Origin of the sequence: Janthinobacterium psychrotolerans (assembly GCF_001677885.1) — a bacterium.
Taxonomy (GTDB): domain Bacteria; phylum Pseudomonadota; class Gammaproteobacteria; order Burkholderiales; family Burkholderiaceae_D; genus Janthinobacterium; species Janthinobacterium psychrotolerans.
In genome coordinates, this window is sequence record NZ_LOCQ01000057.1 from 1 (window position 1) to 57,671 (window position 57,671).

Below are 57,671 nucleotides of genomic sequence, written 5' to 3' on the forward strand. Positions count from 1 at the left end.
ACAGCCAAAAAGGAGAAAAATATCGACCCATCGTGACCGCAGGGATTAGAATTTGACCGCGTAACGCCATCCGCTGCGCAGCGGTCACGTTCGCCGGAATGGCTGGTCACGTTCGCCGGAATACGCATCGAGGAAGGACCAAGTGGTGCGCTCCTGCGGCCCATACATGTGCGCAGCTTCACTACACAAGGCCTGCTGATAGAAGCTGCCGGCACGCTGCAGCAGTTCATCGGCGCCGCAGGCGCGGAACGTCCTGTTGAGCAGGTGGGCCAGGCCTGCGTGGCCATGACATAACCAAGGGTTGTCCACCTGTAGTGATGCTTCGGAGCGCAGACAGGCGGCCCGCAGTACACGCACGCCGTCGTCGCTGAGCGAGGCATCTTCCAGCGCGTGGCCAGCCAGCAGTAGCGCATTGCCGACGCCAAAGTCGCCATAGCACCAGGCGCCGCGCGATGGATTGGGGTCGCCGATCAGATTGGGGAAAGCGCCATCCGCACTGCGTGGCATTTCGCAGGCCCGCAGCCAAGCAATACTGTTGCGCAGCATGGTGGTCGCCGAGGCGGGCGCTACCTCGCGCTCGATCGCCTTGGCCAGCAACGCGCTGACGCCGGCATTACCATGTGCCATGCCCACGTCCCATACCATATCCGTGTTCAACCGCTGCCACATCGGCGACCACGGCATCATGGCTGGCGTTGTGGCCCAGTACTGCCGCTCGCCCTGGAAGCTGGACATCGCTTCCAGGTGTGCAAACACGGTGTCCACTAGCGTGTGGTCGCCCTGGCGACTGGCGCGCGCCACCGAGTAGACGCCGATGCCGCACAGGCCAGACACCAGGTCGTAATGGCCAGCCCATGGCCGCGACAATCCGGCACGCAGCACTTCGTCATAATCGTCGAGCGAGCGGCTGTATTCGTCGGAGTCCAGCAGCGCATCAAGCTGTAGTGCGCACAGCGCCAGACCGGTGGAACCGCCAAACAGGGACCATGCGCCCAAGTCCATGCGACTCAGCGCATGGTCCATCAATTCGTAGGCATAGTCGGCATAGCGCGGCCGATCCAAGGCTATCGCGCCATGGGCCATCAGCGTTGCCGCCGCGGCGGCGCCGGCCGACAACGAGGCGTAAGGCAGATCCAGGACGTTGCGGTCGTGCAGCACGCTGTGACAGATGGTGTCGGCGCGCTCCAGCAATTGTCCCGCCAGTGTCGGATCAATAGGTAAAGAAGTGCTGTACATGATTCTCTCGTAGTGAACTGGGAAGACTTCAGAGCTGGCTGATCCAGTGCCGGGCGGCCTCAAGCACCGCGTCCCGGTGGTCTTCAGGCTGGGGATCAAGCGCATGGTCGGGTGCGATTTTCCCCTGGATTACCTGACCATTGCGGTCGGCATAACGGCCAGTGCTGATGGCCAAACTGGCACCGTCCGGCCAGGGGCGGTCGAACACACTGGTGGTCAATCCAGCAGTGCCGGTGCCGAAGGTCGCGCTGTAACGGCGCTGCAGAAAGGCGGTCAGCAGGGCTTCACCAGCACTGGCGGTGCGGTTGCCGATCAATAGCGCCACTGGTTCGCGCTCGCCATCGAACATGGGATCGGCGCCGGTGAAATACGGCTCCTGATCGTCGCTATCGCCCGGAATGCCAAAAGCCCACCGGCTGCGCTTGCCGTTGCGGTCGATCGTATAACCGACATCGATGTTGCCGTAGAGTGGGCGAAAGCCGGCAATCAATGGCCCGGTGCTGCCGCCGCTTTGTTCGCGCAAATCGATAATCCAGCGCCGCGCGCCGCGCTCATGCATGTTGCTCAGCACGTCGCGCACCTGATGCGCGTAGCTTTGCCGCGCTTCCCGGGTGACGGCCGCCTTGCTGACCAGCTTTACATAAGCCAGATCGGGCGCCAGCAGTGTGGCGTCAATCGGCTTGTCGTCTGACGGACTGCCGGCGCGCGCGCGTCCCTTGCTCGCGGCCAGGATGCGAATTTCTTCGACCGTGAGGAACCTGCTGTGCGGGTCGCCTAGCAGGCGGGCCACGTCCTTCAGCGTCAGACTCAGGTCGGCTGGCGACACGGCGCCGCTGGCGCTGATGCCTGCACTGTGGCGCAGGGTGCGCAGCCGTGCCGCATCGTAGTACAGATAGTAGTGGGTCAGCTTGTCGAAGGCTCGTTCCAGATAGGCTTCACTGTCCCCGCTCATCTGGCCTGGCGCATACACCGCGCTGCTCCTGCTGAGCGACAGTGACTGGATACCGAGTTGGGCCGGTCCGCTGTTCACCTGGATAAAAACAGCAACCTTGTCCGCTTCCGAGGGGATGTACGCGCTGGCCTGCAGCACGCCGCCGCTGAAAAGGTAATCGCCGCCACTATGGCTAGCCACCTGGTCGCCGTGATAGGCGGTGATCAGGATTCTGAGATTGATGGCATCGGGGGTCCTCAAGCGCAGGTCGGCGTTGAGATATAGACGCCGCCCCGCCACATCCAAAGCAGGCATGACTGCTGCGATTTCCGAGACCTTGCCGGGACAAGTGGTCAGCGCGGCGTCCGCACTGAGCTGCACGTCTTGCGCGACACCGCATTCGCTCGTTACCCGAAAGGTGACGGTGACCGGCTGTACAACGCGCACTCCGTTGGCGGCCGCAGCGGTTCCCCACAAAAGTGCCATCAGAAAAGTCATCAGTGACTTCATCCGGACAATCCCATCTGCGCGGCCAGGCGCGACAATGATCCTTTCTGTTCGCTACGCGTGGTACTCAGATCCAACCAGATGATTTCATCGACGCCATGGACTTCGGTCAGGGTCAGGATCTTGTCCTGGCACTGGGCAGCCGTGCCGATCACGGTGGGAAGCACATATTCGTTGCTATGGGCGGCCAGCAGGCGCGGCACGTCGGCCGCATGCTCAGCACAGACTCCGGCAATGGCCAGCGCGCACTGCGGTGCAGTTCTGCCATTGTCAGCGAGGTCGCGGAAGGTGTGGAGAATTTTGGGGTCTTGCAGCGCGCCGCTGTGGAACAGCGAGTGGCAATAACTGGTACCCAGCCTGCTGGCCAACAGCATCGACGCTTCGCCCGTACCCAGCAGCCACGCTGACGGCGCGCGTGGGAGTTTGACCGACCGCCCAAGCTCGATGCCGTCTTGCAGATAGCCCAGCAGCGCCGTGGTTTTTTCTTCGAACTTGAGGATCGAGTGATCGAGCTCGCGACCCTCGATCAGTGCTTTGGCAATCACCGGGTCGCACGCACCGCGGCAAACGCCCAGGTCTATCCTGCCGGGAAACAGCTCTTCCAGCACCTGAAAGGTCTCGGCAACCTTGTAGGGGCTGTAAAAATTCAGCAGCACGCCGGCCATGCCCACCTTTATCTGGCTGGTAGTCGCAGCCATCAGTGGCAACAGCATTTCCGGACTGCCGCTGCCGCACCAGACGTGGTGTTCCGCCAGCCAGAAACGGGAAAAGTGCAGACTATCGGCAAGTTGGGCGCACTCCACGACCTCTGACAATGACCTCGCATAGCTCGAGTCGTCCACTGACAGAAAGTCCAACAAACCTATTTTGATAGCTTTTTTCGGCATTTTGGGGCTCTCGTATCCACGGGTACGTTATTTGACAAAAAAAATACATCTTGATCTGAAATATTAAATTACTGGCCTAGCTTATTAATAAATTACCACATCAAAAAAATACGAAAAAAATTTCATTGCATGCGGTACCAAATGGAATAGGGACGCAGCAATACGCAGTTTTTTCAGTGGCAACTTTGCCTATACATTAGACTTCAAATTTCTCAATTTTATTTTTTCGTTGTTTTTTTGATGTTTGACGCTTTAAATAACCAAGGTGATATCAAACGATAATAAATTATTGATACCAAACCCATGCCGCACATTTAATAAAAATGTCTTACCAATATACGGCCGCTGGTAGACACTTTAAAATTAACGACACACCTAATGTACCAAATAATAACAAATCAAAACATTACGAATTGGTAATAAAAGTTAATCTTGGCCCGACGCCGAACCGTGGAGGATGGCCTCCACTCATATTTCCTATACACGCGGGCCCTTCAGCACCAAAATGTTCAGCTTCGGCGTGCGCGATTCGCCCTACGTGCGGCGACGAAACGTCGGCGGTGAGCAAGCGTAGGCCATGGCAAAGCGCCACAAGGCCCAAGGTGCCGGGGTGTCGCACAAAAACACGACCGAAAGTGAGGGCAGAGGCGGTTTGCGGTCGCGGCTAATCGCGGCTAAATGCGTTCGGGAAATAAGCATCCTTGGCCAAATCCCTGAGTTGACTTGAATGCAGGTAAGGGGAAAAGGACAGAATTTGCGTAAGCACCTAGCGCGACCAGCTTCTGTGGGAAACTAAACCTGTGTAGGGGTTGCGAACGGCAGCGGCGAGTCGATTTTGCTGTTGGGGCAAGCAGGCAGTTTTTCCAAGGAATCGGCTAGCCAGCGTGCAGGGACAAGCTCGCTGAGTTTGGCGGTAGCGAACAAGCTTTGGATCGCAGTCGGGCGGTGGGCTGCACGCTCGGGCCCTGTGAAATGACGGTGTTCCGTTCGGTGTGACACTGCGGTGCCTGCGTGCAATTCGACTTGTGGTGCGAGCAAAATCGGCAGTGCAGGACAAATAACTTGCGCTGACGTGGATGTGCTCCGTCGAAAGCGCGACAGACGTCTTCGATGATGAGGCAGTGCTCTCTTGGCCTGCCCTTGAAGATCTTGGCGATCAGATGACGCAGAACGGCCCCTGCTCGCGCAGCAAAGCCGTGAAGGCGTCTACCGCCAGCGGCCGGCTGAAATAGTAGCCCTGCATCTCATCGCAGCCGTGCCGCGTCAGGAAGTCGACCTGTTCGCGCGTCTCCACGCCTTCGGCGATCACCCGCATGTGCAGGTTATGCGCCAGCGAGATCACTGATAATGCGATGGCCGCGTCGCTGCTGCTGGTGGTGACGTCGTCGACAAACGATTTGTCGATTTTCAGTACATCGATCGGGAAGCGCTTCAGGTAGCCCAGGCTGGAATAGCCGGTGCCGAAGTCGTCGAGCGAAATGCTCACGCCGATGTCTTTCAGGCTGGTGAGCGCGGCGACCGCCTTGTCCGGGTCCCCCATCACCGTGCTTTCGGTGATTTCGATGCCCAGGCAGCTGGGATCGAGGCCGTATTTGCGCAAGGTCGCTTCGACGAACGGCACGGTGCGGTCCTGCGCGAACTGCTTGCCCGACAAGTTGACGGCCACCTTGATGCTGCCCAGGCCCGCCGCCTGCCAGTCGCGGATCTGCGCGCACACGGTGTCGAGCACCCATTCGCCGATCGCCGTGATCAGGCCATATTCCTCGGCCAGCGCGATGAACAGGTTGGGAGGAACCTTGCCCAGCACCGGATTGTCCCAGCGCAGCAGCGCTTCGGCGCCCAGCATGGCACCGGAGCGCAAGCACAGCTGCGGCTGGTAATGGACTTCAAATTCGTTGCGCGCGATGGCGCCGCGCATCTGCCGCTGCATCGCCAGCCGGGCACGGATGTCGTTGCCCATGCGCTCGGTGAAGAACGCATAGTGGTCGCGTCCCATTTCCTTGGCGCGCACCAAAGCCGTGTCGGCATGGCGCAGCAGGTCGTCGAAGGTGTCGCCGTCGGCCGGGCACATGGCGATACCGATGCTGGTGGTCAGCGCCAGGCGGTCGCCACCCACGCTCAGTTCCTCGCGCAGGCCGGCCAGGATGGTCTGCGCCAGCGCCATGGTGCGGCCCAGCAGCGCATCGTCCTGCAGCAGGATCTGGAACTCGTCGCCGCCCTGACGCGCCACCGTGTCGCCTTCGCGCACGCAGCCGGTCAAAAAGCGTGCCACCACCTGCAACGCCTTGTCGCCGACGGCCTGGCCGTGCGAATCGTTGATGTTCTTGAAGCGGTCCAGGTCCAGGCACATCAGCACCATCTGCTGGCCGTCGCGGATGGCGCCCAGGCGCTGCTGCTCGAAGCGCTCACGTACCAGCGCGCGGTTGGGCAGTCCCGTCAGCGCGTCGTGCCAGGACAGGAAATCGATCAGGTGCTGCTCGGCCTTGCGCTCGCTGATATCGAGGAACACGCCGATGTAATTGATGACGGCACCGTCCGGGCCATACACGGTGGTCGCGCTCAGGTGGCTGGGATAGGTGTCGCCGCTCTTGCGCCGGGTCTGTACCTCGCCCGACCAGCAGCCGCTGCCGCGCAAGCCCTGGCGCAGCGCCGCGCAGGCGGCCTCGTCGGCGCCGCCGGCATGCAGGCGCATGATGTCCATGCCGCGCACGTCCTGCGCGGTATAGCCGGTGATGCGCGTGAAAGCGGGATTGGAGGTGACGATGATGCCTTGCGGGTCGGTGATCAGGATGGCGTCCTGGGTCGCCTCGAACACCTGGCCCGACAGGCGCAAAAGCTCTTCATTGGCGCGCCGTATCTGCACTTCGCGCGCCAGCGTGCTGGCCACCTGTTCCAGTTCGGCAGTGCGTTCGGTGACGCGCCGCTCCAGCGTGATCCGCTCCTGCGCCAGCTGCAGCTGGGCGCGGCGCAGGCGCACATGGGCGTCGGTGCGGGCCAGGATTTCCTCGGCCTGGAACGGCTTGGCGATGAAATCGACGGCGCCCAGCGCAAAGCCGCGCACCTTGTCGTCGGTATCGTGCTGGGCCGACAGGAAAATCACCGGCACCTCGCGCAGTTCGGGCGAGGCTTTCAGGCGGCGGCAGACCTCGAAGCCGTCGAGGCCGGGCATGCGCACATCGAGCAGGATCAGGTCGGGCGGCCGCGATTGCGCCGTCCACAGGGCCAGCTCGCCATTCGGCGCCTGGCGCACGGCATAGCCGGCGCCGCCCAGCAGATCGCTCAACAGCTTGAGCGAGGCCGGGGTATCTTCGACGATCAGCACTTCGCCCTTCGTATTGACTTCCGGAAAATCGCGATGCATGTAGCAGTTCTCTCAGCTCTGGATGAGGCGCAGCGATGGTTTGCGCACTGGACAAGACTCGTTTTGCAGTGAACTACGTTCCAACATCATAATCTTCATTGCAAATTAGCACCACTCCACAGCCCGCTTTTCGCGCATTTTTTGATCCTGTCCGATGTTGTCAGTCCACAATCATGATGGCCAGGGTCCGTCATCGCGCTCCAGCAAGGCGCACAGCGGCAGGTACTGGTGCTGCTCCAGCATCGCTTGCAACGGCGCCAGCAGCGGCTGCGCCGCTGGCGGCAGGGCCTGCAGCAGCCAGGCCACGCGCGTCAGGTTCAGTTCGCGCAGCGCCGCCAGCAGCGCCGCGCGCTCGACTGGCGCCAGCACGGCCAGGTCGCGCGCGCCCAGCGTACGCGCCGGGCTGGCCTCCTGCGGCACCGGCAGCGCCGGCGAGCCCGATGCCACAGGCGGCAGTTCGGCGCCGCGCGCGGGAATCGCAAAGCGGAATGTCGCGCCCTGCCCGGGCGTTGATTCCACCGTCAGCGCGCCTTTCATCAGGCAGACGAATTCGCGTGAAATCGCCAGGCCCAGGCCCGTGCCATCCTTGGGGCCATCGCTGTCTGCCTGCACGAAGGGCTCGAAAATGCGCTGCTGGTCGTGCAGGGCGATGCCCACGCCGGTATCGCTGACGGCAAATTCGAGCCGCCACTGGCCAGCTTCCAGGCAGACACCGCGTGCCTGCAGGGTTACCGTACCGTGACCAGCGAACTTGACGGCGTTCGACATCAGGTTCAGCAATACCTGGCGCAGGCGCGTGCCATCGAGGTGGGCCGCCGGCGGCAGGCTGGCGCAATCGAGACGCAACTGCAGGCCGTGCTGTTCGGCGCGCATGCCGAGCATGTCCATCACCTCCTGCAGCAGCGGCGCCAGCGCCACCACTTCGCATTGCGCCGACAGCTTGCCCGCCTCGCCCTTCGACAATTCGAGGATCTCGTTGATCAGGGTAAGCAGGTGCTTGCCCGAGCGGTGGATGATGGCCAGGTTGCGCTTTTCATCGGCCTGCATGTGGGGCGAATCGGCCATCAGGCGCGAAAAACCGATCACCGAATTCAAGGGCGTGCGCAGTTCGTGGCTCATGTTGGCCAGAAACACGCTCTTGGCGCGGTTGGCCGCCTGCGCCTGGTTCACCGCCACCGACAGCGCGCCGGTGCGCTCGGCCACCAGTTCTTCCAGGTGGTGGCGGTGGCGCAGCAGTTCCAGTTCGGCCTCGCGGTGCGCCGTGATGTCATAGTTGGAGCCGACCAGGCGCATCGGCCTGCCGTCGCCATCGCGAAACAGCACCGCATCGACCTTGATGTAGCGGATCGACTGGTCCGGCCACAGGATGCGGTATTCATGCGCGAAATTGCTGCCTTCCCTGAGCGCGGCGCGCAGCGCCTGCTTGGTCGGTTCTATATCGTGCGCCAGCAGCGAGGCGCGCCAGATCATCGCGGGCGGCAGGCCGGCCGCCGGATCGGCCTTGAACTGCGTGTACATCTGGTCGTCCCATTCCAGTTCGCCACCGGCCACGTTCCAGTCCCAGATGCCGATGCTGGCCGCGCCGGTGGCCATCTGCACTCGTTCTTCACTGCGCTGCAGCGCGCGGTAGCGGCTGTCGAGCAGCGCCACCATGTCGCGGATCGAACGGTACAGGGTGCGCAGCTCGCCCAGGAACCAGGTCTTGGGCGGCATGCCGGCCGCCACCGGCTGGCCGGCGCGCACGGCGGCCGCATACTGGCCGATGGCTTTCAATGGCCGCAGCATCAGCCACCACATCAGCAGCCAGATGCTGGCCACCAGGATCACGTCGAGGCCGACGATGATGGCGCCGATGGCCAGCGCACGCTGGCGCAGCTGCGCATGCAGCACCGACGGCTCGGCGTACACGGCGACGGCGCCGATAATCTGCCCGCTCAGGGTCACCATGCGCCGTTCGGCCAGCAAGGATGGGTCGTCCGGTTCGAGTTCCAGGCTGACGATGGCGCCGCCGGCACTGCGGCGCAGGATGATGGTCTCCTTGCCGATCGCCGGCGTGAGCGCAATGGCGTGCAGTTCACGGTTGCCCAGGATGCTGCGCATGATGGCCTGCATCTGCTTTTCATCGAGATTCCACAGCGGCAGTTCGACCGCCACGGCCAGCTGGTCGGCGCTGACCGACACCGTGCGGTGCAACTGCTGCCAGCGCTGCGCGCGCTCGGACTGGTAGAACAGCACCGCGAACACCAGCAGCAGCAAGGTGACGACAAAGGTCAGCGCCACGCTGACGGCCAGCACGATAGAGACGTTGCCGAGGCGTCCCGGCTTGCCCTTGTCCTTGATCTGTTCCTCGTTCATGGCTGGCCCTGATCGGTGTCCTGCGCCAGCCACTGGCACATTTGCCGGTACTGGTGCTGTTCCAGCATGGCGGCCAGGCGCGCGGCCAGCTGCGGCCAGCGCGTGGCCAGGCTGGCCAGCACGATGGCGCTGCGCCGCAGGTCGAGCGCGCTGACGGCCTCAAACAGCGCGGCGCGCTCGCCCGGTGCCAGCAGCGCCAGCTCGCCAGGCGCCAGCGCCAGCGGCTCGGCGCCAGGCGCCAGCACTGGCGCGGCGCACGCCTCCTCGCGCAGGAAGCGCAGTCCCAGCTGCTGTTCCAGCATGGCAAACAGGTGCTCCTGCTCGATCGGTTTGCGCAAAAAGGCGTCGGCGCCGGCCGCCAGCGCTTCCTGCTTTTCCTCTTCAAAGGCGGAGGCTGTCATGATGGCCAGGCGCGGCTGCGCCATGCCGGCCTGGCCGCGCAGCCAGCGCGCCAGCTGCAAGCCGTCCATGCCGGGCATGCGCCAGTCGGTCAGCACCAGGTCAAAACGCTGCGCGGCGAGCAGCGCCTGCGCCTCTGCGCCGCCGGACGCCTGCTGCAGCACGAAGCCGAGCGGCGCCAGCAGGCCAGCGAGCAGCTTGCGGCAATTGCCATCATCGTCCACCAGCAGCACCGCCCGCCCGCGCTGGGCCGGCGGCAGGCAGCACACCCGCCCCGGCCGCATGGGCAAGGCGGTTTGCGCCAGCACCTCGGGCACGCGCAGCGAAAAATGGAACACCGAACCCTGGCCCACAGTCGATTCGACCTGCAGCTGCCCCTGCATCAGGCGCACGAATTCTCGCGAGATGCTCAGGCCCAGGCCGGTGCCAGCCTGCGCGGCGGCGCTGTCGGCCTGCACGAAGGGCTCGAAGATGCGTTCGAGATCGGCGTCCGCGATGCCGGTGCCGGTATCGCGCACCGCAAACGCCAGCAGCACCTGGCCATCGCCGGCCGGCTGGCAATCGAGCGACAGGGTCACGCTGCCCTGTTCGATGAATTTCAGCGCGTTCGACAGCAGGTTGAGCAGCACCTGGCGCAGCTTGGCGCCGTCGAGCCGGACCAGCGGCGGCACGTGGGCGCGTTCCACGCACAGGGCGATGCCGCGCCCGCGCGCGCGCATGCGCACCATCTCGATCACTTCGTCGAGCAGGCCGTTCAGGTCGACCGGGCTGGCTTGCAGCTGCATGCGGCCCGCTTCGATCTTCGACAGTTCCAGGATGTCGTTGATCAGGCTGAGCAAATGGTGGCCGGCGCGGTTGATGATGGCCAGGTTGTGTTTTTCTTCCTCGAACATGCTGGTCGAGTCGGCCATCATCTGCGAAAAGCCGATCACCGAATTCAGGGGCGTGCGCAGCTCATGGCTCATGTTGGCCAGAAAAACGCTTTTCGCGCGGTTGGCCGACTGCGCCTCCGTCACCGCCACCGACAGCGCGGCCGTGCGCTGCTGTACCAGCTCCTCCAGATGGTCGCGGTAGCCGAGCAACTCCTGCTCGCCGCGCTTGCGCGCGCTGATGTCGACGATGCCGCCGCGCACCAGGCGCCGCCCGTCCATCGGCAAGCGCACCATCCGCACTTCGGCCGGAAACACGCTGCCGTCGGCGCGACGGATATGGCGCTCCACATGGATGGTCTCGCCCAGCATCACCAGGCGCAGATGCTCTTCCACCATCAGCCCCAGCGGCAGCTTGTCGGGCTGCTCGCTGCTGTACAGGTCGAACGGTCCGCAAGCGAGCAGGCGCTCGCGCGACATGCCCAGCATCTGCTGCGCGCTGCTGTTGGCGTCGACAAACAGATCGAGATCCACGTCATACACCAGGATCGCTTCGGGCGCATGCTCGACCAGGATGCGGAAGCGCTGCTCGCTTTCGCGCGCCTCGCTTTCCGCGCGCCGCAAGCGGCGCTGCTGCAGCAGCAAGGCACTCAGCAGGCAAGCCATGATCATGAATACGCCGCCGACCACCATCACCACGGCGCGGTGTTCCTGCCACACATTGAGCGGACGGTTCAGGAAGACGGCGTGCGGCGGCAGGCGGCTGATGTCGGCATCCCAGCGCTCGATCTGCCGCCAGTCATACATCGGCACCGGATGGGCGGGCGGCAGCAGCCGGCCCGGCGCGCCCGGCGCCTGGCCGGCCAGCAGATCGAGCGACATGCGCGCCACCTGTTGCGCCGCATCTTCAATATCGAGGATGGAACCGCCGAGGATGCCCTGCCCCAGGTTGCTGTCATACAGGCCAAAGGCCGGTACATTGGCCAGCCGCGCCAGCTGCGTGGCAAACCGCACCGGCGTGGCGAGACTGCCGGCGACATCGCGGTTGACATTGCCCGTCACCAGCAGCGCATCGGGCGGCAGGTGCGCCACCGTCTCGCGCATCTGCGCCAGGGTCAGGCCATCGAGGTAGCGCAGCGCCACCTTGCCCTGCCAGGCCTGCGCCGCCTGCTGCATGCGGCGCTTGAGCGCCTGGTCGGCCGCGCTGACGCCGACCGCCATGACGATCTCGCGGGTCTGCGGAAACAGCGCCATGGCCTGCGCCAGGGTGCCGGCGAAATCGACATTGGCCTTTTGCTGCCAGATGGCGGCCGGGCTGCCCGCCGGCAGCGGCTCGCCCGCACTGTTAATTGCCAGCACTGGCGCGGCGTGCGCCAGCGGCGCCAGCTCGGCCAACAGATAGTCGAGCGCCGGCTGCTGCATGGCAACGATCAGGTCCGCCTGGTGGCCCGAGCCTTCGCTGTATCGCAATAGCAACAATTCGCGCATCTTGGCGCGCAGCACCGGCTCGCTCAAGGTGTTCAGGTTGAGAAACTCCACCACCACGTCTTCGCTGGCCAGGCCGCCGTCCATCATGGCGCGCATATAAGTGCGCGTATACGATTCGACGCCGGCACGGCCATAGTCGTAGGAACTGAGGAACAACACGCGCTTGCCGGCCAGGCTGGCCGGCCCACTGTCAGCAGCATGCACGCAGGCACAGGCCAGCAGGAGCAGCAATGCGCGGCTGCAGCGCCGCAGCGCCGTCCATCGCTTCCCACCGCCAGGCATCAGCCCACGCGGCGCCTTGCCCGCAACGCCCATGTCCATGCCTACCCTGTCCGTCTTCGTGTGTGCTACTGACACTTACAAAAACATGATAACGTCAACAATGCGGGCAAGTCCATTCCTTAAAGAATCATTTTAAGCACCAGCTACACGGCACTGGCGGCGCTGATGCCGAACAATTCCAACTCCAGGCCGCGGATGCCCGACGGCACGTAGATGGCGATCGCCTGCGATTTGATCATCGCTTCGTGGATGGCGCCTTTGTTCTCGATCGCAAAATAGCAGGTATGCGGCCGCACCGGCACTTCAGCCGGCACCTGCGCCAGATGCCGCAAGCCGGCGCCGGGCAAGGCGCGCGCCACCAGCACATCGATCTGCCCGGGCGACGAAATCTTCAATTGCAGCGGCACCACGGCCACCAGCTCCAGTGCCGGCAAATCGGCATTGACGGCCAGGCACAGGGTGGTCTGCGGATTGACTTGCGCCGCATCGAGCACGCCATGATAGTGGGTGCTTTTTTCCGGATCGATGTCGAGCGCGATCGGAAAATAGCGCGACAGCAGCACGGTGTCGACCAGGTCGCGGATGATGAAGTCCAGCTTGCCAAAGCCTGGGGCGGGATCGTCATGCTGGTAGCGCGGCAAATCTTTCAACGCGTATTTCCTGGAAAACGTCATCAGGCCGCCGGCCAGCGCCATCAAATGCCCGAACAATTGCTCGGGATGGTGGCGGCCATGGCTGACGCAATGGCTGAGCGTGGCGATCGCCGTGCTGAGGGTATTGAGCATCCAGAACGAGGACATGTCGCCGCCGTGAAACTCCACCGCATGGTGGCCCGGTTGCCGGTGGCGGCTGTACAGCGAGGCGATTTTCGCACCCAGGCGCTCGATCAGGGAGTCGAGCATCGTTTGCAGCGCCGCGTGCGCATCGATGGCCAGGCACGGCGGCAGCCAGGACGCATCGATCTCGAAGCCGCCACGCCCGCCGCGGCGCAGGCGCACCAGCGGGATGGCCAGATAGTCGTGCCGCGGCTGGCCATGCCACAGCAGGCAAACCTGGTTTTTCAGATACGCCACGGGCACGCTGACGGCCTCGCTGTACAGGTCGGGCGTTTCGATATCGGTCTGCTGATAGCGCGCGCCCGCCGCCAGGTTGCCGCCATGCGCCTTCATGGCGGGCAGCGCGGCGTAAAAGGTGAAACTGTGCTCGTCGGACGGCAGCAGCGACAGGTCGACCGCGGCCGGCAAGGCATCGCCGAGCGGCGCCTCATAGAGTTCGCCGTCCTGGAACACCAGCGACAGGGTGTCGGCGCGCAAGCTGTTGTTGGCCAGCGCATCGGCATTCCAGTTGACGGCGCGCACGCCCCACAGGTGCGGACTGATCAGGGACGCCAGTCGCTGCAAACGCGCTTCATGATAGCGGTCCAGCTGCTGGAACTGCTGCGGGCCAATGGCCAGGCCTTCCGACCATAATAATTTTGACGGCAATGTCACGCTGCGCTCCCTTGCAATGATGGAATCTGAGCTTGCCAGTCTGAAGTTGCCAGTACGAAAGTCATTGATGTTGCGCAGCAAGTAGCACGGGATTTTTGCGCAATCGCAAATTGCCTGTGGGAAAACACTTTGATACTGGTCACTCCAACGACTCCGGCGCTGCCCAGGCGCATCACCGCATGGAAACCTTGCTGCCGTACTTCGAACGCGAACTGGTCATGCTGCGTACACATTGCCGCGAATTTGCCGAGCGCTATCCACGCATCGCCGGCAAGCTGCGCATGTCGGGCGAGGCTTGCGAAGATCCCCACGTCGAGCATCTGATCGAGTCGGTGGCCATGCTGGCGGCGCGCATCTCGAAGCGTCTCGACGATGACTATCCCCAATTCACGCACGCCCTGTTCGAGACCCTGTTTCCGCACTATCTGCGGCCGTTCCCGTCCTGCGCGATCGTGCGCCTGGCGCCGCCCGCGCTTGACGGCACGGTGCTGCGCCTGTCGGCCGGCAGCCTGATGGATGCCCCCCTGGTGCGCGGCGTGCGCTGCCGTTTCAGCGCCGTCTACGATATGGCGGCGGGCGACGTGGCGTTGACGGCCGCCACTTTCGACACCAGGATCAAGGCGCCGCCCGCCGTGCGCCTGCCGGGGGGCGCCAGCGCGGTGATCAGCATCAATATCGCGCATCACGGCAAGCCGCCGCCGACGCTGCGCCTGTTTATCGATGGCGAACCGTCGTTTGCCGCCGCGCTGCACGACGCGCTGTTGCTGCATGCGGGCAGCGCCTGGGTCGAAGGCGCCGACGGGCAATGGCTGGCCTTGCCTGCGCCGCCGCTGGCACCGGTGGGCTTTGCCGAAGCGGAGGCCTTGCTGCCGTTTGGCGCGCGGTCACACAGCGCCTACCGCATCCTGGCCGAGTATTTTGCCTACCCTGAAAAATTCAATTTCGTCGATATCGACACCGCGGCGCTGCAAGCGCGCCTGCCGGCCGGCTGTCGCGGCTATACCCTGCACCTGGTCTTGACCGGCATGCCGGCCGACGGCGACAGCGCGCGCATGCTGGCCAGCTTGTCAAACGCCAACCTGCTGCCCGGTTGCAGTCCCGTGATCAACCTGTTCCCGCAAGCCGGCGTGCCGGTCACCGTCACGCGGCAGAAAACCGAGTACGCCGTACTGGCCCACGCCACCCACGCGCATGGCTACGAGGTACTGGGCATGGTATCGGTGCAGTTGCTGCGCCAGCGCGACGGCGACAGCAGCGTGAGCGAAGTACGCCCCCTGTACAGCCTGCGCCATGGCGAAGGCGCGGCGCAGCCGGGGCCGTACTGGGTCATGCGCGATGACCCGGCGGTGGCGCTCAAAAGCGCCGGCCATGAAAAAACCATCAGCCTGGTCGATGGCGACTTCAATCCCCTGGTCCAGGAAAAAGCCACCCTGTCGTTGATGCTGAGCTGCAGCAACCGCGACCTGCCTTTGGCGCTCAAACACGGCCAGCCGCAAGGCGATTTGCAGCCTTGCGGCGGCGGCGCGCCCCTGCGGCTGCTGCGCCGGCCCAGCCCGCCGCGCCGCTATGCGCCGGGGCAAGGCCTGCACTGGCGCCTGGTGTCGCACCTGGCGCTCAATCATCATGCGCTGACGCAAGAAGGCTTGCCGGCCCTGCGCGAAATGCTGGTGCTGTACGACCTGGCCCAGAGCGCCACCTCGCAACGCCAGATAGGCGGCATCGTGGCGCTGGAACAGCGCCCGGCCACCGCCTGGCTGCGCCACCCGCGCGGCGCGTCGCTGGTGCATGGCCTGGAAATACGCCTGACGCTAGACGAAGAAGCGTTTGTCGGCGCCAGCCTGTATCTGTTCGTGCGTGTCATCGACCAGTTCCTGGGCCTGTATGTGCAAATCAACAGCTTTGTCGAACTGGTGGTGTTGTCGCTACAAAGCGGAGAGGAGCTGATCCGATGCAAGCCAAGAAACGGCATGCAATATCTGGTGTGATCGCCCACCTGATGGCCGAGCCATGGCGCTACCAGTTCATGCAGGCGGTGGGCCTGCTGCTGCGCTGGCTGCGCCAGCAGGGCGTGCCGCCGGAACAGGCGCTCGACGAGGTGCTGCGCTTCCGAAACAGCCTGTCGCTGGGCTTTCCGGCCAGCCAGCTCGAACGCCTGTCGCAGCAGGACGATGGCAGCATCGCCATCACGCCAGCGTTTATCGGTTTGCTGGGAGGCAGCGGCGCCCTGCCCCTGCGCTACACGCAAGGCATTGCCAACAGCCAGCTCGCCGCCGGGGACGAGGGCGCCTCGGCCTTCCTCGATATTTTTTCGCACCGCATGGTGACGCTGTTTTACCAGGCGTGCGGCAAATACCGGCTGGAACACCGGCTGGCGACCGAAGCCAGGGACGATCAACTGCCGATGCTGCTGGCGCTGGCCGGCGTCGCCTCGCCCGCCGGCAATGATGCAACCCATGCGGCGGCCTGGTATGCGGCCCTGCTGCGCAACCGTCCCGCTTCGGCGCATGCGATTGTCAAGGTGCTGGCCGACCATTGCAGCATTCCCATCGCGCTGGAGCAATTCGCCGGCGCCTGGGATTACCTGCCGCAAAACCGTTTGAGCCGGCTAGGCAACAGCAATTTCGTATTGGGCCTGGGCGCCACTGTCGGCTTGCGGCTGTGGCGCCACGACCGGCGCGTGCGCCTGCATGTGGGGCCGGTGGATGAGGCCGGGTTGCAACGTTTCCTGCCGCACGGCGACGGTGCGCAAGCCCTGGCGCAGATGCTGGCACTGTTTGGCGCGCCCAGCCTGCAAGTCGAAATACGGCTGGTGCTGAGCGCATCGTGCATCAGCAAACTGGTGCTGAGCAGCAATCCGGCCAGGCAGCGCCGGCTGGGCTGGAGCACTTTCCTGCCAGGTAGCCATGGCCAGGTACGCGGCGCCGAAGTGCGCTATCTCTTGAAGGAAGCGAGGACCACATGAAACACCAGGGACGCGGCGTGATACGACTGGGCGACAAGACCGACCATGGCGGCAAGGTCAGCAGCGCATCCTCAGGCACCACCGTGATGGGTGTGGCGGCGGCGCTGGCCGGCGACATGACAGTCTGCCCCAAATGCAAGGGCAGCTTTCCGATTCAGCCCAATGGCGCCGGCGCCAGACACCAGGGCCGCGCCTATGCCTACGACGGCGACAAGACGGCTTGCGGCGCCAGGCTGATCACTTCCTTATAGCGGAGCAAAGCATGAACAACGGCATCCTGGCGGCATTGTCCGCCTTCGGTTCGGCCTCGCAGGAGCGGCGTTTGCTGCGCCTCGATTTTCCGCATGGCGACGGCCCCGCCGATACCGTGCTGCTGGTCAATTCCATGCAGGCAAAGGAAGAACTGTCGCGCGACTTCCGCTTCGAGGTGGAACTGCTGTCCGACGACGCCCATATCGCCTTGAGCGCCATGATGGGGCGCATGGTGACCATCGGCATGGTCCGCGACGATGGCAGCTTGCGGTATTTCAACGGCTATGTGGGCGAGTTTCGCCTGCTGCGCGCCGATGGCGGTTTTGCCTGGTACCGCATGGTCTTGCAGCCGTGGCTGGCATTCGCCCGGCTGCGCCAGGACAATGTCTCGTTCCATGGCCAGAGCGTGATGCAATTGACGGAAACCACGTTCGCGCACTACCAGCAGCGCGACTGGAAGACCTGTTTGCAGGGTGACGATCCGCAACTGTCTTGCGCCAACCAGCACAATGAAACCGACTACAACCATCTGCACCGGCGCTGGGAGGCACTGGGCTGGCACTACTGGTATGAGCACCGCCTGGACGGCCATACCCTGTGGCTGGCCGACGACAGCACCCTGGCCGAGCTGATCGATGGCGAGTCCGGCGGCGCGATGCAGTTTCATGCCGGCTCCGGCTCGATGGAAGACGATGGCGTCCAGCAATGGCAAGCCGTGCGCCAGCTCGGTTCCGGCATGCTGACCCTGGCCAGCTTCGACTATAAAAACCCGCGCCCGCAGCGCGCCACCGGCCACTCACTGAACCGCCAGGGCGACGTCGCCGCGCATGAACTGTATGAAAACACCGGTGCTTATGGCTACCGCGATGTCGACCATGGCGACCTGCTGGCCCAGCGCCGCATGGAGGAAAGCGATCATCTGCGACAATATTTCGAAGCGACCGGCAACCAGCGCCAGGCCCAGGCGGGCCGCTGTTTTACCCTGGCCGGCCATTTCAGCGGGCAGGAAAGGCGATACCAGCGCGGCGAGCCGCGTGGCGACGACGTCAAGGCGCGCGAATACCTGATCCTGTCGGTCGAGCATGTCGCCAGCAACAATTATCAGGCCGGCAGCGACGCGCCGTCCCACTACGAAAACGGTTTTGTTTGCGTGCGCAAGGACCGGCGCTGGCGACCCGGCCGCGGCTACAACAGCGTGCCTTGCGTGGTGGCCGGGGTGCAGACGGCGCTGGTGGTCGGCCCGGCCGGCGAAGAAATCCACACCGATGCGCTTGGCCGCATCCGCCTGCAGTTCCACTGGGACCGACTGGGCGAATTCGACGAGCGCAGTTCGCCATGGATACGCGTCATGATGCCGATGGCCGGCGCGCAGATGGGGCAGATCGCGCTGCCGCGCGTAGGCCAGGAAGTGGTGGTGCAATTTCAGGATGGCAATGTCGACCATCCCATCGTGACCGGCGTGGTCTACAACGGCGCAAACCCGCCGCCTTGGCAACTGCCGCAGCAACGTGCCCTGTCCGGCCTGCGCAGCCGCGAGCTGGGCGGTAGCAGCGCGAATCACCTGGTACTCGACGATACGCAGCATGCCATGCAGGCCCAGCTGCGCAGCAGCCACCAGGACAGCCGCCTGTCGCTGGGAAATATCGCCCGCATCGACGACCACGCCGGCCGCAAGGAAGCGCGCGGCAGCGGCTTCGAATTGGCGACCAGCGCCTGGGGCGCGCTGCGCGCCGGCAAAGGCATGCTGATCACCACCGAAACACCAAACGGGTCAGGCGCCGCAAAACAGCTCGACGACACCCTGGCCCGGCTGGTGCAGGCCAGGGAACTGCAGCATGACCTGGCCGGGATGGCGGTCGACGCCGGCGCCCAGGACGGCGCCAGCGAACAAGGCGCCGTGGCCGACGCCATCCAGCAGCAAAACACCGCCATCAAGGGCAGCGGCGAAAACTTTCCGGAACTGTCCGAACCGCACCTGCTCATGGCCAGCCCGGCCGGCATCGAATTGTCCAGCGCAGCATCCAGCCATCTGGCCGCCAGTGACCATGTGGCGCTGACCAGCGGCAAGGATATCGCCCTGGCCAGCGGCCATAGCCTGTTCGCCAGCGTGGCCCACAGCCTGCGCATCTTCGTCCACAAGGCCGGCATGAAACTGATCGCCGCCTCCGGCAAGATCGCCATCGAAGCCCACGACGGCGAAGTCGACATCATCGCCCGCAAAGTGCTGTCGCTGATCAGCGAAGCGGACTGGGTCAATATCAAAGGCAAAAAAGGCATCCGCCTGCACGGCGCCAACCACATGCTGGAAATCAGCGACAAGGTGCAGTTCTTTACCTCGTCGCCGGTGCTGTTCAACGGCAACTTGGAAACCCTGGGGCCGAAGAGTGTGTCGCAGGAGTTCAATGAACGGCCAAGCAGCAGCTTTGATCAGGAAGTGTTGCTGATGGAAGTGGACGATACGCCAGCCGTCGGCATCGATTTTGAAATCCTGCGCGAGGACGGCAACCAGTCAGGCAAAAGCGGTGCCGATGGCTCGACAAAGTTACAGAAATCCACCGGCATGGATAGCTATGTGATTCGATACAAGGGAGAACTGCCATGAGCGACAAAGATGATCTGAACAAACGCGGTAATCATCCAAGGCAATTTACACAAGGCGTGGGTGGGTGGGCTGAGTATGCGGTGCAGATGACCAAGACCAGCGATACGGCACGTCATGAGGTCGCCAAGCCACCTGGCAAAGTGATACCAATCATTTTTCTGCCAGGTGTCATGGGCAGCAACTTGCGTATGTCCAAGGCACGGCAAGAACGGTTGAAGCGTCCAGACAATCGAGCTTGGCGACCGGACGACTTGATGGGAGCGGGAGGAATCGCAGATATTGCTGCCGGAACTGGCTTGGGCGGATGGTTTAAGGAAGCAACACCACAACAGCGCCAATTGGTATTTGATCCCAACGAAACAGAAGTCGAGTATTACCACTACACAGAAAAAAACGGAAAATTTGATGCAGAAGGACCGGAAACAATGGCTTCCGATATACGGCACCAGAATGTTCCTGACAGTCTGACGCCCATTCCTCCTTTGATGGGTTCGAACAGAATCAATCCCGGCAGCCGCCCGGTACAGGGGAAACCCCAGGCGTTCGCCACCCCAGCGCAAGTAGCACGATGGCGCGGCTGGAGCGAAGTACTGTTTGATGGTGCTTATGGCTCGATGCTACAGCACACTGAAAAACACATGAACAACATGGTATTAGGCGGAAAGCTGCATCCAGTCTGGCGTGGGACCAGCGGCTTGGGCGCGTCGGCAATGAAAGACCCTTCTACATTTGGTGGCGTACCAGGCAATGCGATAACTGAAGATGACTTGAAAAAAATCGCTGCTTGCTGGTATCCCGTTCATGCAATGGGCTACAACTTTGTACAGAGCAATGGCGCCACTGCAGTGGCCATCGCGGAACGACTACGGGGACTGGTCAAAGGTTATCGTGAGCGGGGCTTCAAATGCTATGAAGTCATTCTGGTAACACACAGCATGGGCGGCCTGCTGGCCCGTGCCTTGATACATCCGGACTATGGAAAAATAGTCAACGGCAAGGAATTGACAATACTTGGCGTTTATCACAGTGTTATGCCAGCCATCGGCGCTGCGGGAGCATACAAACGCATGCGCTTCGGATTCCAAGAAAAAGACACAACGGCCGGTGAATACGAGGCAGAGATACTTGGTATCAACGGTATCCATGCGACCGCCATTCTGGCGAATGCCCCGGCACCTTTGGAGATGATGCCTGCCTTAGCCTACGGTGAAAAATGGCTCAGGGTAGTGGATCAACAAGGTAAAGAACTTTGGAGCTGGCCACGCGAGGGTGCTACGGCGTTGGATGCTATTTATTTACAGCCACCTAATGCGTGGTGGAGGCTAATAAATCCGGACTGGATTAATCCAGCAAATATAGAAGAAAAAAATGGTGGCGGCTTGACTGAAGTTAAGCGCAGACTTAATGCCGCGTTTGAATTTTTGGAGTCAATAAAAGATACTTTTCACTCTCTTACTTATGCAAGCTACTGTGCATCACCGAAACGATTAAGTTATGGCAATGTCGTCTTCAAAGTAATCGAGGGACTTACCAGCGGACTTCCAGACCCAAAGGGCAGCGCCAATTTTCCTTCCCCTGAAAAATGGCGGTTATTGGAAGACAACGCCAAGAATCAGCTTGTTGTTCAAGCCGGCCCTCGAAGATTGCGATTAAGCCTAATGCCAGCGAGTTCTCCTGGCGATGACACCGTTCCTTCAAATAATTTGGAAAAATGTTTTAAAAAAGAAAAATTATTTATTCATGGGATGAAGGTAGGGACTGATTACGGGCACCAAGATAGCTATTCAAATCCGAATGTACTTGCTTCAATGCTATACTCCATTACACAAATCGCAAAAACCGCAAAGTGGTCTTGATCATGGGCAATCAAAAAAATAAAAAATTAGTTCTTTTCACTGCCATTGTAGTGTTTGGATTATTTCAGACCTGTAAAGCGCGAAGCGCGATCGAGGAAAATACCGTGTCGAAAAATATTGTTCTTAGCAAACGTCTTGAAATGATCTTTCTGAAAACGAAAACGACATGTTTTGGACGTTATGCCATGAACATACCGCAAGAGGCAGAATTAATTTTTGGCGAAGTGTCGCTTCCATCGACCATTGGAATAAGAACCGATGGATTGGAAGGGCGCGACAAACAAGTTTTGGAGGATATTGAACAAATAAAACTCAAAAATCCCACTTCGGAAATTCTTTACAGCGGAAAAGGACCACTCGAAGAAAGTTGGCAGATTCAATATTTTAATAACAAATACGCGAAAGAGTCAGGTGATACAGATTTTAACACGTACATTACAAAAGGAAAATTTACATTTACGTTAGGAGATTCGACACCGGAAGGAAAAAGCAGAATAGATACCGCGACCAAACAAATAGTTCGAGCAAATAGTTTTCGTTTACGTGAAGAGGGCGAGATACCCACTGAACCGGGAAACTGCATTCCTTACGGTTTTATTAAGCAAAGTAACTATGATGAACAAGAAATGATTGATGCGGGACTTTACTTCCCCAGCTTTCCTGACGTCACATTTTCAGTGAGTTCAAATAAAAATGCATATATGGATTATTCGAGTGAATTATATGAAAAAATGCACACTGAATTATCCTTATTGGGACGTATTGATATAGCCAAGAAAAGACAAGGAAAGAATTATCCCAGCCGCACCTTGCTGCGTGAAGGTAAACGACAAGTGCAACATTGGCAGGGTGAAGAGTCGCTGATACGACGCATCGATGGTGCGCACGACTTCGAATGGACTTTGGTCGGCAAGCCGCGCGATGTCGCGTATCCATCTGTGCTGGTGGCGCATATGTATACCAAGGTTGCCCACAACACGGTAGGAGCGGCCAAGACCGCCTCACTCACCGACGAAGAAGCCATCGCCCTGTGGGATAAGCTGCTCTCCGGCCTGAAATTCCGCGTCAAGGTACCGGGTGCGCCGCCTGGTTCCTACTATATCGATCCGGACAAACCCGCGCAGTAAGGAAAGCACCAGGCCGGTACTGGCACAGGCTGGCGGGAGGCCGTGTTTTACTGCTAGCATGGGCTTTTGCCGAATATTCAGCATGATCGAATTGCGCCCCGCCCTGCCGCTTGATATCGACGCCCTGTGGGCGCTGCGGACGGTGGCCGTGCGCATCAGTTGCGCCACGCATTATTCCGCCGAACAGATCGCCGTCTGGAGCGCCTCGCCGGTGCCGGCTGGCTATGCGGGCCTGCTGGCTGCCGGTGGCGGGATTGTTGCCGTGCGCGATGGCGTGATTGCCGGCTATGCCATGCTGGACTTGGACAAGCACGAAGTCGATGCCGTATTTGTCGATCCTGCCCAAGGCAGGCTGGGCATCGGCAAGCGGCTGCTGGCGGCGCTGGAAGAGCTGGCGCGTGGGCATGGCATCGCCCGGTTGCATTTTTCGGCGTCGCTGAATGCCGTGCCGTTTTACCAGGCGGCGGGATTTGTCGCGCTGCGCGAGGAAGCATATGCGCATCCCAGCGGCCTGATGCTGGCCAGCATGGCGATGGAAAAGGTTTTACTTATCAACTGACAGCCATCAGTCGGGCTGCCATTCGACCGCAGCGGGCCTGGCGCCGCCGGTCGTGAAAAACGCCGCCATTGCCCGATGGCATAGCGCCAGCTCGACACACCACGCAGCGGGATACACATCGACCTGGCCGTTGGCCAGCCAATAGCTGCACTCGCCCTCTTCCTCCTCATCGCCCAGCGAGTGACAGCTGGCGGCATCCTGGCCGGACAGATACATCAGCCAGGCACTGGCGCCATTTTTCAGCATGCACAGGGCCGGGCCTTGCTCGGCATCCACGGTCATGGTCAGCCACAGTTCGCATTGCGCCAGCGACTGCGCGCGGGCCAGTGCCTGCCGCAAGTCGGCCAGCGAAGCGATGGCGACCGCTTCGCCGTGCAGATTGAGTTCCATCATCATGCCTTGCCTGCTCCCAGGTCGGCCGTGGCCAGCGCCGTGCTCAGGTAGAGCTTGCCGCTCAGTTCTTTCAGCAGGCTGCTCTGGCGCAGGCGGTCCATCACGGGGCCTTTGACTTCGGCCAGGTTCAGGCTGATGCCGCGCTTGGCCAGGGTGCTGTTCAGTTCGATCAGGCCCAGCAGCGCCGTGCTGTCGATCTGGTTGACGGCCGACAGCACCAGCACCAGGTGGCGCGCCGTCGGGTGGCCGCGCAGCTCTTCCTCGATGCGTTCGGTGACGGCTTCGACGTTGCCGAAGAACAGGCCGGCGTCTATACGCAGCAGCAACAGGTCGGGCACGGTTTGCGCTTCGTAGCGCTCGACGTTACGGAAGTGCTCGCTGTTGGGGATACGTCCCAGCACCGCGATATGCGGCCGGCTGGCGCGCCAGATCAGGGTGCCCATCGACAGCAATACGCCGATCACCACGCCGGCCTCCACGCCCAGCACCAGCACTCCGGCGGTGGTCGCCAGCAGCGCCAGCGCGTCGCTGCGGTCGTAGCGCCAGGCCATGCGCAGGGTGTCCCAGTCGATCAGGTTGGCTACCGCAAAGATAATGGTTGCCGCCAATACTGGCAGCGGCAGCAGCGCCAGCCAGCCGGTGGGCGCCACCAGCGCCAGCGCCAACAGGCCCGCCGTGATGATGCTGGCCAAGGGCGTATTGGCGCCGGCCTGGAAGTTGACGGCCGAGCGCGAGATGGAACCGGTGACGGGAAAGCCGCCGGACAAGGCGCTGGCCACGTTGGCCGCGCCCAGACCCAGCAGTTCGCGGTTGGTGTGCAGTTTTTCGCCGCGCTTTTGCGCCAGGGTCTGCGCGGCGGACATGCTCATCAGGAAAATGATAAAGGCGATCAGCAGCGCCGGCGAAAGCAAGGTGCGCCAGTGGGCGCCGGAGGTCGCCAGGTTCAGGCGTGGCAAGCCGTTCGGCACATGGCCGGTCACCTGCACGCCCATCTGGCCCAGGCCGCCATAGGTCACCAGCAAAATACCGGTGATGACCAGCAGCATCGGCGCCAGGCGGGCACCGACATCGGCGGCCGTCTTGCCCAGGCCGCAGCGCTGCAGCAGGCGCGACAGATAGCGCCTGGCCAGCCACAAACAAGCCAGGCTGGCCAGGCCCAGCACCAGGCTGGGACCGTGCCAGTGCGGCCAGGTGGCGCCCAGCAGGGGCGTAACCTGGCCCCAGATGATGAGGATGGAGGCGCCATTGCTGAAGCCGCTGGTCACGGGGCGCGACAAGAAATTGGCCATGAAGCCCAGGCGCAGCACACCGCACAGCAGCAGCACGATGCCGCTGATAAAGGCCAGCTGCGCGGCCAGCACGATATACAGGGTGGAGCCGGGGTCGGCCAGTGGCGCCAGGGCGGCGGCCGTCATCAGCGAGACGATGGCCATCGGCCCCACCGATTGCGTCATGCTGCTGCCGAACAAGGCGTATAGCACGGGCGGCAAGATGCTGGCGTAGATGCCGACCACGGGCGGCAGGCCGGCCACCAGCGCATAGGCCATGCCTTGCGGCACCATCATCATGGCCACCACGATACCGGCGGTAATGTCCCCCGCCAACAGAGAACGCCGGTATTGCCTGAGCCAGAGCAGCATGATGCGATCCCAAAATCTGAAAACCGAAGCCTATCATGCGCCGAGGCCGGCTGACAGGGGCAAGGCGCCGATCTGGCGGGCAATCGTGCCTTGACAGCATCGGGGAACACGCCCTCCTCCTGGTCATCCCGTAAATTTGCGGCGGATTTTTGCGCTTTGTTAGCGAGCGCACCGTGTTGCAAGGCAGCTGCCCCGATACTGGCCGCTACCTACCATGGAGGCCAGCATGAGCGATAACCTGAACCAATCGGCCGGCAATCTGCAGCGCAGCATCCAGCAGGAACAGGATGGGCGCGACGCCGCCAAACCCGACAGCCCGGAAAGCAAGGAAGCCGTGCAGACCGGCCAGCGCAGCCAGCCCGGCACGCCCCTGCCCGCCCAGCACCTGGACAAACCGGGCAGCGAAGCGCAGATGCAGTTGAAACCGCGCTTCCTGGCGCCCGACTATTGCGGCAGCGGCAAGCTGGCCGGCATGGTCGCCATCATCACCGGCGGCGACTCGGGCATCGGCCGTGCCGTGGCCGTGCTGTATGCGCGCGAAGGCGCCGATGTGGCCATTATCTATTTGAACGAACACGAGGACGCCAACGAAACCAAGCGCTACGTGGAAGCGGAAGGCCAGAGCTGCCTGCTGATCCCCGGCGACGTGCGCGAGCAGCGTTTCTGCCAGGAAGCCGTCAGCCAGGTGATGGCCAAGTTCAACCATATCGACGTGCTGGTCAACAACGCCGCCTTCCAGGAACATGCCGAGTCCCTGCTCGACCTGTCTGAAGAACGCTTCGATCTGACCATGAAGACCAATGTCTATGGCTACTTCCATATGGCCAAGGCGGTGCTGCCACACCTGAAAAAAGGCGCGTCCATCATCAACACCGGTTCCGTGACGGGCCTGAAAGGCTCGAAAAACCTGCTCGACTATTCCACCACCAAGGGCGCGATACACGCGTTCACGATGGCATTGGCCGGCAACCTGCTGGAAAAGGGCATCCGCGTCAACGCCGTTGCGCCCGGCCCCGTCTGGACACCCTTGAACCCGGCCGACAAGTCCGCGGAAGACATCACCACATTTGGCCAGGATACCGACATGCACCGCCCGGCCCAGCCCGAGGAACTGTCGCCGGCCTATGTCTTCCTGGCCTCGCCCGCCTGCTCCAGCTATATCACCGGCATCGTGCTGCCCGTGACCGGCAGCGTGGGCGAATAGGAGCACCCATGCCAAGAGCCTTGTGGAAAGGTGCGATCAGCTTCGGCCTCGTGCATATCCCGGTCGAACTGATCTCGGGCAGCAAAGATCACGAACTCGACCTGTCGATGCTGGACCGGCGCGACTTTGCGCCGATCGGCTTCAAGCGCTACAACAAGCAGACCGGCAAGGAGGTCGTGTGGGACGACATCATCAAGGGCTATGAATACAAACCCGACGAATACGTGGTGCTGTCGGACGAAGACCTGAAACGGGCCAACGTCAAGGCCACGCAAACCATCGACATCCTGACCTTCGTCGATGCGGGCGATGTGCCGCTGACCTATTACGAACACCCGTATTACCTGCTGCCCGGCAAGGGTGGCGAGAAGGTCTACGCCCTGCTGCGCGAAACCCTGCGCAAGTCGGGCAAGATCGGCATCGCCAACGTGGTGATCCGCACCCGCCAGCACTTGTGCGCGCTGGTGTGCATCGACAAGGCCATCGTGCTCAACACCTTGCGCTTTGCCGACGAGATCCGCGAAATGGACGATCTGGACTTGCCTGGCAGCACCCTGAAGGCGGCCGGCATTACCGACAAGGAACTGAAGATGGCGCTGTCGCTGGTCGAAGGCATGAGCGAGCAATGGCAACCCGAGCAATACCACGACACCTACCGCGACGACGTGCTGGCGCTGGTCAGGAAAAAGATCAAGGCCAAGCAGACCAAGACCATTACCGCACCGGAGCCTGATGCCGAGGAAGAGGAAAAGCCGGACAATGTGATCGATCTGGTGGCCTTGCTGCAGCAAAGTCTGGGCAAGAAGGCGCCGGCCAAAAAGACGGTGCGCAAACCGGCGGCGAAGCGCAAGGCGGCGTGATGGTGAACGTGGGTCGGGCGTAGGTCGGGTTAGCGCGCAAGCGCGTAACCCGACCTACGCCCGAGAGGTTGTCAACAATGTTGTCGGATTACGGCGCTTCGCGCCTCGGCGGCCCCGCCTAATCCGATCTACGTGACATTATCCGGGTAATTCCAACCCCAGCTTCTTCATCGCCGCATCGATCCCTTTCGCACTGCGCGCATACCCGTCCCACGGCGTATTGCCCACATCCAGCCGGCTGTGCACATTGCTCACATTCCACTGATCGGCCGCCTTCAGCTTGTCGAGCTCCTCCCATGCCAGGGGCACGGAAAGACCGAGACCCGGCCGCGTGCGCACCGACCAGGCCGCTACCGTGGTGGCGCCGCGGCCATTGCGCAGGTAGTCGATAAAGATCTTGCCGACCCGGTTGGCCGGCCCACTTTTGACGACAAAGCGTTTCGGTATCAGCTCGGCCATATGCGCGACAATGGCTTGCGAGAACGCCTTGACGGTATCCCAATCGTGTTTGGGCCGGATCGGCACCACCACATGCAACCCCTTGCCGCCGCTGGTTTTCAGGAACGCCGGCAAACCCAGCTCGGTGAGAAAAGCGCGCAGCAGCACCGCCGATTCCTGGATCGCCGGCCAGCCAACGCCCTTGCCGGGGTCCAGGTCGAATACCATACGGTTGGGCAGCTCGTAAGCTTTGGCCAGCGCGTTTTGCGTATGGAACTCGACCACATTCCACTGCGCCGCCGACAGCAGGCCTTGCGCGCTGGCCACTTCCAGCATTGGGGGATGGTCCGGATCCAGTTGTTGATCGAGCTGTTTTACGCCGGCCATTCTCGATACTTCCGCATGTTTCTGGAAGAACAGTTCGCCGCCGACACCGGCAGGCGCGCGCACCAGCGATACGGGCCGGCCACGCAGATGCACCAGCATCAGCTTGCAAACCAGCGCGTAATAGCGCACCAGGTCGATCTTGGTGGCGCCGCTTTGCTTGTCGATCACGCGGTCGGGGTTGGTAATTTTCAGGCCGGCCGGCAAGATACTGGCCGATGGTTTTTCGACAGGCATCGGTTTCTCCTTGTTCGCTTTGACAGCTTGCGGCCGCTCACGCACGATGGCGGACGCCGGCTTGTCTGTGCGCAAGCCGTGGAATACACCATGGCGGATGGCGCCGGCGCTGGTCCACTGGGCAAAGCTGACTTCAGCCACCAGGGTGGGCTTGACCCACGTCGCCCTGCGCACGCCGCCCGCCTTGCCCGCATACGGGCTGGTCTCTACCGTCAAGGCATCGAGCTGGCGGCGCAGATCGCGCAAGGCATCCTGGTCGAAGCCGCTGCCCACATTGCCGGCGTAATGCAGCTTGCCGTCCTTGTCATGCGTGCCCAGCAACAAGGACCCGATGCCGCTGCGCGCACCCTGCGGTTCGGTAAAGCCGCCGATGACGAATTCCTGGCGCAGGCCACACTTGAGCTTGATCCACTCGTTCGAGCGGCGCGCCGTATAGCGCGAACCGCGCCGCTTGCCGATCACGCCTTCCAGGCCCAGCTTGCAGGCCTTGGCCAGCAGTTTCTCGGGGGCCGCGTCCAGTTCCTCGCTAAAACGCACCAGCGGTGATTTTGGCAGCTGCTCCAGCAATTGCCGCAGCAGCGCGCGGCGCGCTTCCACCGGCTGGGCACGCAGGTCATGGCCATCGAAATACGGCACGTCGAACAGGTAATACATGATGTCAGCGGTGGCATCCTTGTCGAACGCCTGTTGCAGCGCGCCGAAACTCGGCTGGCCATCCTTGCCATTGACGACGATCTCGCCGTCATACCAGCCTGGCGGCAAGCCCAGCTTTGCCAAGGCCTGGTGCAGCTTGCCCAGTTTATGCGTCCAGTCGTTGCCGTTGCGGGTGATAAGCGCGATGTCCTTGCCGTCGCTGCGCGCCAGGATGCGGTAGCCGTCGAATTTCACTTCAAAAATCCAGTCCCTGGCGTCCACCGGTGGCGCATCGACCAGGGTCGCCAGTTGCGGCGCCAGGGTCGCCGGCAAGGCGCTGGCCGGCGCTTCTCTGGCCACCGCGGTCTTCTTGTGCTTGGGCATGGGCTGGTTTTTCACACTGTCGGGCAACTCATCGACCACCGAATATTCCAGCGCGGGCCGCGTGTAATCGTCCTTTTCCTTGATCAACAGCCATGCCGGCTGTTTTTCGCCCTTGCTCTTCATGCGCACCAGCACCCAGTTGCCGTGCATCTTGTGGCCGTGCAAGGTGAATTTCAGGTTGCCGTCCGCCAGCGCGCGGCGCGCATCGGGCGTGGCCGCCTGCGGCTCCCAAGTGCCCTTGTCCCAGATGATCACCTTGCCGGCGCCATATTGTTTTTCGGGAATGGTGCCTTCGAAGCTGGCATACGCAATCGGGTGATCCTCGACCTGCACCGCCATGCGCTTGTCGCGGCTGTCGTAGCTGGGCCCTTTCGGCACGGCCCAGCTTTTCATGGTGCCATCGAGTTCCAGGCGAAAATCGTAATGCAGGCGGCTGGCCCAGTGTTTCTGGATCACAAAGCTCAGTTCTTCTCCCTCGGACTCCTCGCCGCCGGCGGGTTCGGGCGTGATGGCGAAGTTGCGCTTGGCTTGATAGGTTTTCAGGGCGTCTTTCATGGCGGACCCACACTGTGACAATGACATCAGTCTAGGCCGGGCGCACGCCGGGCGCGGTACGCCAGCTAACAAAGCCGGCGGCGGCACGACAAGCGGCAGTTGTAAGTGTTTGTAATCGGCTGTCAACCGGCTTGCCGCAAGGCGCGTTTTTGGCTCAGTGACAGGGGAAACATCTTCTGCACACCACCCACTTCTTGAGGAACTGCACCATGAAAAAAGTTATTGCTACCATCATCGCTGGCTTGTTCGCTACCGCAGCCTTTGCCCAGACCCCGGCCGCTCCTGAAGCCGCCAAAGCCGAAGCCAAGCACACCAAGGAAGTGACGAAAGCGCAAGCCAAGGAAACCAAGGCAGTGGCCAAGGCCGACGCCAAGGAAGCGGCGACGGTTGCCGATGCAAAAGCTGATGTTGCCAGCGCCAAGGCCGATGCCGGCGCCACCAAGGCCAAAGCCCATCACAAGGCCAGCAAAGCCAAGGCCAAGGCCGCTGAAGAAAAAGCTTCCGCCATGGCTGAAGCGCCTGCCGCCAAATAAGCACCCTGCGTTTCCCGCACACGAAAAGACAGCCGAGGCTGTCTTTTCGCTTTTGCACGCCGTATCGGCAAACTACATCTGACGGAACTGCCGGCTGAAGGCATCGCTGACGGGCAAACTACCGCGCCATCAGGCTCCCCACTGCGTTGCCGGCTTGGTCAATGGCAGACACAAGCCGGCAATGACGCTGCCCGACCTTGAAATACTGATGACAATATCCAGTTGTAAGCGTTTGTAATGCCCGTCAACGGCCCGGGTTCGGGGCGCGTTTTATGCTCAGTGACACGGGAATCATCCCGGCACCAAAGACAAACCACCACTGAGGACTGCACCATGAAAAAAGTAATTGCTACCCTGATCGCCGGCCTGTTCGCTACCGCAGCTTTTGCCCAGACTCCTGCGGCGCCTGCAGCCTCGGTGCCAGCCAAAGCCGAAGCGGCCCACACCAAGGCCGTCGTCAAGGCCGATACCAAGGAAACGGCCGCCGTCGTGAAAGCCGACGCGAAAGAAACCAAGGCCGAAATGGGCGCGAAGACCGACGTGGCGAACGCCAAGGCCGATGCCGCCACCAGCAAGGCGAAAGCACATCACAAGGCCAAGAAAGCCAAGGCCAAGGCCGATGAAAAACTGGCGTCGGCCACTGCCGAAGCCGCACCTGCCAAGTAAGCACGACCAGCACAGCACCGCTCGCACACCGAATTTTACATACTGAGGAACTGACATGAAAAACACCATCGCCGCCCTGATCGCCACCGTTTTCGCCACCGCCGCTTTTGCCCAGACGCCAGCAGCTCCGGCACCAGCCAAAGCGGAAGCCACCCACACCAAGGAAGTGGCCAAGGCCGAAGCCAAGGAAACCAAGGCCGTCGTGAAAGCCGATGCGAAAGAAGCCGCCGTCGCCGCCGACGCCAAAGCCGATGTGGCAAGCGCCAAGGCCGATGCCAAGGTCAAGAAAGCCAAGGCCCACCACAAGGCCGCCAAGGCCAAGGCCAAAGCTGACGAAAAGGCCGCCGACGCCGCGCCGGCAGCACCAGCACCAGCACCAGCACCAGCACCAGCAAAATAATCGCTGACGCGCAGGTCCAGGAAAGACAGCTCAGGCTGTCTTTTTTGCGTTTGAAGGACGCGCTTGCGCCGTTCAGTCCAACGTCCTGCGCAAGCACGCGCAAATACATCACACTGTGCGGCTTGACCTTACATGAAAGTCCGCCATGCGCCGCCTGCCCGCCTGCCTGTTATTGATTGCCGCCGTTTATAGTCCTTGCGCGTTTGCCGCCACGCCGGAACAGGTGCTGCAGCAGCAAGATGCCGACCCACACGGCGACCTGCGCGCGGTGGTAATACTGCGCAACGGCGCCGTGGTCGCCGAACGCTATTACAACAACCAGACAGCCGATGCGCTGCACGACATGCGCTCGGCCGGCAAAAGCGTGACCGCGCTGCTGGTGGGGGCGGCCGTGGCGCGCGGCCAGCTGACGAGCACCGGCACCGTCGGCCACTACTGGCCCGAGGTCGCCGGCAGCCCGGCCGGCAAGGTGGTGCTGGACGATCTGCTGACGATGCGTTCGGGCTTGGGCGCGTTTGACGAGGATGCGGCCTCGCCGGGCAATGAAGACAAGCTCGATGACGCGCCCGACGCCACGGTATTTGTGCGTGGCGTGCCCGCAGCCGATCAGCCAGGCACGCTATACCGCTACAACTCGCTGGGCGCGTATATCGCCGGTCGCGTGGTGGAAAGCGCCAGCGGCATCGGGCTGGACACCTTTGCCGGCAGCGTACTGTTCGCGCCGCTGGGCATCACGCGCTGGCAGTGGGGCCGCGACGTGGCGGGCCACGCCAAGGGACAGGGCAATTTGTCGCTGAGGCCGCGCGACATGGCGGCCATCGGGCAACTGATGCTGGACGATGGCATGGTGGATGGCAAGCGCGTGCTGGCGAGCGGTTGGCTGCAAGCGGCGCTGGCGCCGCGCGTGGCAATTGGCGAGGTGGACCGCCATGCCGATCATTATGGCTATTTCTGGTATGGCAAAAGCTACCAGGTCGCCGGTGAAACCATCAAGGTGTCGTTTGCGTCCGGCAATGGCGGCAACAAGATCTATGTGATTCCGGCGCGCCGCATGGTGGTGGCGGTGGCGTCAAGCGCCTATGGCAAGCCGTATGGCCAGCGGCGCTCGGAGGAGATCCTGAAAGCGCTGCTGGCGGCGGATTGAACGGGCGGTTTACTTCGGCATCAGCACCGTATCGATCACATTGATCACGCCATTGGACTGGTAGACGTCATAGGTGCTGATATTGGCGGTGCCGCCGGCTTCGTCCATCACGACGATATTGTGCATGCCGTTCATGGCGAACATCAGCTTGCCGCCGCTGGCGGTCGGCAAGGTGGCTTTGCCGTTATGCATCTTGATTTCCTTTGCCAGCGCCTTGAAGTCATACTTGCCCGGTACCACGTGGTAGGTCAGGATCTTGGTCAGGGTTTCCTTGCTTTCCGGCTTGACCAGGGTATCGACGGTGCCGGCCGGCAGCTTGGCAAACGCCGCGTTGGTCGGCGCGAACACCGTGAACGGGCCTTTGCCCTTCAATGTGTCGACCAGGCCGGCGGCCTTGACGGCGGCCACCAGGGTGGTGTGGTCGGCCGAATTGACGGCGTTGTCGACGATGTCCCTGGAAGGGAGCATGCTCTGGCCACCGACCATGGTGCTCATGTCGGCGGCGAAGCTGGCGCCGGTGGCCAGCATGGAAGTGGCGAACAGTACTGCGGGAATAAAGGTGCGCATGATGATCTCCTGGATGACTGCCTGTGCATGATTGCAGGAGTACTTACGCGGCCAGGCTGGAATCGGATTCAATTCACGCCAACAAAAAAAACGGCGCAGTGCGCCGTTCGGTAAAACATCCCTTGTTGCGGGCCGGCGTATGCCAGCCCGCAGTGCCAGGATCAGTTCGCAGCGACTTGCGGCTCGGGCTCGCCCCAGCCGCCGCCCAGGGCGCGGATCAGCGCCACGGTGGTCACGGCGCGGTTGCCGCGCAGCTGCACGGCGCTGCGTTCGATGGCCGACAGGTTGCGCTGCGCGTCGAGCAGGTCCAGGTAGCTGGAACGGCCGGCGTCATACAGCTTGCGCGCCAGGTCGGCCGAGCGGCGCGCAGACACCACGGCTTCGTCGATCTGCTGCGTCTGGCCCGACAGGATGCGCAGGCCGGCCAGGTTGTCCTCGACTTCGGCGAACGCCACCAGCACGCTCTGGCGGTAAGTGCCGACCGACTCTTCCAGCTGCGCCTCGCTGCGCGTCACCGCCGCCTTGTTGCGGCCACCGTCGATGATGGGCATCGACATCAGGGCACCCAGCAGCCAGGAGCGGCTGCTCCACTTGAAGATATCCGAGAAGGTATCGGCCGCGCCGCCACCGGAAGCGTTCAGCATCAGGGCCGGGAACATCGCCGACCTGGCCACGCCGATGCGCGCGTTGGCCGCTTCCATGGTGCGCTGGGCCGAGGCGATGTCGGGCCGGCGTTCCAGCAGGGTCGACGGCATGCCGGCGGGGATGGCCGGCAAAAAGGCGCTGTCCTGCAGCGGGTTGACCAGGGCCGTGAAGCTGGCCGCCGGTTTGCCCAGCAAGACCGCCAGCGCATGCTCGCCGGTGGCGCGCTGGCGCTGCAGGCCGATCGCTTCGGCGCGCGCCGTCGACAGCTCGGTGCGGGCGCGCGACAGATCGAATTCGCCGATGTCGCCCAGGTCATAGCGGCGCTGGTTGACATGCACGCTTTCTTCGCGCAGGCGCACCGTCTCGGCCAGGCTTGCCAGTTCGGCGTCCGTCGCGCGCAGCTGGAAATAGGTCTGCGCCACGTCGGCCTGCAAGGACAGCAGCACCGAGCGGTAGGTCGCCTCCACCGCCAGCGCATCGCTGCGCGAGGCGCTGACATTGGCCGCCACGCGGCCGAACAGGTCGACTTCGTAGCTGGCCGTCAGGTTGGCCTGGTAGACATTGGTGGCCGCCACCGGCGCGCCGTTGGGCAGGCCCAGCGACACGTTTGATGCGCGGTTGCGCTGGCCGCCCACGTTGACACCCACCTGCGGAATGCGGTCCGCTTCGGCGATGCCGGCGATCGCCCTTGCCTGCTTGACGCGGGCGGCCGCCACGGCCAGATTGGCGTTGGCCTGCGTGGCCTCCGCGATCAGGCCGGTCAGGGTGCTGTCGTTGAACGCCAGCCACCATTCGCCGCGCGCCTGGCGCTCGGCGTAGTTCACTTGCGCCGGCGACCAGCGGCTGCCATCCATCGCGGTCTGCACGGCAGGCACTTGCGACTCCTTGAAGGCGGCCGGGGTGGCGATCTGCGGCTGCTGGAAGTCGGGTGCGGCGCAGGCCGCCAGCAGCACGGCGGCCGCCATGGCGCCGAGCACTGGTTTGAGCAATGGTTTCAGTTGGTTTTTCACGATACATCTCCTTCCAGGTCCAGCACCGGCGCGGCGGGGCGCTTGGCGGCGGCTGGTTTTTTCTCGAACCGCTGCGCCAGGGTGCGCAGCAAAACATAGAACACGGGCGTCAGGAACAGGCCGAAGAAGGTCACGCCCAGCATGCCGGCAAACACGGCCACACCCATGGCATGGCGCATTTCCGAACCGGCGCCGTGCGAGAACACCAGCGGCACCACGCCCATGATGAAGGCGATCGACGTCATCAGGATAGGACGCAGACGCAGGCGGCACGCTTCCAGCGCCGCTTGCACGACGGTGCGGCCATGGTCTTCCAGTTCGCGGGCAAATTCGACGATCAGGATGGCATTTTTCGACGCCAGCCCCACCAGCACGAACAGCGCGATCTGGGTGAACACATTGTTGTCGCCACCGGTCAGTTTCACGCCCAGCAGTGCGCACAGGATCGACATCGGCACGATCAGGATCACGGCCAGCGGCAGGGTCCAGCTTTCGTACTGGGCGGCCAGCACCAGGAACACCAGCAGCACGCACAGCGGGAACACATAGATCATGGTGTTACCGGACAGGATGTCCTGGTAGGTCAGCTCGGTCCATTCATACGAAATCCCTTGCGGCAGCACTTCCTTGGCGATGCGTTCCAGCGCGGCTTGCGCCTGGCCACTCGATACACCCGGCGCGGCGCCGCCATTGAAGTCGGCTGCGGCGTAGGCGTTGTAGCGCTGCACGCGGTCCGGACCATAGCTGTCTTTTACGCGCATCAGGGACGACAGCGGGATCATCTCGCCCTTGTCGTTGCGCACCTTCAGCTGCGCGATGTCCTGCGCATGCGAACGGAACTCGGCATCGGCCTGCACGCGCACCTGGTAGGTACGGCCAAACTGGTTGAAGTCATTCACGTACAGCGAACCCAGATTGATCTGCAAGGTCTGGTAGATGGTGGCCAGCGGCACGCCCAATTGCTTGGCCTTGACGCGATCGACATCGGCGAACAGCTGCGGCACGTTGATCTGGTAACCGGAGAACACGCCCGCCAGTTCCGGCGTCTGGTAAGCCTTGCCGGCCAGCGCCTGGGTGGCGTTGTACAGCGCGTCGTAACCCAAATTGCCACGGTCTTCGATCATCATCTTGAAGCCGCCGATGGTGCCCAGGCCGTTGACCGGCGGTGGCGGGAACACCATGATAAAGGCGTCCTGGATACCGCCCAGGCGCTTGTTGATCTCGGCCGCGATGGCGCCACCGGACAATTCCCTGGTGGTGCGTTCGTCGAACGGTTTCAGGGTGGCGAACACGATCCCGGCGTTCGGCGCATTGGTGAAGTCATTGATCGACAGGCCCGGGAAGGCGATCGTCGATTCCACCCCAGGCACCGACTTGATGACGTCGGACATGCGGCGTACCACGTCTTCGGTGCGGTCCAGCGAGGCGGCGTCGGGCAGTTGCGCGAAGCCGACCAGGTATTGCTTGTCCTGGCCAGGCACGAAACCGGCCGGCACGGCCTTGAACACGAACACGGCGGCGATCACCAGCAGCACATATACGCCCAGCGAGGCGCTCTTGCGGCCCAGCACACCTTTCACGCCCGCTTCATAGCGGTGCGAAGCGCGGCCGAAGAAGCGGTTGAACCAGGCGAAGAAGCGGCCAAACACCTTGTCCATGCCGCGCGTCAGCGCGTCTTTCGGCGCATCGTGCGGCTTCAGCAGGGCTGCCGACAGGGCCGGCGCCAGGGTCAGCGAGCTGAATGCCGAAATCACGGTGGAAATGGCGATGGTCAGCGCGAACTGGCGGTAGAACTCGCCCGACAGGCCGGGCACGAAGGCGATCGGCACGAACACGGCGCACAGCACCAGGGCGATGGCGACGATCGGACCACTGACCTCTTTCATGGCCTGGATGGTGGCGTCGCGCGGCGACAGCCCTTCCTCGATATTGCGCTCGACGTTTTCCACCACCACGATGGCGTCATCGACGACGATACCGATCGCCAGCACCAGGCCGAACAGCGACAGGGTATTGATCGAAAAACCAAAGCCCAGCATCACGGCAAAGGTACCGACGATGGACACCGGCACGGCCAGCAGCGGAATGATGGAAGCGCGCCAGGTTTGCAGGAAGATGATCACCACCAGCACCACCAGGGCAATGGCTTCGAGCAGCGTATGGATCACGGCCTCGATCGACGAGCGCACGAACTGGGTCGGGTCGTACTCGATGCGGTATTCCACGCCTTGCGGGAAGTCTTTTTTCAGCTCGTCCATCTTGGCGCGCACGTCGGACGACAGTTGCAGCGCATTGGCGTTCGGTGCTTCGAAAATACCCATGCCGACGGCAGGATTATTGTTCAGCAAGGAGCGCAGCGAGTAGCTGTTGGCGCCCATTTCCACGCGCGCCACGTCTTTCAGTTGCGTCACCGCGCCGTCGGCATTGGTGCGCACGATGATGGCGCCGAATTCCTCGGGCGACTGCAAACGGCCCTGGGTATTGACGGTCAGCTGGAACGGCGAGTTTTTCGCTGGCGAAGCGCCGATCACACCGGCGGCCACCTGCACGTTCTGCTCGCGGATCGCGACGACGACATCATTGGCCGTCATGCCGCGCGCCGCCACTTTTTGCGGGTCGAGCCAGATGCGCATGGCGTAGTCGCCGGCGCCGAAGATCTGGATGTCGCCCATGCCGGGCAGGCGGGCCAGCTGGTCCTTGATATTGAGCACCGCGTAGTTACGCAGATACATGTCGTCATAGCGCTTGTTGGGCGAGACCAGGTGCACCACCATGGTCAGGTTGGGCGAGGACTTGACGGTCGTCACGCCGATCTGGCGCACTTCCTCGGGCAGGCGCGGCAAGGCGCGCTGCACGCGGTTCTGCACCTGGGTCTCGGCCTGCTCGACGTTGGTGCCGATCTTGAAGGTGATCGTCAGCATCATCGCGCCGTCGGAGGTGTTTTGCGAGGACATGTAAAGCATGTTCTCGACGCCGTTGATCTGTTCCTCCAGCGGCGCGGCGACGGTTTCGGCGATGACTTTCGGATTGGCGCCCGGATACTGCGCGCGCACCACCACCGATGGCGGCACGACGTCGGGGTATTCCGAGATCGGCAGGCCGAAGATCGACAGCATCCCGGCCACGAAAATGACAATCGACAGCACGGCCGCGAAGATCGGCTTGTCGATGAAAAAGCGTGAGAAGTTCATGGTTTATTCCTTGGAGGTCGATGCTGCCTTGGCTGCGTTGGCGGCAACCTTGGCGTCTTTTTCTGCCGGTTTTGCGGGAGCGGCTGGCGCCGTCGGATCGAAGTCCATCGCCACCAGCTGCGGCGTGACCGGGGCGCCGGGACGCACGCGCTGCAGGCCGTTGACGACGATCTTCTCGCCCGCTTTCAGGCCCTCGCGCACCACGCGCAGGCCATTGGCGTTCGGGCCCAGCTTGACGGCGCGGTATTCGGCCTTGTTGTCGGCGCCGACCACGTACACGTATTTGCGGCTCTGGTCGGTGCCGACGGCGCGGTCGCTGATCAGCAAGGCCGTGCCTTGCGCCTGCGGGCCGCTGCCGGTATCGAGCTGGATGCGGGCGAACAGGCCGGGCACCAGCATGCGGTCGGCGTTGGCAAAGGTGGCGCGCATGCGCACGCTGCCGGTGGCCGGATCGAGCTGGTTGTCGACGAATTCGAGCTTGCCTTCGTGCGGGAAGCCGCTCTCGTTGGCCAGGCCTACCTTGACGCTTACGGGGCCGCCCTTTTGCGACGTGCCGGCCACGCGCAGATAGGTGTCTTCGTCGCCGTCGAAGCTGGCGTAAATGCGGTCGGTCGACACCACGGACGTCAGGATGGCGGTGGCGTCGATCAGGTTGCCGACGGTGATTTCGGCTTTGGAGACGCGGCCGCTGATCGGCGCCTGCACCTGGGTGTACGACAGGTTCAGCCTGGCCGCTTCATACGAGGCCTGCGCTGCGCGCACATTGGCGTCGAGCTCTTTCAGGCCGGAGGCTTTTTCGTCGAGTTCGCGCTGCGGGATGGCTTTTTCGGCCAGCAGCTTTTCGGCGCGCGACAGCTCCAGCTTGGCCAGTTCGGCCTTGGCGCGGGCCGAGGCGGCGGCGCCTTCGGCGCGCGACACTTCAGCCTGGAACGGACGCGGATCGATGACGAACAGCACATCGCCTTTTTTCACTTCGCTGCCCGGCTTGAAGTTCACCGAAGTGATGAAGCCGCCGACGCGCGAGCGGATTTCAACGCGCTCGATCGCTTCCAGGCGGCCCGAGAACTCCTGGGTTTCCGTGATCTGCTTTTCAATCACGGCGGCGGTCGAGACCGGCGGGCCGCCGGCTGCGGGCGCGTCGGGCACCTTGCTGTTGGCCGAATCGCAGCCGGCCAGGCTGAACGCCACCAGGCCGGCGACGGCCAGTGAAGCGGCGAGCGGCTTGAGCAGCACAGAAATTTGTTGAACGTTTTTCATTTTATTTCCCTGTTTTATGAAAATTTCTAATGGTATGGGCGACAGGAAGCCACCCAGCTAGTCAAAGTGAATAAAGTTGCAATGGCGCCCGACGGCGCTCGGTCAAAGATAAAGGGGCCGCCTGCGTCAAAATAGCGGGCGGGGTCGACAAAGCCGGCTGTGCGAACGCACAGCGCAGACGAAAGAAGTGTTCAGGGAACTACACTACACAGTGTAACAACCAGAACTCAAAAAGTAAACCGTTAAGTGTAATTTTTTACGATGATCGGGATGGTGGTGTCATGAGGCGGGCTCCTTGCACAGGCCAGCGACAAAACTGGCAATTTCACCGAGCACTTGCACCTTGCACGCGCATTCATTGCGGGCGGTGGCGTCTTGCAGCGGCGCTGCGGGCATGCGCCGCACGGTGGTCTTGATGCCGCAGGCAATCAGCTTGCTGCCGTATTGTTCAGCCTCGTCGCGCAATGGGTCATCTTCGCTCGACACGATCAGCGCTGGCGGCAAATTTTTAAGCCGGCTCGACTGCAGCGGCGACGCATACGGATGGCTGCGGTCGGCGGCGTTCGGCAGGTAGCCGCGGTAGGCAGCGGCGCAGGCATCGGCCACTTCCACCAGTTCCGGGCAGGTGGGCAGCGAGCGCATCGAGCAGGTCGACAGGCCGGGGTCGAGCATGGGCATGATCAGCACCTGGCCAGCCAGTGCCGGGCCGCCACGGTCGCGCGACATCATGGCGCACACGGCGGCCAGGTTGGCGCCCGCTTCGATGCCCGATACCAGCATCTGCTGGCCAGTCCAGCCCAGCTTGGCCTTGTTCTTCTTGGCCCACACCAGCACAGCGTGCGCGTCTTCGACGGCGGCGGGAAATGGCCGTACGCTGGCCAGCGTATAGTTCGACGCCAGCACCACCTGGTCGGCATTGCCGAGCACCAGGCAGCGCAGGAAATCATCGGCGTCTTCCAGGTCGCCGTCATCAAAGCCGCCGCCGTGGAAAAACACGATCAGGCTGGACTTTTTCGCGCCCGGCACGCCGGCCGTATAGATGCGCGCCGCCAGCGGCCCCACTTCGCCCTGTACTTCGATGTCGCGTATCTTCAGCGACTCGGCAGGCGCGAGGCCGGCTGCGCTGGCGGGCGCATTCATTGCGCCACCACCGGCGCCACGGCCATGTCATTGACGCACAACAAGGTACCACCGACTTCATGGGTCAGCGCGCTGTAGCCGCTGGCCTCGGCTTGCGCCGCCTGCGAATACGCGTCCGAAAATACCATCGTCGCCAGAGCAAGCGAGCTCACAACGAGCGCAACAAATGCAAAGTTTCCGTTCCGATGACCCATGATTTTTCTCCTGTAACTATCAACCGCTGTTTCTGCAACGTCGTATTTATGCTGCAGTACAACAACTATATACTTGATCTAGAATCTGATAAAGTAGGCAATGATGAATTGATTGTTCAGTATTCCGAACAATGTGAAGAAAAGTGTCAGGAAATCAAGTGAACAAGCTACAAGCAATGGAAGTGTTCATCCAGGTGGTCGACGCGGGCAGCTTTACGCGCGCCGCCGAAAACATGCAGCTGCCGAAGGCGACCGTATCGACCCTGATCTCGTCGCTGGAAGCGAGCCTGTCGGTCAAACTGCTGAACCGCACCACGCGCCACGTCAGCATCACCTCGGACGGCGCCGCCTATTATGAACACTGCGTGCGCATCTTGTCGGACGTGCGTGAAGCGGAAGAGTCGCTGTCGCGCACGCGATTGAACCCCAGCGGACGCCTGCGGGTCGACGCGCCCACGGCACTGGCCAGTGAACTGCTGATCCCCGCCCTGCCCGACTTTTTCGCACGCTACCCGGACATCGTGCTCGAACTCGGGTGCAGCGACCGCCCCGTCGACCTGATCGAGGAAGGCGTGGACTGCGCCGTGCGCGGCGGCGAACTGGGCGACGTGAACCTGATCGCGCGCCGCGTCGGCGTGCTGCATTTCATCACCTGCGCCTCGCCCGCCTACCTGGCCCATTACGGCACGCCGCAACATCCGAACGAGCTGTCGCTCCACCGCGGCGTGAATTTTTTCTCGGCCAAGACCGGCCGCACCTTCGAGTGGGACTTTACGCGCGACGGCGAGCGCATACAGATCGCCATGCCCAGCAATATCGCCCTGAACGATTCGAACGCCTACTCCGCCGCCGGCCTGGCCGGCCTGGGCATCGTGCAAATGACGCATTTCATGCTTGCGCCCTTGATGGAACAAGGCAAAATGGTCGAATTGCTCAAGGAGTGGGAATCGGACCCGCTGCCGATTCACGTGATCTATCCGCCGAACCGCCACCTGTCGGCCAAGGTGCGCGTGTTTGTCGAATGGGTCGCCGACATGTTCAACAACCACCCGGCCACGCAAATGAAAACAAAATTTGCGCGCGCCGCCCAGACCGAGGCCCAGCCATGACCGCATCTCAGCACCCGCTACACTCATCACGACAACGCATCGTTTTTCTCGACCGCGACAGCCTGGTCGCCAAAGTGCGCGCACCGGCCTTTGCCCATGAATGGCACGAGCACGCGCACACCAAAGGCGGCGCGCAGACCGTCGAACGCTTGCGTGGCGCCAGCATCGCCATCACCAATAAAGTGCCGCTGCGTGAAGCCGAGCTGGCGCAATTGCCGGAGCTGAAAATGATCGCCGTGGCCGCCACCGGCACCGACATCATCGACCTGCCGGCCTGCCGCGCGCGCGGCATCGTGATCGCCAATATCCGCGACTATGCGCGCGCCACCGTGCCCGAACATACGCTGGCGCTGATGCTGGCCCTGCGCCGCCAGCTGGTCGCCTACCGTCTTGACGTCGAGGCCGGGCGGTGGCAGGCGTCGGAGCGCTTCTGCCTGTTCGGCCACCCGATCCGCGACCTGGCCGGCAGCCGCCTGGGCCTGCTGGGCTACGGCGCGCTGGGCAAGTCCGTGGCCCACCTGGCGCGCGCCTTCGGCATGCAAGTGGCCGTGCATAACCGTTCGCCGATCGAGGAAGACGGCGTGACCGAATTGTCGCTGCAAGAATTGCTGGCCACTGCCGATGTAGTGAGCCTGCACCTGCCCCTGACCGACAAGACGCGCAACATCATCGGCGCCAAAGAGCTGGCCAGCATGAAGCCGACGGCCCTCCTGATCAACACCGCGCGCGGCGGCCTGGTCGACGAAGCGGCGCTGGCCGCCGCGCTCACCAACGGCGTGATCGCCGGCGCCGGCTTTGACGTGCTCTCGAAAGAGCCGCCGCAAGCCGACAACCCGCTGCTGCAGCTGCGCCTGCCCAATTTCATCCTGACGCCGCATACGGCCTGGGCCAGCGGCGAGGCGATGCAGCTGCTGGCCGACATGCTGATCGCGAATGTGGAGGCATTCGCGCGCGGCGCGCCGGTGAATGTAGTCGCATAAGCCTCCCACGACGCCACTACGACGCCGCCGGGCTTTCAAACGAAAAGCCCGGTGCGTAGGCGTGATAGCCATCGAAGTCGCCCTTGCCGATCGGCGCGCCGCAGCTGCGCGCGATCGCGTACGCCATGCTGAAGTGGAAATAGAAATTCGGCAGGATATACAGGTGTAAAAACGCGTCGCCAGGCAGCGCGATATCGGCAAAACCGGCGCGGTCATGGCACAGGCGTTCGGCTGCGCCTTCGAACGCCGGTTCGGGGATCGCTTCCAGATACGCGATGGTGCGCGCGATCTGACGCTGCAAGCTGCCGCCATCGTTGAAACTGACCACCGCCCTGCCCGCCAGCGGACAGCCGCCGCGCAGCGCAAAGCTGATCGCCGCATTGACCTGGGCGACAAACGGCAGCATGTCGGGATGCAGGCGTGCTTGCAATATTTGCGGCTGGGAAGCGAGCTGGTCCAGCATGGCGGACAAGCGGCGCAGAGCAGGGCAAAAAATGGCAATCGGCAGCATGGTCATCGTCTCGCTCCTGTCATGAAATTAAAGGCAACCTTGCCGCTGGCGCGCCGACGGTCACGATAAAACAGCAGCCTTTGCCATCGATACCGTCGGCCAGTTCCACGCTGCCATGCAGGCGCTTCGCGGCCTCGCGCACGATGGCCAGGCCCAGGCCGGCGCCTGGCGCCGCGTGACCGCTGCCGCGGTAAAAACGTTCGAACACCAGTGAGCGCTGGCCGGCGGCGATGCCGGGCCCGTCGTCAGCCACCGACAGCCGGAAGCCGCCGGCCAGCGCCAGCAATTCCAGCCGCAGCTGCCCCTGTCGCGGCACATAGGCCAGCGCGTTGTTGACCAGGTTGTGGATGATGGTCTGGAAGGCATGCGTGTCGAGCGCATGGCAGAGCGTGTCGGGCGCATCGAGCGACAGTTCGATCTCGCGCGCAAAGGCCAGCGGCGCCAGCGACGCCAGCTCCTGGCGCAGCAACTGCGCCACGTCATGCTGCGCCGGCGCCAGCGCAGCCGGGCGGTCCATTTGCGCCAGGTCCAGCAATTGCCGGATCAAATGCGAGGCGCGGGCAATCGCCTGCATCAGGCTGTGCCCGGCCTGCGCGCGCTGCGGCGCGTCGACCGCCATGGCCAGCACATGGGCCTGCGCCGACAGCACCGCCATCGGTGTGCGCAGCTCATGCGCGGCATCCTGCACGAAGCCATGCTCGCGTTCGACCTTGTTGCGCAACTGGGCCAGCAACTGCTCCAGCGCGTCCGTCAGCGGCCTCAGTTCAGCGTAACGGGGCGTGACGCCGAGCGGCGACAGGTCGTCGGCATCCCTGGCGGCGATCTGCGCCGACAATCGGTGCAGCGGCCGCAGGCCACGCGAGACGGCAAACCATAGCGGCAGCAGCACGAACGGCAAGGCTATCAGCATGTCGATGGTCAGGCCGCCGCTCATGGTCGATGCGATCCACCACGGATCGAGCACCGGCACCGCCACGGTCAGCGTCCAGCGCGCACTGTGGCCGCGATACAGGCGCAGGCGCTGACCATCGACAAGGCCATCGCTGATGCTACCGTCCACGCCATGCAGCGTGGCTTGCCCAGCTTCGGGCGACAGGAACAAACGCCCGCCCTGCGCATCGGCCAGCTCCATCAGCACGGCGCCGGGCGCCTGCAGCTTGCGGTAGCCATCATTGACCAGCGTGGCCGTGGCGGCGACCACCGCGCGCGCCTCGCCCGGCGTGGCGATGGGGGCGATCGACGCCAGCAGGCTGCTGCCCAGGCCTTGCAGGTTCTGGTCCAGCGCCTGCGTGTCGGTCGCCTTGTAGAGCTGGCGCACCATCAGCACCAGCCACACCAGCAGAAACGCAAGCACCATGGCCAGCATCACGCGCCGCACCAAGGTTGGCCGCAGCAGGCGCTTCATGCGTTAAACAGGTAGCCGATGCCGCGCACGGTGCGGATGCGCGCGGCGCCGATCTTGCGCCGCAGGTTCGACATGTGCACTTCCACCGCGCCAAAGTCGAGCGCGTCGCCCAGCGGTTCGAGCCGCTGCGCCAGCACCCCCTTGGGCACCACCACGCCCGGCTCGCGCGCCAGCGCCAGCATCAGGTGAAACTCGCGCGGCGACAATTCCAGCGCCACCCCGTCGAGCCTGGCCGCATAGCTGCGCGGCTCGATCTGCAGCGTGCCGAAAGTCCACACTTCGCTGGCCTGGCGCGCATAGCGGCGCAGCACGGCGCGCACGCGCGACAGCAATTCGGCGGTCTCGAAAGGCTTGACGACAAAATCGTCGGCGCCGCCATCAAGGCCGGCCAGGCGGTCCGCCAGCGCGGAGCGCGCCGTCATGATAATGATGGGCACCGTGACGCCGGCACGGCGCCAGCGCGCCAGCAAGTCCTGGCCGGCGCCATCGGGCAGCGACAGGTCGAGCAGCACGCAGTCGGCCTCGATGCAGGACGGCAGCGGCAGATCGGCAATGCGGCGCAGCCACTGGCTGCTGACACCTTCTACCCTGAGCGCCTGCTGCAGGCCGGCGCCGAGATCGAGGTCGTCTTCTATGATCAGGATATGCATGCAGGAAGTATAAGGCCGGCAAGCTTAAGCTTGGCCAAAGATTGCGGCAAATACAATGGCACCAGTCCGTTTTCTTGCCACTTCCCCGGCCTGGACGGCCCTTTTCATACAAGGTGAAAACATGCACAAAGCTATCAGATACGGAGCGATGCCGGCGCTGCTGCTGTGTTTTTCGTTCGCGACGGCCAGCCAGGCCGATCCTGGCGTGCCGGTGGTGGAGGTACAGGCTGCGGCCACCGGGCGCGATCAAAAATCGTATCGCGACATGGTCGCCGGCATGCAGGTATTCGAACAGCAGCGCGCCCTGGCGCCGGGCGCCGCCTTGCGCTTCAAGGTGCTGCCGCGCCAGGCAGGCGTGGCCATGGACGGGCTGGCCCTGCAGCTTGCCGGAGAACACACCCAGCTGCCGATCGCGCTGGCGGCGGACCACACGTTTGTGCTGCCGATGGACGCCGGTGCGGCCGGCGACAATGCCAGCGTGCGCTCCAACCGCAAGGAAAAAAGCCTGGCCTGGCGCGCCGATATCCGCAGTCCCGGCCTGCCGCAGGACACCCGCCGCCTGGGAGATCTGCTGCTCGAATGCAAGGTCGCCATGGCCGCCGACCTGCTCGCCTACGTCCATCATCCCATCAACATGCTGGTCGTCAAGCTGGCAGATCCTTGCAGCAGCTTGCCGATCAATCTGTTTTATTTCGCCGACCGGCCCCTGTTCAGCATCACCCTGATCGACGGTCAACGGCGCAGCGTATTGCCGGCGGCCATGCTGCACGGCACCGATTCCCCCCTGATGGCCAGCCATGAGGACTGGCCATACCTGCGCGACCGCGTCTATACGGTCAAGTTCAAATTGCTGTATGGGAAAGGCTGGAGCGACGACACCTTGCTGCGCTTCGACTATATGGACGATGACCTGGCCACTACCGCGCAGGCGGTGCAACCATGAGGGGCGGCACGCACCTGGCGGCCTTGCTGGCACTGGCCACGGCATTGAGTGGCTGCGCTTCAACCGGCAATGGCAAGCTGCCGACCCTGACGCCAGCGCGGGCGGCGCAGGACATCATTCCGGGAAAGTCGACCAGGGCCGATATCGAAGCCGCATTCGGCAAGGCCGCCATCACCACCTACGCCGATGGCCACGAAGTGTGGCTGTATCAGCTGGGCCTGGCCAAACTGGTCGATTCCCTGCCTTATGTAAATCTGGTGCTCAACAGCGCGGACAACAAAAAGGAGTTGTCGATTCTGTTCAACCGGGCCGGTATCGTGAAAAAATACCAGTTGATGGAGGAGCCGCTGTAGTCGCGCCAGCGCCGGAGCTCGCATCAATCCTGTCTTGCCTTGCGCCACAAGCCAAACTCTTTCATCGCGGCTAGCACCGGCAACTGCGGGAGGAAGGACTGTATACCTACACCGATAATTAGTCGCTAGAGAACAGCCGACTACGTATCAGCGCTTCCAGATTGCGGCTGGTATGAGCAACCATATGAATATAGATAATTTCTTCCTGTGACCGCTCAATGATAATACGGTTCTGTCCAGCCAAAAGTTGACGATGCGAGGTCAAGTGCAGGTCTTCCAGCTCTGGAATGTAACTACCTTTATTGTTCCACTCTTTCAGAGAACTGACCTGCTCAAGTATCTCCTGCGTCACCTGTTTAGCAAACGCGGGAGATACACTGACTTGCAAGTGCTGGCGAATGTCCTGCAAATCGTTCAGGGCATACCGGGTCCAAATGATTTTCATTTGTGTGATCAGCGGTCTTCAGCTTCCAGAAGAGCGACAACATCATCATGATCAAGTACCTTGCCTTCCTCGATCTGCTTGCGTCCAAGAGCCAGGATACGGAGCATGGCAATTTGATCTTGCGTCTTTTGATAACTGACGGGGTCCTGGACAATGGCTTGTACTCTGCCGTTGACCGTAATGGCGACTGGATCATGCGTTTCCAGAACCAGTTTGACCACATCGCTAGTGTTCGTCTTCAGGTAGCTAATTGGTTGTATGTTTGAAAAATTCATCTCATCCTCCTCAGGCTGTCGTCCAATCATAGCACCAGCAAACTAAATTAAGCGCCAAATTTAGTCATTTATCAGTTATTTTTGTAACTTTGCCACTGTGCATCACCCGGCCATGCCTGCCCAAAAACTCCCACATCACCTCATTGGCATCGATGCTGCTTGAAGTCTTGCCGATCGGCAGTCCGACATTGAAAGCATCGGCGCCGGGCCAGGTATGGCCGCCACCTTCGATGGTGACCAGGGCCACGCTGTGCTTGCCGTTGCCGTGCTCCAGCATGCTCGCTTTCAGGTCGTCGCTTGTGGACGCGGGCAGCAGGCGCGGCTGCGGCGCATGCGCTGCGATGCCGTTGACCTTGGCCCAATAACGCAAGGTGACGTCAGCCGACAGATAGCCGCCGGCCTTGCCCTCATACAGCACCACCTGGTCGGCCGTGCCGTGTATCAGCAGCATGCCGACCTGCTCCGGTTTGCCGTGATGCGCGACCACCGGTTCCGGCATCGGCGCCCCTACCGAGGCCACGGCCGCAAAATGCTGTGGCAGTTCGGCCGCCAGGCGCAGGGCAAAGAAGCCGCCGCGCGACAGGCCGGTGGCATAGACGCGCCTGGCGTCGATACGGTAATCCTGTTTCAGCTTGGCCAGCATGGCTTGCGTGAAGCCGACGTCATCCGTACCGGTCAGATAATCCATGCCGAAGCCCACGTTCCAGTCCTGCTTGATGCCCTGCGGGTAGACCACGATAAAACCATGGCGGTCGGCGGCCCGGTTCATCTGCGTGTACAGCATCTGCTCGGCCATGGTCATGCCGCCACCATGGAAATTGAACACGACGGGAAACGCCTGCTGCGGTGCGCTGTGATAGGCCGGCGGCGTATAGACGATATAGCGGCGCTTGACGTCCTGGTGCTGCAGGGTTTGTACCTGAGCCAGGGCCGGCAGGCAAGTGGCGAGCAGGAGCAACAGGCTGACGATGATTTTCATGATGGATTCTCCGTAAGTAAGGTGCGGCCAGCATACGGAGGGCGAGGTGAAATCGCGGTGAAATCGGGCGGCTTTATGCGGCCATGACGGGAACGATATCGACGCGGTAGTCCGCCGTGCCCGGATGAAAACGGATTTCCCATTGCATCACCTGCGCCAGGCGCGCCAGCAGCAGCTGGCCATGCGAAAAACCCTGCACGCGCACGGCCTGCCCGACCGGCACGGTATTGTGGATGGAGAGGCAGCCATGCTCGAAGGAAATGGTCAACTGGCAGGCGGGGCCGCCGTGGAACAGGGCATTGCCCAGGCAATTGTTCAGCAACAGATTGACCAGCTGGCCATGGCCCCGCACCGGCAGGCGCTGTGGCAAGTCCAGCGCCAGCAGGCTGGCGTCCCAGCCATGTTCTTCTAGCAGGCGCAGCAGACATTGTTCGATGCAGCCGCGCAGCTCCACCGTTTCAAACGGGATCTGCTCGGCGCGCGCCAGCGCGAACAGCAGCTCGACGGTATTGCCCAGCTCATCGACACCCTGTTGCAGCTGGGCCTGTTCAAGCGCCTGCAGTGGATGCTCTGCCGCCAGCATCAAGGTATTGCGCATCAAGGTCAGCGGCGTGCGCAATTCGTGGCTGACATCGCGGGCAAACGCCTGTTCGCGCCGCAAGGCCGTTTGCAATTCGGTAAACGTGCTTTCCAGCCGGCGCGCCAGGAAGCCGATTTCGTCCGGCCGGCCGCGTGCGCTGAACTGCGGCGGATGACCAGGCAGCAAGGCTTGCGCCTCTTGCGCCAGTGTTTGCAAGGGCAGCACCAGCCGCCGCGCCAGCAGCCAGGCCAGCAGCAACGCCAGGCCGACCAGCGCCAGCGCGACACCGATCAGTACGCCGCCCACCTCGCGCACCAGGCGCGACACCACCAGGATGGGCGCCACGTCGGCCAGCAGATACCAGCGCTCGGGCCGACCTGCCTGCTGCAGATCGAGCGCCAGCACATGATAATGCTGGCCCGTGCCGGTAAAGACCTCGGCGCGCGGGGCGGACGGGGAAAATTGCTGCCGCACCGGCGCGGGCAAGTCGCTGTACTGGCGGTAGACGGTGATCAGGTCGCTGCCTGACGCGGCAGCTGGCAAGCGCGTCCTGATCGCAGCGGCCTCGCGTTCGAGCAGGCGCTGCACCAGCATGTCTTCGGTGACATAGGAAATCACCACCGCCAGCCCGGTATAGCACAGGCACAGCAGCACGGCAAAGCCGGCCAGGGCCGCGAACAGGCCACGCCGTATGGTCGCGGCCATCACTGCCCTGCCCGGCTGTCAAGCTCGATGGCCAGCCGATAGCCCAGCTGCGGTATCGTCACCAGCAGGCCTGCGCCACCGGCCGCGTCGAGCTGCTTGCGCAGGGCATAGATATGCGACTTCAGGGCGTCGCTGTCCGGCGGCTCGCTGCCCCACAGGTGGGCGATCAGGGCCGAGCGCGAGACGGCGTGCGGATGCTCGCGGCACAGCAGCAGCAAGATCTTGAAACCGATCTGGGTCAGCGCCAGTGGCGCCTCGCCATACCGGGCGCGGCCTTCGCGCGTCAGCAACAGCAGCGGGCCGACGCGCATTTCCTGGTGCACGTGCAACTGGCGGCGCCTTGCCAGCGCCTCGCAGCGCAGGGCCAGCTCGCGCAAGTCGAACGGCTTGGTCAGGTAGTCGTCGGCGCCGTCGTTGAAGCCGCGCGCCTTGTCTTCATAGGCGTCGCGCGCCGTCAGCATCAGCACCGGCACATTGCTGGGCGCACCGGCCTTGATGGCGCGGCACACCTGCAAGCCATCGATATCGGGCAGGTTCAGGTCCAGCAGCACCACGTCATAGAGATTACCGGTGGCCAGTTGCACGCCCAGCGCGCCGGTGGCGGCATGGTCGCACTGCCAGCCCAGGCCGTCGAAAAACGTGGCGACTTGGCGCGCGATGCCGGCGTGGTCTTCGATCAGCAGCAGGTTCAGCCTTGTCACGTTGCTGCGCGCCGCGCTTCCCAATCGCGCCGCAGCAAGCCATACAGCGCCGAATCGCTGACCTGGCCGCCGACGATCCAGCGCTCGGGCAGATAGCCTTCCTGCTTGAAACCGAGGCGCAGCAAGGCGTTGGCCGAGCCGATGTTCAAGGGGTCGATATCGGCTTCCAGACGGTTCAGGTCGCGCTCCACGAACGCGTATTCCAGCAGCGCGCTCAAGGCTTCGTGCATATAGCCCTGGCCCCAGTACAGGCGCGCCAGCGCATAGCCCATCTCGGCGCGGCGGTTCTGCGCGTGCAGCGAAAACAGGGTGCAACTGCCGAGGTAGTCGCCGCTGTCTTTCAAGGTGATGGCGAAGCGGAAGAACTCTTCTTTTTCGAAGGCGGCGCTGTCGTCAGCGATCTGCCGCGCGGCGCGTTGCGGGTCCTGCCAGGGCAGTTCGCTGAAGTAGCGCATGACTTCCGGATCAGCGTGCATGGTTTGCAGCGCGGCCGCGTCCGAGGGTTGCGGCGGGCGCAAGATGAGTCTGGCGGTGGTGATGGTTTTGGTATAGGCCATGCGATTCCATTCAAGTCAGGCAGGTTCGGGATTCAGCGTGGAACAGCGTGCTCGCTTACAGCATGCGCTGCCCCTGCTGGTACAGCAGCGTGCGCACGGTTTCCACATTGTCATTGCTGACCAGGAAAAAACTCTGCAACTCGTCAAACGGCGTGACCGCCACCAGGGTCCAGCCCTGCGGCTGCAATTGCTGGCGGAACCAGGCCAGCACGCCAATGCTGAAGTCGTCGCTGGCAAACACCTCGCGCTGCTGTTTGCCGTTCGGTGCGCTGACCGACAAGCCCAGCTCGTGCACTGCGCAGGCATCGCGCACGGCCTGCGTGCCGATCTCCGGCCACGCTTTCCACTCCCACTCGCCGGCCGGCAGCAGCATCGCCTGCAAGCGTGACAGCTCTTCATCGGTCAGCGCGCGCTTGTCCTGGAACTGGCGGATCTGCCCGACCAGCCGCGCCAGGCGCTCGGCCAGGTCGGCCTCGGCGTCGGCGTCGAAGTCGGCCACGCCGTCCTCGTTTTCCACCACCACATCGAAGCGCGGCGGCACACTGGCCGCTACCGGCGTCAGCTTGTAGGTGGTGTAGTCGGTAAAATCGGTCGAGATCGACAATACACCATCTTCCCACTCGTGCACGGTCTGGTCGTCTTCATCGTAAAAGGTGGTGCAGGCTTGCGCGGGATCGGCCAGTCCGATCAAAAAGGCGGCGTGCGCGGCATAAGCTTCTTGTGGCATGGGGTCTCCGCTTCAACTGTGATGTACAGGACGAATCTTATTATTCCATGCAACTATAATGGCGTGGCAAGTTATTTTACTGATACTGACGGATGGATGCATGGCCTTTTTCTTGCGTGATTACCAGGTATTCCTGCTGCTGGCCGCGCCCGATGCGCCGGGCTTGTGGACTGAAGACGAATGGACGCTGTTTGCCGGCGAAGTCGACCCCATCGTGGCCCAGGCGCGCGGCAAGGGCGCCGTGCGCAGCATTCAATACAATGCGGCCGGCAAGCCGATTGCGTTTGGCCGCATCGGCTGGGACGCCAGGGGCCATGCCAAATGGACGCACACGCCGGCAGGCACAGACGCGCGTTTCATGAGCGTGGAAGCGTGGGCGCCGGCCTGGAGCACCTGCGAAAAAGACGACCAGGCGCCCGACCTGTTCATCAGCCTCATCAATGAAGAGCAACTGAACAGCGCCGGCAAGCCGCTGCTGTTCGGCCAGCGCATGGTCGTTGCCATCGCCACCGACATGGAGCCTGAGGCGGCCGCCACCGTGCGCGCGGCCATGGCGCGGCTGGCGGCGCGCCAGCGCGCTGCCGTCTTCGCCCACGTCAGCCGGCGCTGGGGCAAATGGCAGCCAGGCGGCTTTTCAAGCGCCATCCAGGATCTGCTGTTGACGGATCTGTTCAAGCCGGGCAATCCGCACGAGCGCGCGCTTGACGCCGCCACGTTCAAGGGACGCTGGGAAATGCTGGCACCGGCGGTTTAAAACGTCCCCGGCAGCAAGATCTTCCGGTCCACCTGCTGCAGGTCGCGCAGGCCGCAAAACGCCATGGTCAGGTCCAGCTCGTTGCGCAGGATGTCCAGGCATTTGGTGACGCCCGGGCGGCCCATGGCGCCCAGGCCGTACAGGAAAGGCCGGCCGATATACACGCCGCGCGCGCCCAGCGCCACCGCTTTCAATACATCCTGGCCCGAGCGGATGCCGCCGTCCATATGCACCTCGATTTGCGCGCCCACAGCATCGACAATCGCCGGCAAGGCTTCGATCGACGATTGCGCGCCGTCGAGCTGGCGCCCGCCATGGTTGGAGACGATCAGCGCATCGGCGCCGCTGGCCACCGCCAGGCGCGCGTCTTCCGCGTCCATGATGCCTTTGATGACCAGCTTGCCACCCCAGCGCCGCTTGATCCACTCCACGTCGGCCCACGACAGGCTCAGGTCGAACTGCTGCTGGGTCCACGCCGACAGCGACGACATGTCGGATACCGAGGTGGCGTGGCCGACGATATTGCCGAAACCGCGCCGTTTTGTGCCCAGCATGCCGGCCACCCAGCGCGGCTTGGTGGCCATGTTGATGATATTGGGAATCGTCAGTTTCGGCGGTGCCGACAGGCCGTTGCGCAAATCCTTGTGGCGCTGGCCCAGCACCTGCAAGTCCAGCGTGAGCACCAGCGCGCCGCAACTGGCGGCCTTGGCACGGTCGATCAGGCGATTGATGAATTCGCGGTCCTTCATCACGTAGAGCTGGAACCAGAACGGTTTCGTCGTATTGGCCGCCACGTCCTCGATCGAGCAGATGCTCATGGTCGACAGGGTGAACGGCACGCCGAACTGCTCGGCCGCCTGCGCCGCCAGGATTTCGCCATCGGCATGCTGCATGCCGGTCAGCCCGGTGGGCGACAGGGCCACCGGCATGCTGACGTGCTGGCCGGCCATGGTCGAGGCCAGGCTGCGGTTTTCCAGATTGACGGCGACGCGCTGGCGAAACTTGATCTTCGCAAAGTCGCTTTGATTGGCGCGGTAGGTCGACTCGGTCCACGACCCAGAATCGGCGTAGTCGTAGAACATGCGCGGCACTCTTTTTTGCGCCAGCACGCGCAGGTCTTCGATGCAGGTAATCATGGTCATGCGTTTCCTCGTCGATGGCAAGTCGAACCATGATCCTGCATTTGACGATGATTGTCTATCTGTCAGGCAAGCCCCCGAACCGTGACGATCATGATTTTGCTCACCAGTTGCGCGCGCCGAGGATTTTTTCACCCAATTCGCTCAAGCCAGCTTGCGGATAGTGCAGCTTTTCCTTTTCCAGCGGGTCGCCGGGAAAGGCATAGCCTTGCGGCGCGCTGCGCTCGCGCCAGCTTTGCACGCGCCAGTCGCGCAGGGCTTGATTGCTTTCCTGGGCCGGCGTAAACGAGATGTATTGCGCCAGGCGTACCTTGTCGGCCGAGGTATTCGGGCGGATGCCATGCGCCAGCAAGCTGTTAAAGATCAGCAATTCGCCCTTCTTCATGGCGATGAATTCCATCGGATACGGTACCGTGTCCAGGTCCGGCCGCCACGGATTGCGGTCTTTCGGCGCCTGCGCGCGCCAGGCCAGCAGATTGTTGAACAGTTGCGGATAGCACTGGAAGCCGCCGCTTTCCGGCGAGGTGTCGGACAGCGCCAGCACGCCCTGCACGTTGACCGGCAGCGGATCGAGCGTGGTGTCGGCATCCCAGTGGATAAAGCCGCCGAACTTGCGCTTGCCAATGTTGGGCGTGTTCAGGTTGGCGCGGTCGATGGTCACCCACAGGTCCTCGCGGTCCCAGATATCGACAAAGGCGTCGTACACGCGCCGGGTCTGGCGGTTGTTCCACAGGGTCTGGTGGTGATACGCCTCGACCATGCCCGAACCGTTGAGTTCCTTCATCGCGTGGTCGCGCAGCTGATCCTGGTTCCAGGTGGCCGGGTCATGCTGATCCAGGCCCTGGAAATCCCACAGAAAATCCGTGGTGGCCTGCACTTGCTCCGGGCTGACGGCATCCCTGACGATCACGTAGCCACAGGTTTGCCAGTGCAAAAAGTCCTGTTCGGACAGCACGCGCAGCGGCAGCTGCTTTTGAATATCGCGCAATTGCGCCTGTTCGCGATAGGCCACCGAAGGGTTGCCCGGGCGCTCGTCGCCATACTGGTAGCGGTCTTGCATTGCTGTCTCCTGTGTGCGGTTGTTGTGAGACAGATTGTGCGGTCTGACCACGCGCGCAACTATGCCGGCAGTCACCAATACTGATACTATCCTGATCATGCCAGCCCACAGAACGTCGCAATGACACCTTTATATGAACAAGTGACGATACCGGCCGGCCAGTCCTGGGGCCTGCTGTGGCGCGAACTCGACACCATTCCATTTATCTGGCACTACCATCCGCAGTTCGAGCTGACCCTGACGGTGAACGCGCGCGGCCAGCGCTATATCGGCGACCATCTGGGCGATTTCGAGCCGGGTGACCTGGTGCTGGTAGGCCCGAACCTGCCGCATACCTGGTCGGCCAGCGAGCGCATCGATGAAACGCGGCCCATGCTGGCGGTGGTGGTGTGGTTTTCGCTGGAATGGATCGCGCAGCTGGCCAGCGTGCTGCCGGAACTGCATGGCTTGCGGCAACTGGTGCAACGGGCCGGGCCGGCGCTGCAATTTACAGCCGAGGTGGCCGCGCGCAGCGCCACCCTGCTGCTGCAACTGCAAGCCATGCCGCAGCCACAGCGCTTGCCGCTGCTGCTCAATGTGCTGCTGGAGCTGGCTGGCGATGTGCAGGCGCAGCCGCTGGCGTCCGGCGCGCGCAAGCTGATCGCGGCCGACGGCCGGCAGAAGCGCATGGCGGCCGTGCTTGATCATATGCATCAACATTTTCGGGAAGACATCGCTGTCGAGGACCTGGCACAGCGGGCCGCCCTGTCGCCAGGTGCGTTTCACCGCTTTTTCAAGCGCCACGCGCTGTGCACGCCCAGCGCCTACCTGGCGCGGCTGCGCATCGGCCGCGCTTGCCAGCAGCTGATCCAGACGCAGCACGGCGTGGCCGCCATCGCGCAGGAAGCAGGCTACCGCAACCTGGCCCATTTCAACCGGCAATTTCGCGCCGACAAGCAGATGACGCCGCGCGCGTTTCGGCAACAATACCGCGACGGTGGAAGAAAAACGGCGCCACAATAGAAAAAGGGGATCAGATTATACAATCTGATCCCCGATATTCTGGTGCGGCTGGCAGGAATTGAACCCACGACCCCTTGGTTCGTAGCCAAGTACTCTATCCAGCTGAGCTACAGCCGCAAAACTTACTCTTCACCATACTGCATGAAGTCACAACCTTCAACCCGAACCTGGAACAACAGGTCCCGGATAATACTGGTGCGGCTGGCAGGAATTGAACCCACGACCCCTTGGTTCGTAGCCAAGTACTCTATCCAGCTGAGCTACAGCCGCAAAACTTACTCTTCACCCTAACGCATGAAGTCACAACTTGTTCCATCACCGGACGAACGCCGGTGATCGGCAATACTGGTGCGGCTGGCAGGAATTGAACCCACGACCCCTTGGTTCGTAGCCAAGTACTCTATCCAGCTGAGCTACAGCCGCAAAACTGCTTGCACTTCACTCACGAAGCTTGAAACTTTCTACTGCAAAACCAGAAAAAATCTGATTTTTAAAATTCTGGTGCGGCTGGCAGGAATTGAACCCACGACCCCTTGGTTCGTAGCCAAGTACTCTATCCAGCTGAGCTACAGCCGCGCAGGCAAACATTATAGCGTATTCGTTTCGCTTTGAAAAGTTCGATTTTTCAATCGCTTAGCCAGGTTTTGCAAAGTACCGCACTGCAAGCCCAAGTTCTTTTCTGACCTGAAACGTTGACGCCTTCGCACTGGAGTTTTCCGCTTTCACGGAAGCTTTCCGGCGCTTCGAGAAGTTGCTACCTCGAAAGAAGCGGGATTATAGGGACTGCATCCCGGCCTGTCCAGTGCTATCTGTACCAGCCTGGCAAATCACCGCTGCGTCCGGGTTGACGGGATGTCCACAGCATTGAAGATATGGCAAGGCCAAGCGTGTGCAGGCCTGGGCGGGCTTGGGGATACAATGACGGCGAGACAGACAGAAGTTGGCCCTGTAAAACCACATGATCGCTCCCATCATGATCCATTCAATGAATTCAGCGACGGCACTACGCCTCGCCTGCCCCACAAGGCGCAGGATGGAGCGAGATGCCCTGGCACACAGGATTTCCGATGGTTAAGCATGACCTCAAGCAAAACCTGCCCCCTCCTCCTGCGCCGCTGAGCCTGTCCGATGCCGGTATCGCCACGGTACTTGAAGGCATTACCGACGGTTTCAGCGTACTCGACGCCAACTGGACCATCCGCTATATCAATGCGCGTGGCGCCGAACTGCTGGCGCCGCAGCACAGCAATGGCAGCGCGGCGCTGGCTGGCAGCAACCTGTGGCAGGCCTGCCCCGACATGCTGGGCACGGAACTTGAAACACAGTACCGGCGCGCCATGGCGTCGCAGCAAAGCTGCAGTTTCGAGCTGCTGCACGCACCGCTGGGCCGCTGGCTGGAAGTGCGCATCTTTGCCGGCGCCGATGGGCTGACCACCCATATTCACGATATCAGCCAGCGCAAGGCCGCCGAAGAAAGCTTGCGCCAGAGCGAGGAAGACCTGCGCGCGCTGGCCGACTCCATCCCGCAACTGGCGTGGATCGCCAATTTCGACGGCACCATGGCCTGGTACAACCAGCGCTGGCACGACTATACGGGCACCAGCCCTGAAGAGATGGCCGGCGAAGGCTGGGATACGGCCTACGATCCGCAGTATTTGCCACAGATGCTGGCCGGCTGGAAGGCCGCATTGCATAACGGCACGCCATTCGAAATGGAGTTCCCCATCCGCGGCAGCGACGGGCGCTACCGCTGGTTCCTCACGCGCGCCAACCCCGTGCACCGCGGCGGGCAATTGCTGCGCTGGTTCGGCACCAGCACCGATGTTGACGAAGTCAAACATGTGGAAGAGGCGCTGCGCGATGAAACGCGGGTGCTCGAATTGCTCAACAGCACAGGCACGACCCTGGCCGGCACGCTTGACCTGCCGTCCCTGCTGCAAGAGACGGTCGACGCCGCCACGCGCATCAGCGGCGCGCGCTTCGGCGCCTTTTATTACGATGCCGAACACGAGGCCGATGCCGCAGGCTATGAGCCGCTGCTGAAGGTGGCGCAGGCCGTCAATGGCCTCACGGCGCGCCAGGCCGCGGCGATTGCCCCCGATTTGCGCACGGGCCAGGCCATGCGCCACAACGATTTGCAGACGGCGCCGGACGACGG

General features: G+C 62.6%; 48 protein-coding genes and 4 tRNA genes (1 of these 52 running past the window's edge). 20 read left to right on the forward strand and 32 right to left on the reverse strand.

The window, feature by feature from the left end:
* Positions 1-84 precede the first annotated feature (84 nt).
* The 7 genes from ASR47_RS15340 to tssK form a co-directional block, all read right to left on the reverse strand.
* The gene (locus ASR47_RS15340; protein WP_171898955.1) at positions 85-1,236 is read right to left on the reverse strand and encodes a lanthionine synthetase LanC family protein; all 1,152 of its coding nucleotides are present in this window, start codon (positions 1,234-1,236) and stop codon (positions 85-87) included.
* Between the two features lie 28 nt (positions 1,237-1,264).
* The gene (locus tag ASR47_RS15345; RefSeq protein ID WP_171898956.1) at positions 1,265-2,665 is read right to left on the reverse strand and encodes a S41 family peptidase; all 1,401 of its coding nucleotides are present in this window, start codon (positions 2,663-2,665) and stop codon (positions 1,265-1,267) included.
* A gap of 8 nt (positions 2,666-2,673) precedes the next feature.
* Positions 2,674-3,561: an LLM class flavin-dependent oxidoreductase gene (locus tag ASR47_RS15350; RefSeq protein ID WP_082988958.1), complete on the reverse strand. Its 888-nt coding sequence runs from the start codon at positions 3,559-3,561 to the stop codon at positions 2,674-2,676.
* Positions 3,562-4,717: 1,156 nt separating this feature from the next.
* Positions 4,718-6,922 (reverse strand): GGDEF/EAL domain-containing response regulator, encoded by a 2,205-nt coding sequence (locus ASR47_RS15355; RefSeq protein WP_065308673.1) that lies wholly within the window; start codon positions 6,920-6,922, stop codon positions 4,718-4,720.
* A 171-nt stretch (positions 6,923-7,093) separates the two neighbouring features.
* Positions 7,094-9,277 (reverse strand): sensor histidine kinase, encoded by a 2,184-nt coding sequence (locus ASR47_RS15360; protein WP_065308674.1) that lies wholly within the window; start codon positions 9,275-9,277, stop codon positions 7,094-7,096.
* Entirely contained in the window at positions 9,274-12,264 is a 2,991-nt protein-coding gene (locus ASR47_RS15365; RefSeq protein WP_171898957.1) for an ATP-binding protein, read from the reverse strand. The genes ASR47_RS15360 and ASR47_RS15365 overlap by 4 nt, the downstream gene beginning before the upstream one ends.
* A 194-nt stretch (positions 12,265-12,458) precedes the next feature.
* Entirely contained in the window at positions 12,459-13,805 is a 1,347-nt protein-coding gene (gene tssK / locus ASR47_RS15370) for a type VI secretion system baseplate subunit TssK (protein ID WP_065308905.1), read from the reverse strand.
* A gap of 179 nt (positions 13,806-13,984) precedes the next feature.
* On the opposite strand from tssK, the gene tssF reads away from it, so the two are divergent.
* The 7 genes from tssF to ASR47_RS15405 all read left to right on the forward strand — a co-directional run bounded on the left by tssF (position 13,985) and on the right by ASR47_RS15405 (position 23,163).
* Positions 13,985-15,790, forward strand: coding sequence for a type VI secretion system baseplate subunit TssF (gene tssF, locus ASR47_RS15375; RefSeq protein ID WP_065308676.1), 1,806 nt, complete (start codon positions 13,985-13,987; stop codon positions 15,788-15,790).
* Positions 15,754-16,767 carry a type VI secretion system baseplate subunit TssG gene (gene tssG / locus ASR47_RS15380; RefSeq protein ID WP_082988959.1) on the forward strand — a complete coding sequence of 338 codons (1,014 nt, stop codon included), beginning with the start codon at positions 15,754-15,756 and terminating at the stop codon, positions 16,765-16,767. Before tssF ends, tssG begins: the two co-directional genes overlap by 37 nt.
* Complete coding sequence (locus tag ASR47_RS15385) at positions 16,764-17,018, forward strand: PAAR domain-containing protein (protein WP_065308677.1); 255 nt, start codon at positions 16,764-16,766, stop codon at positions 17,016-17,018. The genes tssG and ASR47_RS15385 overlap by 4 nt, the downstream gene beginning before the upstream one ends.
* 11 nt (positions 17,019-17,029) lie before the next feature.
* The gene (locus tag ASR47_RS15390; protein ID WP_065308678.1) at positions 17,030-19,621 is read left to right on the forward strand and encodes a type VI secretion system Vgr family protein; all 2,592 of its coding nucleotides are present in this window, start codon (positions 17,030-17,032) and stop codon (positions 19,619-19,621) included.
* Complete coding sequence (locus ASR47_RS26515; RefSeq protein ID WP_082988960.1) at positions 19,618-21,477, forward strand: esterase/lipase family protein; 1,860 nt, start codon at positions 19,618-19,620, stop codon at positions 21,475-21,477. Before ASR47_RS15390 ends, ASR47_RS26515 begins: the two co-directional genes overlap by 4 nt.
* A gap of 2 nt (positions 21,478-21,479) precedes the next feature.
* On the forward strand, positions 21,480-22,604 hold the full coding sequence (locus ASR47_RS27445) for a T6SS immunity protein Tli4 family protein (protein ID WP_245714367.1): 1,125 nt from the start codon (positions 21,480-21,482) through the stop codon (positions 22,602-22,604).
* A gap of 82 nt (positions 22,605-22,686) precedes the next feature.
* Positions 22,687-23,163 carry a GNAT family N-acetyltransferase gene (locus tag ASR47_RS15405; RefSeq protein ID WP_065308908.1) on the forward strand — a complete coding sequence of 159 codons (477 nt, stop codon included), beginning with the start codon at positions 22,687-22,689 and terminating at the stop codon, positions 23,161-23,163.
* Between the two features lie 6 nt (positions 23,164-23,169).
* Here ASR47_RS15405 and ASR47_RS15410 read toward each other — a convergent pair whose 3' ends face one another.
* Both ASR47_RS15410 and ASR47_RS15415 read right to left on the reverse strand, forming a co-directional pair.
* Positions 23,170-23,559 (reverse strand): Imm1 family immunity protein, encoded by a 390-nt coding sequence (locus ASR47_RS15410; RefSeq protein ID WP_082988961.1) that lies wholly within the window; start codon positions 23,557-23,559, stop codon positions 23,170-23,172.
* Positions 23,556-25,196, reverse strand: coding sequence for a SulP family inorganic anion transporter (locus tag ASR47_RS15415; protein ID WP_065308681.1), 1,641 nt, complete (start codon positions 25,194-25,196; stop codon positions 23,556-23,558). The genes ASR47_RS15410 and ASR47_RS15415 overlap by 4 nt, the downstream gene beginning before the upstream one ends.
* Before the next feature lie 226 nt (positions 25,197-25,422).
* Between ASR47_RS15415 and ASR47_RS15420 the strand changes: the two genes are divergently transcribed.
* Positions 25,423-26,400 carry an SDR family oxidoreductase gene (locus ASR47_RS15420; RefSeq protein ID WP_065308909.1) on the forward strand — a complete coding sequence of 326 codons (978 nt, stop codon included), beginning with the start codon at positions 25,423-25,425 and terminating at the stop codon, positions 26,398-26,400.
* A gap of 8 nt (positions 26,401-26,408) precedes the next feature.
* Positions 26,409-27,260, forward strand: coding sequence for a non-homologous end joining protein Ku (ku, locus tag ASR47_RS15425; RefSeq protein ID WP_065308682.1), 852 nt, complete (start codon positions 26,409-26,411; stop codon positions 27,258-27,260).
* Between the two features lie 138 nt (positions 27,261-27,398).
* On the opposite strand, the gene ligD is transcribed toward ku, so the two are convergent.
* Complete coding sequence (gene ligD, locus ASR47_RS15430) at positions 27,399-29,891, reverse strand: DNA ligase D (RefSeq protein ID WP_065308683.1); 2,493 nt, start codon at positions 29,889-29,891, stop codon at positions 27,399-27,401.
* 209 nt (positions 29,892-30,100) lie between these two features.
* On the opposite strand from ligD, the gene ASR47_RS15435 reads away from it, so the two are divergent.
* From ASR47_RS15435 to ASR47_RS15450, 4 genes are all read left to right on the forward strand, one after another.
* A complete protein-coding gene (locus tag ASR47_RS15435) occupies positions 30,101-30,424 on the forward strand; it encodes a hypothetical protein (protein ID WP_065308684.1) in 324 nt (107 codons plus the stop codon).
* Positions 30,425-30,757: 333 nt separating this feature from the next.
* Complete coding sequence (locus ASR47_RS15440) at positions 30,758-31,090, forward strand: hypothetical protein (protein ID WP_065308685.1); 333 nt, start codon at positions 30,758-30,760, stop codon at positions 31,088-31,090.
* A 55-nt stretch (positions 31,091-31,145) separates the two neighbouring features.
* On the forward strand, positions 31,146-31,490 hold the full coding sequence (locus tag ASR47_RS15445; RefSeq protein WP_065308686.1) for a hypothetical protein: 345 nt from the start codon (positions 31,146-31,148) through the stop codon (positions 31,488-31,490).
* Positions 31,491-31,635: 145 nt separating this feature from the next.
* Complete coding sequence (locus tag ASR47_RS15450) at positions 31,636-32,634, forward strand: serine hydrolase domain-containing protein (RefSeq protein WP_065308687.1); 999 nt, start codon at positions 31,636-31,638, stop codon at positions 32,632-32,634.
* Positions 32,635-32,643: 9 nt separating this feature from the next.
* On the opposite strand, the gene ASR47_RS15455 is transcribed toward ASR47_RS15450, so the two are convergent.
* The 6 genes from ASR47_RS15455 to ASR47_RS27450 all read right to left on the reverse strand — a co-directional run bounded on the left by ASR47_RS15455 (position 32,644) and on the right by ASR47_RS27450 (position 40,596).
* Positions 32,644-33,201 carry a fasciclin domain-containing protein gene (locus ASR47_RS15455; protein ID WP_065308688.1) on the reverse strand — a complete coding sequence of 186 codons (558 nt, stop codon included), beginning with the start codon at positions 33,199-33,201 and terminating at the stop codon, positions 32,644-32,646.
* Positions 33,202-33,362: 161 nt separating this feature from the next.
* Entirely contained in the window at positions 33,363-34,811 is a 1,449-nt protein-coding gene (locus ASR47_RS15460) for an efflux transporter outer membrane subunit (protein WP_065308910.1), read from the reverse strand.
* Positions 34,812-34,852: 41 nt separating this feature from the next.
* Entirely contained in the window at positions 34,853-38,047 is a 3,195-nt protein-coding gene (locus ASR47_RS15465; RefSeq protein WP_065308689.1) for an efflux RND transporter permease subunit, read from the reverse strand.
* Between the two features lie 3 nt (positions 38,048-38,050).
* On the reverse strand, positions 38,051-39,304 hold the full coding sequence (locus tag ASR47_RS15470; protein ID WP_065308690.1) for an efflux RND transporter periplasmic adaptor subunit: 1,254 nt from the start codon (positions 39,302-39,304) through the stop codon (positions 38,051-38,053).
* Positions 39,305-39,583: 279 nt separating this feature from the next.
* Entirely contained in the window at positions 39,584-40,444 is an 861-nt protein-coding gene (locus ASR47_RS15475; RefSeq protein WP_065308691.1) for an alpha/beta hydrolase, read from the reverse strand.
* A complete protein-coding gene (locus ASR47_RS27450) occupies positions 40,441-40,596 on the reverse strand; it encodes a hypothetical protein (RefSeq protein WP_171898958.1) in 156 nt (51 codons plus the stop codon). The genes ASR47_RS15475 and ASR47_RS27450 overlap by 4 nt, the downstream gene beginning before the upstream one ends.
* 200 nt (positions 40,597-40,796) lie before the next feature.
* On the opposite strand from ASR47_RS27450, the gene ASR47_RS15480 reads away from it, so the two are divergent.
* Both ASR47_RS15480 and ASR47_RS15485 read left to right on the forward strand, forming a co-directional pair.
* Positions 40,797-41,747 carry a LysR family transcriptional regulator gene (locus ASR47_RS15480; RefSeq protein ID WP_065308692.1) on the forward strand — a complete coding sequence of 317 codons (951 nt, stop codon included), beginning with the start codon at positions 40,797-40,799 and terminating at the stop codon, positions 41,745-41,747.
* Complete coding sequence (locus ASR47_RS15485; protein ID WP_065308693.1) at positions 41,744-42,727, forward strand: D-2-hydroxyacid dehydrogenase; 984 nt, start codon at positions 41,744-41,746, stop codon at positions 42,725-42,727. Before ASR47_RS15480 ends, ASR47_RS15485 begins: the two co-directional genes overlap by 4 nt.
* A 16-nt stretch (positions 42,728-42,743) precedes the next feature.
* Here the strand turns inward: ASR47_RS15485 and ASR47_RS15490 are convergent, their stop codons facing one another.
* From ASR47_RS15490 to ASR47_RS15500, 3 genes are read right to left on the reverse strand one after another with little or no spacing between them, the layout of a single operon-like run.
* Positions 42,744-43,244 (reverse strand): DUF1993 family protein, encoded by a 501-nt coding sequence (locus ASR47_RS15490; RefSeq protein ID WP_245714368.1) that lies wholly within the window; start codon positions 43,242-43,244, stop codon positions 42,744-42,746.
* Between the two features lie 13 nt (positions 43,245-43,257).
* Complete coding sequence (locus tag ASR47_RS15495) at positions 43,258-44,643, reverse strand: ATP-binding protein (RefSeq protein ID WP_065308694.1); 1,386 nt, start codon at positions 44,641-44,643, stop codon at positions 43,258-43,260.
* Complete coding sequence (locus tag ASR47_RS15500) at positions 44,640-45,293, reverse strand: response regulator (protein WP_065308695.1); 654 nt, start codon at positions 45,291-45,293, stop codon at positions 44,640-44,642. Before ASR47_RS15500 ends, ASR47_RS15495 begins: the two co-directional genes overlap by 4 nt.
* A gap of 121 nt (positions 45,294-45,414) precedes the next feature.
* On the opposite strand from ASR47_RS15500, the gene ASR47_RS15505 reads away from it, so the two are divergent.
* Positions 45,415-46,236, forward strand: a complete 822-nt coding sequence (locus ASR47_RS15505; protein ID WP_150127824.1) for a hypothetical protein — start codon at positions 45,415-45,417, stop codon at positions 46,234-46,236.
* Positions 46,233-46,589: a hypothetical protein gene (locus ASR47_RS15510; RefSeq protein ID WP_065308697.1), complete on the forward strand. Its 357-nt coding sequence runs from the start codon at positions 46,233-46,235 to the stop codon at positions 46,587-46,589. Before ASR47_RS15505 ends, ASR47_RS15510 begins: the two co-directional genes overlap by 4 nt.
* A 118-nt stretch (positions 46,590-46,707) precedes the next feature.
* Here ASR47_RS15510 and ASR47_RS15515 read toward each other — a convergent pair whose 3' ends face one another.
* The 7 genes from ASR47_RS15515 to ASR47_RS15545 form a co-directional block, all read right to left on the reverse strand.
* Positions 46,708-47,034 (reverse strand): type II toxin-antitoxin system RelE/ParE family toxin, encoded by a 327-nt coding sequence (locus tag ASR47_RS15515; protein ID WP_065308698.1) that lies wholly within the window; start codon positions 47,032-47,034, stop codon positions 46,708-46,710.
* Between the two features lie 8 nt (positions 47,035-47,042).
* Entirely contained in the window at positions 47,043-47,309 is a 267-nt protein-coding gene (locus ASR47_RS15520) for a type II toxin-antitoxin system Phd/YefM family antitoxin (protein ID WP_065308912.1), read from the reverse strand.
* Positions 47,310-47,373: 64 nt separating this feature from the next.
* Entirely contained in the window at positions 47,374-48,288 is a 915-nt protein-coding gene (locus ASR47_RS15525) for an extracellular catalytic domain type 1 short-chain-length polyhydroxyalkanoate depolymerase (RefSeq protein WP_065308699.1), read from the reverse strand.
* A 73-nt stretch (positions 48,289-48,361) separates the two neighbouring features.
* The gene (locus tag ASR47_RS15530) at positions 48,362-49,573 is read right to left on the reverse strand and encodes a sensor histidine kinase (RefSeq protein WP_065308700.1); all 1,212 of its coding nucleotides are present in this window, start codon (positions 49,571-49,573) and stop codon (positions 48,362-48,364) included.
* Positions 49,573-50,274: a response regulator transcription factor gene (locus ASR47_RS15535; RefSeq protein ID WP_065308913.1), complete on the reverse strand. Its 702-nt coding sequence runs from the start codon at positions 50,272-50,274 to the stop codon at positions 49,573-49,575. The genes ASR47_RS15530 and ASR47_RS15535 overlap by 1 nt, the downstream gene beginning before the upstream one ends.
* On the reverse strand, positions 50,271-50,831 hold the full coding sequence (locus ASR47_RS15540) for a GNAT family N-acetyltransferase (RefSeq protein ID WP_065308701.1): 561 nt from the start codon (positions 50,829-50,831) through the stop codon (positions 50,271-50,273). Before ASR47_RS15540 ends, ASR47_RS15535 begins: the two co-directional genes overlap by 4 nt.
* A 55-nt stretch (positions 50,832-50,886) precedes the next feature.
* Positions 50,887-51,558, reverse strand: a complete 672-nt coding sequence (locus tag ASR47_RS15545; RefSeq protein WP_065308702.1) for a hypothetical protein — start codon at positions 51,556-51,558, stop codon at positions 50,887-50,889.
* 100 nt (positions 51,559-51,658) lie between these two features.
* On the opposite strand from ASR47_RS15545, the gene ASR47_RS15550 reads away from it, so the two are divergent.
* On the forward strand, positions 51,659-52,312 hold the full coding sequence (locus tag ASR47_RS15550; RefSeq protein WP_150127825.1) for a hypothetical protein: 654 nt from the start codon (positions 51,659-51,661) through the stop codon (positions 52,310-52,312).
* Here the strand turns inward: ASR47_RS15550 and ASR47_RS15555 are convergent.
* Positions 52,309-53,454 (reverse strand): alpha-hydroxy acid oxidase, encoded by a 1,146-nt coding sequence (locus ASR47_RS15555; protein ID WP_065308704.1) that lies wholly within the window; start codon positions 53,452-53,454, stop codon positions 52,309-52,311. The two genes, ASR47_RS15550 and ASR47_RS15555, sit on opposite strands and share 4 nt — an antisense overlap.
* Before the next feature lie 100 nt (positions 53,455-53,554).
* Positions 53,555-54,511, reverse strand: a complete 957-nt coding sequence (locus ASR47_RS15560; protein WP_065308705.1) for a phytanoyl-CoA dioxygenase family protein — start codon at positions 54,509-54,511, stop codon at positions 53,555-53,557.
* 120 nt (positions 54,512-54,631) lie between these two features.
* On the opposite strand from ASR47_RS15560, the gene ASR47_RS15565 reads away from it, so the two are divergent.
* Complete coding sequence (locus ASR47_RS15565; RefSeq protein ID WP_065308706.1) at positions 54,632-55,513, forward strand: helix-turn-helix domain-containing protein; 882 nt, start codon at positions 54,632-54,634, stop codon at positions 55,511-55,513.
* Between the two features lie 40 nt (positions 55,514-55,553).
* Here the strand turns inward: ASR47_RS15565 and ASR47_RS15570 are convergent.
* The 4 genes from ASR47_RS15570 to ASR47_RS15585 form a co-directional block, all read right to left on the reverse strand.
* Positions 55,554-55,630 (reverse strand) — tRNA-Arg (locus ASR47_RS15570).
* A gap of 76 nt (positions 55,631-55,706) precedes the next feature.
* Positions 55,707-55,783 (reverse strand) — tRNA-Arg (locus ASR47_RS15575).
* Between the two features lie 76 nt (positions 55,784-55,859).
* A tRNA-Arg gene (locus ASR47_RS15580) sits at positions 55,860-55,936 on the reverse strand.
* 76 nt (positions 55,937-56,012) lie between these two features.
* Positions 56,013-56,089 (reverse strand) — tRNA-Arg (locus ASR47_RS15585).
* A 491-nt stretch (positions 56,090-56,580) separates the two neighbouring features.
* Between ASR47_RS15585 and ASR47_RS15590 the strand changes: the two genes are divergently transcribed.
* Positions 56,581-57,671 carry the 5' portion of a hybrid sensor histidine kinase/response regulator gene (locus ASR47_RS15590; protein ID WP_065308707.1) on the forward strand. The gene runs 1,393 nt beyond the window's last position, so only the first 1,091 of its 2,484 coding nucleotides appear in the window; it begins with the start codon at positions 56,581-56,583; its stop codon lies beyond the right edge, outside the window.

Coding starts and splice junctions, on each gene's coding strand:
- ASR47_RS15340 (WP_171898955.1), bottom strand. CDS start 1,236: ATGTACAGCACTTCTTTACCTATTGATCCGACACTGGCGGGACAATTG.
- ASR47_RS15345 (WP_171898956.1), bottom strand. CDS start 2,665: ATGACTTTTCTGATGGCACTTTTGTGGGGAACCGCTGCGGCCGCCAAC.
- ASR47_RS15350 (WP_082988958.1), bottom strand. CDS start 3,561: ATGCCGAAAAAAGCTATCAAAATAGGTTTGTTGGACTTTCTGTCAGTG.
- ASR47_RS15355 (WP_065308673.1), bottom strand. CDS start 6,922: ATGCATCGCGATTTTCCGGAAGTCAATACGAAGGGCGAAGTGCTGATC.
- ASR47_RS15360 (WP_065308674.1), bottom strand. CDS start 9,277: ATGAACGAGGAACAGATCAAGGACAAGGGCAAGCCGGGACGCCTCGGC.
- tssF (WP_065308676.1), top strand. CDS start 13,985: ATGGAAACCTTGCTGCCGTACTTCGAACGCGAACTGGTCATGCTGCGT.
- tssG (WP_082988959.1), top strand. CDS start 15,754: ATGCAAGCCAAGAAACGGCATGCAATATCTGGTGTGATCGCCCACCTG.
- ASR47_RS15385 (WP_065308677.1), top strand. CDS start 16,764: ATGAAACACCAGGGACGCGGCGTGATACGACTGGGCGACAAGACCGAC.
- ASR47_RS15390 (WP_065308678.1), top strand. CDS start 17,030: ATGAACAACGGCATCCTGGCGGCATTGTCCGCCTTCGGTTCGGCCTCG.
- ASR47_RS26515 (WP_082988960.1), top strand. CDS start 19,618: ATGAGCGACAAAGATGATCTGAACAAACGCGGTAATCATCCAAGGCAA.
- ASR47_RS27445 (WP_245714367.1), top strand. CDS start 21,480: ATGGGCAATCAAAAAAATAAAAAATTAGTTCTTTTCACTGCCATTGTA.
- ASR47_RS15405 (WP_065308908.1), top strand. CDS start 22,687: ATGATCGAATTGCGCCCCGCCCTGCCGCTTGATATCGACGCCCTGTGG.
- ASR47_RS15410 (WP_082988961.1), bottom strand. CDS start 23,559: ATGATGATGGAACTCAATCTGCACGGCGAAGCGGTCGCCATCGCTTCG.
- ASR47_RS15415 (WP_065308681.1), bottom strand. CDS start 25,196: ATGCTGCTCTGGCTCAGGCAATACCGGCGTTCTCTGTTGGCGGGGGAC.
- ASR47_RS15420 (WP_065308909.1), top strand. CDS start 25,423: ATGAGCGATAACCTGAACCAATCGGCCGGCAATCTGCAGCGCAGCATC.
- ku (WP_065308682.1), top strand. CDS start 26,409: ATGCCAAGAGCCTTGTGGAAAGGTGCGATCAGCTTCGGCCTCGTGCAT.
- ligD (WP_065308683.1), bottom strand. CDS start 29,891: ATGAAAGACGCCCTGAAAACCTATCAAGCCAAGCGCAACTTCGCCATC.
- ASR47_RS15435 (WP_065308684.1), top strand. CDS start 30,101: ATGAAAAAAGTTATTGCTACCATCATCGCTGGCTTGTTCGCTACCGCA.
- ASR47_RS15440 (WP_065308685.1), top strand. CDS start 30,758: ATGAAAAAAGTAATTGCTACCCTGATCGCCGGCCTGTTCGCTACCGCA.
- ASR47_RS15445 (WP_065308686.1), top strand. CDS start 31,146: ATGAAAAACACCATCGCCGCCCTGATCGCCACCGTTTTCGCCACCGCC.
- ASR47_RS15450 (WP_065308687.1), top strand. CDS start 31,636: ATGCGCCGCCTGCCCGCCTGCCTGTTATTGATTGCCGCCGTTTATAGT.
- ASR47_RS15455 (WP_065308688.1), bottom strand. CDS start 33,201: ATGCGCACCTTTATTCCCGCAGTACTGTTCGCCACTTCCATGCTGGCC.
- ASR47_RS15460 (WP_065308910.1), bottom strand. CDS start 34,811: ATGGCGGCCGCCGTGCTGCTGGCGGCCTGCGCCGCACCCGACTTCCAG.
- ASR47_RS15465 (WP_065308689.1), bottom strand. CDS start 38,047: ATGAACTTCTCACGCTTTTTCATCGACAAGCCGATCTTCGCGGCCGTG.
- ASR47_RS15470 (WP_065308690.1), bottom strand. CDS start 39,304: ATGAAAAACGTTCAACAAATTTCTGTGCTGCTCAAGCCGCTCGCCGCT.
- ASR47_RS15475 (WP_065308691.1), bottom strand. CDS start 40,444: ATGAATGCGCCCGCCAGCGCAGCCGGCCTCGCGCCTGCCGAGTCGCTG.
- ASR47_RS15485 (WP_065308693.1), top strand. CDS start 41,744: ATGACCGCATCTCAGCACCCGCTACACTCATCACGACAACGCATCGTT.
- ASR47_RS15490 (WP_245714368.1), bottom strand. CDS start 43,244: ATGACCATGCTGCCGATTGCCATTTTTTGCCCTGCTCTGCGCCGCTTG.
- ASR47_RS15495 (WP_065308694.1), bottom strand. CDS start 44,643: ATGAAGCGCCTGCTGCGGCCAACCTTGGTGCGGCGCGTGATGCTGGCC.
- ASR47_RS15500 (WP_065308695.1), bottom strand. CDS start 45,293: ATGCATATCCTGATCATAGAAGACGACCTCGATCTCGGCGCCGGCCTG.
- ASR47_RS15505 (WP_150127824.1), top strand. CDS start 45,415: ATGCACAAAGCTATCAGATACGGAGCGATGCCGGCGCTGCTGCTGTGT.
- ASR47_RS15510 (WP_065308697.1), top strand. CDS start 46,233: ATGAGGGGCGGCACGCACCTGGCGGCCTTGCTGGCACTGGCCACGGCA.
- ASR47_RS15515 (WP_065308698.1), bottom strand. CDS start 47,034: ATGAAAATCATTTGGACCCGGTATGCCCTGAACGATTTGCAGGACATT.
- ASR47_RS15520 (WP_065308912.1), bottom strand. CDS start 47,309: ATGAATTTTTCAAACATACAACCAATTAGCTACCTGAAGACGAACACT.
- ASR47_RS15525 (WP_065308699.1), bottom strand. CDS start 48,288: ATGAAAATCATCGTCAGCCTGTTGCTCCTGCTCGCCACTTGCCTGCCG.
- ASR47_RS15530 (WP_065308700.1), bottom strand. CDS start 49,573: ATGGCCGCGACCATACGGCGTGGCCTGTTCGCGGCCCTGGCCGGCTTT.
- ASR47_RS15540 (WP_065308701.1), bottom strand. CDS start 50,831: ATGGCCTATACCAAAACCATCACCACCGCCAGACTCATCTTGCGCCCG.
- ASR47_RS15545 (WP_065308702.1), bottom strand. CDS start 51,558: ATGCCACAAGAAGCTTATGCCGCGCACGCCGCCTTTTTGATCGGACTG.
- ASR47_RS15550 (WP_150127825.1), top strand. CDS start 51,659: ATGGCCTTTTTCTTGCGTGATTACCAGGTATTCCTGCTGCTGGCCGCG.
- ASR47_RS15555 (WP_065308704.1), bottom strand. CDS start 53,454: ATGACCATGATTACCTGCATCGAAGACCTGCGCGTGCTGGCGCAAAAA.
- ASR47_RS15560 (WP_065308705.1), bottom strand. CDS start 54,511: ATGCAAGACCGCTACCAGTATGGCGACGAGCGCCCGGGCAACCCTTCG.
- ASR47_RS15565 (WP_065308706.1), top strand. CDS start 54,632: ATGACACCTTTATATGAACAAGTGACGATACCGGCCGGCCAGTCCTGG.